This window comes from Peribacillus frigoritolerans (assembly GCF_040250305.1).
Lineage (GTDB): Bacteria > Bacillota > Bacilli > Bacillales > DSM-1321 > Peribacillus.
The window spans coordinates 1,957,060-2,014,730 of record NZ_CP158190.1; the positions used below are offsets into that span (position 1 = coordinate 1,957,060).

Here is a 57,671-nt window from a genome sequence, read left to right on the forward strand (position 1 = left end):
AAAAAGAGTCCCAATAAGGAAAACCTATTGGGACTCTTTTAATTTCTATTTAGAAAGGAAAACGAAGGTGAAAGTAATATCACTTTGAAAAAACACCGATATCGGTGTTTTTTCATTGTTAATTTATTTATATTGTTACGCTATCCTTATTACTCACTGAAGCGGATTTTAATATTTTATGATGATAAATATAAGAGCCGGCTATCAAAATATATCCGATAATGAAAAGAAGCCATCCACTGGCGGGATCGCCAACTGATATGCTTGAATACATAGCACCCGTCAAATCAAATACAAAACCTGCATAAGCCCATTCCTTGATTCTCGGAAAGCCAGGAATAAGTATTGCCACGACACCTAATAATTTGGCAATTCCAATAAAGGGTAGGAGGTAGGTGGGATAACCTAAATGATTAAATAAAGCGACTGCATCGGGAACAGACATTATATCCGGTATAGAGCCCAAAACCATTAGTGCCACTAAAAGCCCTGTAAAAATCCAATATATAATTTTTATTTTTTTCATTTATTCTCATTCCCTCCCTTAGATTGACATTCTAATCATATTCCACTTTCCTTTTATTAATGCATTCTATAAAAAATTATTGAGATTCAACAGTAATATCACGAGTGCAGCACGAAATCACGAGTAAACGTACTGAACTCACGAGTAAATAGCCAAAATTCACGAGTAAACGTCGCAAACTCACGAGTAAAACAGCAAAACACGAGTAAACGTCGCGAAATCACGAGTGCAGCACGAAATCACGAGTAAACGTACTGAAATCACGAGTAAATAGCCAAAATTCACGAGTAAACGTCGCAAACTCACGAGTAAAACAGTAAAATTCACGAGTAAACGGCGCGAAATCACGAATGCAGCACGAAATGACGAGTAAACGTACTGAAATCACGAGTAAACGGCGACTGCCTGCCAAGCCGCATCAAAGCAAGCGTCCCTGGGGACTCGGCTAGCCAGTTTTTTGGCAGGAGTGTCGCAAATTTCTTAAATCTAGTGAGGATTTCCTCCGTTTGATCTTTTACATCCTTAAGAGAGAGTTGATCACAAAATCATGAATAAAGATTATCGTTTGCCCAATTATTCTAGTCTAAAAATCCATGCTTGAAGGTGATTTTGGAGTTTTCTTTAATGTAAAAGGCAGTGGATGCTTTAACCAATGCCTTTTTGATGAAGGATTTAAAAAATATTCCATACCTTTTCTGCTTTTATCCCTGAAGTGTTGGTAAATATGTATTGCGAACAATGTATTTGATCCTTTTGCAGCTTTATCTTGTAAAAAAGTTTATTGATTTAAAAGAATTGAATAAAATGACGCATATCCCGACACAGGAAATCGTGATGAGGGAATACATTAACTTTAAGTCTTTCAATATAATAATTCCCGCAATAACTATGAGAGAATCAATGATAAAAATAATAATTCCAGGATTAGTTGCTGTGGTTTTAGAGATTAATAGTGCTAGTAAATCCACTCCACCGGGGCTAATATGTTGTCTCAGCATAAAACCGACACCAATCCCAATCGTCATTCCGCCGATAATGGCACTTGTTATGATCGGTAGATGAACCAAACCGTTTAGTGGTGTTAGCCAATCAATAATGGTTGATGTAAAAGCTAACCCAAGGATGGCATTAAAGAAATAAGACTTATCGTATAGAAGAGATAAAAGGTATATGGGAATATTGATCATGATCATGGTATGTCCAACCTGGATTCCCCAAACATATTTGATTAACAAACTTATTCCAAATATCCCGCCATTTATTAGATGAATGGGAACGATAAACAGGTTAATACCAATTCCAATGCAAAAACTTGAAAAAAGCAGAGTAACTAACTTTTTCATTAATACATTCCCCTTGTCCAAATCATTATCTTAAAATATATAAGAGGAATGTAAATATATACTCAGCATATGAAAGTACCGGAGCAATTTGTGAATTGCTGGCTTTGTTCTTAGAAGATTTTCTGAAGAGACATGGGATTACGCTGGATCAAAATAAAGGCCGTCATCTGGAGGCCAGGAAGTAATTTGGGCAAAAAAAGAGACACTCATAAAAAGTGTCTCTTTTTTGGCATTTATATGTCTTCATGGGGCAAGTCAGTTTAATGATATAAGGTTTTTTTTTACTTTGGAAAATAGGTTGAATTTTGCCTTGATTATTCAAGGCGCTTTTTTTGATAGGCGATTTGTAATGGTATCTTCTTGTGGTGATGTTTGCCGTATATAGAAGGCCAGTATGAATGCAACTATGGTCAAACCTGTTGCGATCATGAATGCATCATCCACACCCATTACGCTGCCTTGTTTAATGGCCATCGCCATTTGTGATGTATTATCTGGTGATATATTCCTTTGAGATAAGATTTCCTGTACATGTTTCGTTCCCTGGTTTGTCATGATGGAAACAAAGAATGCCATGCCAACAGCGCCTGCTACCATTCTCAATGTATTGACCATTGCTGTTCCATATTTATTTAGGCTAAGTGCCAATTCATTTAATCCAGCTGTGAAGATAGGCATCATCAGTATCGACATTCCGAACATTCTAATCGTATATACCCACACCACATAAGAATAGGACGTATCTGTTTGTAGCCGCGCTAAAAGATAGGTTGTAATGATAGTGATGGCAAGTCCGCTCACCGCAAGCCATCTTGCACCAAATCGATCAAACAGCTTACCTGTGATAGGAGACATGATCCCCATTAAAATCCCGCCAGGCAATAGCATGAGACCGGATTCCATCGGAGTGAACCCACGGATATTCTGCATATAGATTGGCATGATGATCATTCCGGAGAACATACCCATAGTTGCGATGACATTGATGATTGTCGTTAAAGTGAACATCCGATACCGGAAAATTCTAAATTCCAAAATAGGATGAGATACAGTGAATTGCCTCCAGACAAATAAAGCTAAACTGATTCCTCCGACAAGGAACATCGTCAGTACTTCAGGACTGCCCCAGCCCTTGGTACCGCCTGTAGCAAATCCATATAGAACCCCGCCGAATCCGATAGTGGATAGAATTACACCCAGTTTATCGAGTTTAGGCCGGCTGGTTTTCCCTACTTTTTTAATGATGAAAATGGCAAAGATGAAGTCAAGCAGGGCGAATGGGAAAATGATGAAAAATAGAACCCGCCATGAATAGTTTTGGATAATCCATCCTGATAATGTCGGTCCTACAGCTGGGGCAAAATTCATCGCGATACCAAATATGCCCATTGCGAAACCGCGTCTGTTAGGCGGAAATAAAGTGAAAATTACATTTGTAATCAACGGGAACAAAATCCCCGCACCTGCAGCTTGAACCACACGTCCGATCAATAAGACGGAGAAGCTGGGGGCAATTCCACATAAAAAAGTTCCTAATGCAAAGAGTCCCATCGAAGCAAGATATAATTGTCTTGTATTGAATCGTTCCATTAAGAAAGCGGTAATCGGGATGACAATCCCATTGACCAATAAGAAGATTGTTGTAAGCCAATTAGCTGTTGCAGCTGATATATCAAAATGAGTCATTAATTGAGGCAATGCGATATTGATTAAAGTCTGATTTAAGAAAGCGACTAAAGCACCAGCCAGCATCACCGCAAACATGGGGCCTGTACGAATTTTAGTGGTGGCTGTTTTGTCGTGATTCATTATTATGGCACGTCCTTTCCGCTAGGATAGTACAAATTGTACTATCTGCTATTTTTAAAAGTTAAAGAAACTAATTCGTCTCACGAAGTATTAGTGTAAACCAACCTATATTTCCCAATAAAATACACCATTTAAGGAGATTCACTTCAATTTACAGCTTTTTTGAGGTGTTTATTCTTTATTAACCACTCACTTGACAATATTTCAGGATACATTCTCTTGGAAATCCCCCAGGTTAACATCCATTCTACAGGTATATCATATTTCAAACAATAATCACCAATATAATACTTACAATGTACCAGAGAAATTTTTGCACTAGGTATAAATACTTTAACATTCTATCATTCGTATTCACTAATAAATAGTTAATTGATAAAAAGGTGTGATGAACAATAAAATCATGCATTTTCCGTATATTGAGAATTAATATTTTTTAAATATTCAAAATAATTATTGCAATAAATGTATTGGTTAATTATAATACAAAACATAACAAATAATAAGTCGTTTTGAGGGGGTGAAAGAATTTAATATTGCAGGGATGAATATCACTTTTAGGCATTTCCCTTTTCATTATTTTTTGGATTGCATGGACAAACTTGAGATTAAAAGCATTGAATTATGGGGTGGGGAGCCTCATTTGTATGTTTATCGCAACATACTAGGAAATATAAGGAGTTTGAGAAGGGAAATTAAATCTTGTTTCACAAGAGAAATCATGGAAGTATGCAAGTGACTCAATCTTTCAATTAACCAAAGTAGCTGAGAAGGAAGGTTTGATGCTTAAAAGCCATCGTTACAAAGGAAGTTGTACTCTAGAGATTATGGGATCAAATTATTATCAAAATCCAAGTGATGCAATCATGAAATCTATTGAAAAAGTAAGGGAATTGGGAATTTAATCATCTAATTTGGAGGAACTCTTTATGAGTAATGGCACACTTACACGAAAACTGGGTTTTTGGTCTGCTCTAGCAATTGCTGTTGGAACTACTATAGGATCGGGTATTTTTGTCTCATCTGGTGATGTTGCAAGGGCTGCGGGTACTCCTTCCATTTCTATTCTAGCCTGGATAATAGGCGGGGTGATTGCCATACCGCAAGTAATGGTTCTGGCCGAGTTATCGACAGCATACCCCCAAAATGGAAGCGGTTACGTTTATTTGAATAAAGCTGGGTGGAGGCCTTTGGCATTTTTATATGGATGGGCCACTTTCTGGGCGTTGGATCCTCCATCCATATCGATTATGGCTTTAGCGATTGTTTCTTATTTAGCAACCTTTTTCCCATTTTTCTCAGGAGTTGCCGGGAAATTATTGGGTATTGCGATCATCCTGCTCATCACATCGATTCATTATCGAAGTGTGAAAGAAGGAGGTCTTTTCCAAGTCATTATCACGGCTATCAAGATCATTCCTTTCCTGATCGTCATTGTGCTGGGAATAATGTATATGAACCCTGAAAACTTTGCTTATACTCCAGGACCTGGTGCCCAAAAGTCAAGTTTAATAGGCGGTGTATCTGCAACCACATGGGCATATACGGGGATGGCTGCAATTTGTTTCATGGCTGGGGAGTTCAAAAATCCAGGGAAAATACTTCCCCGAGCTCTTATTAGTTCGGTATTCATCGTGTTGGCTCTATATACGCTGCTAGCCATTTGTGTCATCGGCTTGATGCCATTTGAAGAATTAATCAACTCCAATGCGGCTGTTTCCGAAGCTGTAAAATATATTCCGGGATTATCGGATATTGCATCATCATTTGTGGCCATTACGGCGATTATTGTTATCTTGGGTTCGCTAAGCTCTTGCATAATGTTTCAGCCCCGCCTTGAGTATGCAATGGCAAAGGACGGACTATTCTTTCAACGCTTTGCGAAGGTCCATCCTAAATATGAAACTCCAAGCTTCTCCATCATCGTTCAGGTTACGTATGCATGTATTCTTGTGTGCTTCAGTAATTTAACAGTGTTACTTGGCTATTTCACACTGATTCAATTGGTTATTAACATCATGGACTTTGCCGCTGTTTATAAATGTCGTAAAAGGGATGATTATAACCCAATCTATCGTATGCCAATGTGGAGATTAACGACGGTTTTAGCTATTCTTGGAGCATCATGGCTGGCTTGGGGAACTTTTACTTGGGCGCCTATTCAAGGAGTGATTGCAGCATTGATCGTCATCGCAACAGGTCTGCCGGTTTACTATTATTGGGAAAGGAAATATGGATCCAAGAAAAATAACGACAGCGATATCGTGGCTTAGCAGAATGTTAAGGGAAGTTGGGCCTTCTCTTGACAAACGCACTAAAATTTAAAATAAAACAATTGTACAAATTATTATGTTTAGATATAATACAAGACATAACAAATAAACAGAGATACAGGGAGGAAGATGTTGATGCTAAAGTTTGATGAAGAGTTATTTCTTAATCTTGTAGAAAAAGAGGGCCTTGCTTTTAGAGGCCAGATTGAAGAAATCGTAGATGGAATCACAAAAAGGGGCTACAGTAATATATTCCTGATCGGTGCTGGTGGCACCATAGCCATGATGTATCCTTATGAATACATTTTAAAATCAAATTCTACCATCGATGTCCATGCAGAAATTGCTGCTGAGTTCATGGTGATGAATCATAAGCATTTCAGCAAAGATTCAGTCTGTATTTTTACATCTGTATCCGGGACTACTCAAGAAACAGTTGCAGCGGCTGAATATTGTAAAGGAAAAGGCGCCACTACAATCGCTTTAGTTGCAGAGCCAAATACTCCGTTAACACAAATTGCGGATTACTGTATAACGACAGGTTCTGAAACGCACTCTTTTGATACTTTCTTTATGCTTTTGTACATGGTCGTCTTCCGTTTCATGCATAACAACAATGAATTCCCGCAATATGAACAATTCACGAAGGAGGTTTCTCTACTTCCGCGTGCAATTCTAGATGCCGTTAAATCTTTTGACAAAAAAGCAGAGGAATTTGCCATTACACATAAAGATACGGATTACCACATGATGGTCGGTTCTGGTAACCTATGGGGAAACACTTATTCATATGCAATGTGCATTTTAGAGGAAATGCAATGGATCCAGGCGAAATCCATCCACGCTGCAGAGTTTTTCCATGGTACGCTTGAACTTGTTGTTGAAGATACAAGTGTTATTTTACTAAAAGGAGAAGATGAAACTAGACCGCTGATGGACCGTGTAGAGAGATTTGTAGAAAATATCTCGAAAAATTTAACGGTTATTGATACCAAAAGCTTTGAAATGGAAGGTATCAGCGAAGAATTCAGAAAGCACTTTTCTGTTAGTATTAACTGGTCAGTATTAAGTCGAATCAGCGTTTACCTTGAGCGTGAAAGAAATCATCCATTAACACTTAGAAGATACTATCGCCAAATGGAATATTAAGATATGTGGAGCACTACTTAGTAGTGCTCATTTCTTAAGTTTAAAGAAAGCGGGGGAAAAAGATGAGAACGGTTTCAATCGGAGATAACTGTATGGATGTATATCAAAGGAAAGGGGAGGTCTATCCTGGCGGTAATTCTTTAAATGTGGCTGTCTATTTAAGAGGGTTAGGTGCTGAATCTGCTTATATTGGCTGGGTGGGCTCCGATCAATACAGTGAAAAAATGGTTAAAGCGATTCAGGAAAAAGGTGTTGATATTTCTCATCTTTCGCGGAAAGAAGGAAAAACAGCTGTTACTTTTGTTGAAATGGTAGGAAATGACCGCAGGTTTGGAGAATACGACGAAGGTGTCATGGAACATTTCTGTTTAACGACGGAAGAACTCCATTACATTCAAACATATCAGCTTATACATTCAGGGATTTGGGGACATGCGGATAAGTACTATTCCTTTTTTAAAGAAAAAGGTATGCTCACGTCTTTTGATTTCTCAGATCAGCTAGATCATGATCTGGTGAAGACTTTACCTCAGTTTGTTGATTATCCTTTTTTCTCTTATACGAAGGATGATGCTTTTATCCGCCAGTTTTTAAAGGATGTAAAAAGTCAAGGAGCTAAAATTGCGGTCGCCACTTTAGGTGAAAATGGTTCACTTGCCTATGATGGCATTCAATTTTATCAATGCGGTGTCGTTGAAGATAATGTGGTCGATACGATGGGGGCGGGGGATTCCTTCATTTCCGGTTTTATTTATGGAATATTGAAAGGCCAATCCATCGGCAATTGTTTAGAATTGGGCACTGAGTCTGCTGCGAAGACAATTAGATATTTCGGTGCGTGGTGACTGGGACTGGAAATAATGTATAATAGATAATAAATAATAAATTTTGACGGATAAGGATGAATTTAATATGAATTTAAATCCTTCAACCCCCCAGCCATTATATATGCAAATAAGGCAAATGTTGAAGAATGATATTCAGAACGGTAAATACAAACCAGATGAACAGATCCCAACCGAAGCAGAGCTTTGTGAAACTTATAACGTTAGCCGCATTACCATACGAAAAGCAATAGAGGAATTGGTGAAGGAAGGAACACTGACACGTATTCCGCGCAGGGGTACCTTTGTTGCATCTAATAAGTTTCATAATGAGTTGTTATCCATAAGTGGATTCTCAGAGTTTAGTCATCAGCTAGGGAAGATACCGAATTCCCGGATTTTAAGAAGTGAGGTCATAACCGCCCCAAAAGATGTTGCAGGTCATCTCCTCATTGAAGAAGGAAGCCCCGTTCTCGAACTTGAGCGACTCATGTATGTAGATGAGCGTCCACTTTTCTACGATACCGCTCATTATTCGTTACTTCGTTTTCCGGATTTAGAAAAGAAGATTGCAAGGGATGAATCAACTTATAAGATCCTTTTGGAAGATTACCATACAGAAATAGTCAGTAACGATAAAATTATAGACGTCATTGGTGCTACAAAAATCTATGCTAAATATTTAGAATGCGATATTGGCGCGAATTTATTTAGAATAGTGAAGATTGCTTTCGATGCAAACGACCAACCTGTACATCTCTCAACGTTCATGTGTGAAACCAACAAGGTCAATCTGACTGTTCATCGGGCAAAATAGGTCATGCCAATAATTTGGCATGACCTATTTAAATATCTAGTTTTGATTTTCCTCCTCCAAACTTTCTTCATTGATCATGGCATTTAAAATATCCTTACAATTAAAACATAAGATATTCTTGTTATCTAACAAAATACCGTTCAGAAAACCTGCCGTACAATACACATCACGTGCACAGCGAACACAAAAGCCAACTAGTTCATCCATTGATACATCCCCCTACTCAGGAAATGGTATATAGTTTGATGTTCTATTTTGCATAAAGATAAAGGCCAAAATCTTGCATAACGGAAGTGTGCCCCATTTGCCGTAACATGGTAGCTATATTGCCACGATGATATGATCCGTGAGTGACAACGTGTAATACCGATTCGGAAATGGTAGTTTCAAGCAAGCCGGCATAGGGGTTATCCACGACAATTACCTTTTCCATATCCTCTGTACTCAGAAGTGCTTTGTTTCTTTCGTATAGGTCTAAAAATATTTTTTTCATTTCCCCAATACTTTTCTTTTCCACGCCTTCTTTTAATTGATTAGAAGATGCCATTGCTTCATCCATACTTATACCTGAGATAATATCAAACCACGCGTAATCTGTGAGATAAATATGAGACAACACTTTTGATACCGACGAAAAACCAGTCTGAATTTCCTTATGGTAAATGTGTTCTGGAAGTTCATTTAACCGATCGATGATGACTCCATTTGCCCACGCGTGATAGTTATACATTTCTAATACTGGCTCAGGGTGATTCATTTAAAAAACCTCCATATACACTAGTTTTTTCGTATTGAACAATTTATGCAGGAAGAACAAAAAAATTCAGGTGTTTTCAAAAAAGTATTTGTTATAAATATGTAGTTCTCTTATATATAAAACAATTCCTCCTAATGATTCTATCGGTATGTGTGCTCATCGCGAAGGTACCATGTTTAAAAAAAGAGGTATTGAGATCATACAAACTGCTTAACATTCTGAGTATAAAAAATGAATTGTTAGTTGAGCACCACTTAATGGCATTTTTTCTTGCAGGAAAATAGCTCCTTATATCGAACTGATAGTAAAGGAGATGGTAATATGAATCTAAGGATCAAATATAGGCTTTATATCCATGTAGACGGAAAACTTATTCCAGAACAGTATGACCGATACGAGATACTAAACGTCAGAGAAGGTATAGATCCAAATGATACTAAGGATTACGAAGAGCTTATTAAAAAATTGAGTAAGTCGATTAATCGGCCTGTAAATGAATTTGAAATAAAAAACTATGAAACAATGTAATTGCATCCTTTTCGGGGATTGATCGAATGTTACGTATTCTAAAATTTTCTCCTTCAATAGAACGAAATTCATAAAATTTAAAAGTGAAAATAAATAAAGAAAACCTAAAATGAGCCTCCTCCTTATATTACCAGATGTAAATGTAAGGAGAGAGGAAATTTAAGATCTTGCTTCAGTAGGGGTAATGGTGATTGGAAAAAAGAAAATGGGTATAATTAATCAAGCAAAATCTTTGTCTTCAAAAAGCTATTAAAATTTGAAATACCGTGGTTTCAGCCCAATTTATCTATCCTTTCTAGTAGGTTTCTGCGCACGGTCGGAAGGATAAAATAAGGATTTTGATTATTTTGAAATAGACCACGATAGAATATGTGATGAATACAACATCCAGGCTATAGGAATTTCAGTCCAACTAAAATAACTCGATCAATACTTGGGCGTCCTACCTCTGAATACATATCTTTCACCAATTCATAAATGAAAGAGAAGTCAATGGCAGCCTCGATTTTACGAACCAAATGGTTCGATGGCACCAGTTGATCTAACGTAATCATTTCAAGTTGATCTCGCTGAATAGAATTATGTTTCGAAAGCATCCTCATCACCTCAAGTTTTAATAGTTCTATTTTAAAACAAAAAAGACTGTAGACAAACTCGATTTTCATCGAGTTTGTCTACAGTCTGAAACTCTCTTGTATCAAGAGAGTTTTTTTGCATGAAAAGTTATTTAGCTAACAGGGAGTTTTGTTAACGACGAGCTAAAAAGAGGCGGAAAAGGGTGATATGTTTGAATAAAATTTTTTCACATTCTCTTTTATAGACTGATTTACAAAATCTTAACATTTGGTTTATGTGGAATTAATGTTTTCTGATTATGATTAAACCGTAACAAACAGTAATAAACATTAAAGATTCCACACTAAATGGAGGCACTTTTTATGAATCGCACATTCAAGAAGAAATGTTATAAGTCTATTCAAGCTTTGATTTTAGGGGTGAGTGTACTGGGATTAGCTGCTTGTGGAGCTACTAATGAGGAGGCTGCTCCAGTGGTTAAGGATCCAAATTCGTTAACCTTGAAAGAAATTGAAACAAAGGCAAAAGAAGAGGGGACTATTAATAGTGTCGGTATGCCTGATTCATGGGCTAACTGGGGAGAAACTTGGAATGAAGTGATGAAAAATTATACATTGGAACACAATGATACAGATTTGTCCAGTGCCGAAGAGATTGCCAAAATGGAATCTGAAGGAGAGAGTGCAACAGCTGATATCGGCGATGTAGGGATTTCCTTTGGACCAATCGCGGAACAAAAAGAATTAACGATGCCATATAAAACTTCCTATTGGGACGAGGTACCTGACTGGGCAAAAGATGACAATGGAGATTGGGTTGTTGGCTACCAAGGAACGATTGCATTCTTTACTAATAAAGAATTAGTAGATAACCCGCCAAAATCTTGGGATGACATATTAAAAGGAGATTATAAAGTAACAGTTGGAGATGTTCAGCGTGGTACACAGAATCAAATGGCCGTACTTGCTGCCGCTATCGCTTACGGCGGTGATGAAACAAATCTCCAACCAGGAATTGACTTTTTTGCTAAGCTTGCCAAGCAAGGCCGCCTTAGCTTAACTGATGCCAAGCCGGCCAACATCGAAAAAGGGGAAGTGGAAGTTGCCCTTGTTTGGGATTTCAATGCTCTTGGTTACGCTGACCAAATTAACCGCGATCAATTTGACGTCACCATTCCAAGTGAAGGTTCAGTCGTAAGCGGCTACGCAACCATTATTAACAAATTTGCCAAGCATCCGCATGCTGCGATGGCGACTAGAGAATATATCTTAAGCGATGAAGGACAAATTAATTTAGCTAAAGGCTTTGCCCGACCAATTCGCGATGTAGAACTTCCGAAAGAAGTAGCTGAAAAAATGGTTCCAGAAGAACAGTACAAAAATGCAAAACCAATTGAAGATTACAAAGCTTGGGAAGAAACGGCTAAAAATTTACCGCAGATTTGGCAAGAAGAGGTGTTAGTCCATGTCAAATAAAGTAATAGCAATTGTTGTTGATGGTATGAGATACGATAAAGCATGCGAGACACTTGGATTTATTCAGCATTTAGTTGAAACGAACCAAGCGTCACTTTACAAAATTAAGTCGGAGCTTCCAAGTCTTTCCCGTCCAATATATGAAGTGTTGTTAACAGGAACGCCGGCTTCAATGAATGGGATTACGTCCAATCAAGCCATTCGTTTATCTACCGAGAAAAGTCTCTTTCATCTTACGAAAGAAAACGGGTTAAGAAACGGAGCAGTATCTTATTACTGGGTAAGCGAACTTTATAATCGTGCGCCATTCCATTTTATTGAAGACCGTGAGCAAGAAAATGAATCCAATCCAATTCAATACGGAAAATTTTATTGGGACGATGACTATCCAGACAGTCATGTGTTAATGGATGCAGAAGCTTTACGCAGAAAGTATGATCCTCACTTTTTATATATTCATCCGCTCGGTGTAGATGTAAAAGGGGAAATTTTCGGTTCGGAATCGAAAGAATATCGTGAACAAATCTTAAAAATGGGAAGCTTGTTGGCACAACTTTTACCAATTTGGATCAAAGAAGGTTACCACATTTTAATTACATCGGATCATGGCATGAGTGAATATGGCAACCATGGCGGCATAACTGATGGTGAACGTGATGTACCGCTCTTTATCATTAGTCCAAAAGTTGAGCCTGGCGTTTATGGTGAAGTGGTTCCGCAATTAGCTTTTGCACCGCTCGTTTGTGAACTTTTAAATATTGAGCCGTCCGATAAAATGATTTCATATCAATTTCCAGGTCTGAAAGGAAAAGTTACCCTTTAAAAAAGATACATCATCCAAAATAAAAATGAAGAATGAAGGTTGACTGGAATTGGTTTAACGAATGTACTGTTAGACCAATTCCCAAATTGTTAGAGAATATAGAGGAGCGAGAAGTCATGCGAAAAATAAAAAAACAAAAAGTTTACTTATTAGCTCTTTTACTGCCATTTATTATGTTTGTGATTGGATTTGAGATAGGACCATTAGTGGCAATGATTAAAAATAGTTTTTATGCAGATGATGGAATTCAAGTTACGATTGATCAATACTTAACCATATTCAAAAGTGAATTTTACTTACAAGCCATTAAAAATAGCCTGGTCATTTCCTTATTTTCTGCTGTAACTTCTGTGATTGTAGCAGTCATTGTAGCCTATTCGTTTACAAAGTTCTCACAAAAAATAAAAAATCGTTTACTGATGATTACCAATATGGCATCGAACTTTGAGGGGATTCCCCTTTCATTTTCATTTATTATTTTACTTGGAAACAATGGGTTGTTTACGTTGCTTTTTTCTAAGATTGGTGGGGATGTGTTTGCGGATTTTAATTTATATTCATGGACAGGCCTCATTCTTGTTTATATATATTTTCAAATTCCGCTTGCTATTATGCTCATCTACCCGTCTTATCAAGGAATAAAGAAACAATGGAAAGAAGCCTCTTCATTATTAGGAGGATCAACATTATCATTTTGGCTTCACATTGGGATTCCAGTTCTTTTACCTAGTATTGTAGGTACATTCAGTATTTTGTTTGCTAATTCGATGGGAGCTTACGCTACAGCCTATGCATTAGTAGGCAGCAACTATAACTTATTGTCATTGCAAATTGCCTCACTAGTTGCTAGTGACGTTGCATTAAAGCCGCAGCTAGGAAGTGCATTGGGAGTTCTTCTAGCAGCGACAATGATAGGGGCGATGTGGTTCAATGAACGAATGATGCGCCGCATTAGGAGGGATTTACGATGAAATCTTCATTGACTTTTCATAAAGTGATTGTTGGGTTACTAGTTATATATTTATTAATTCCGCTTGTAGGAACATTTTTATTCTCGATTGCCGGTAAATGGGATCATACCATTTTACCTGAGAGTTATACAATGAAATGGTACATTGAATTATTTCAAGATGAACGGTTTTTTGATGCCTTTCGACGAACGCTGTTTTTAATTGTCATGTCTGTAGGTCTTAGTGTTGTTATTATGCTTCCGACTATCTTTATCATCACGGTATATTTCAGTAAATGGGAAGGATTACTTCAAGCAGCAGCTATGCTTCCTTATGGAATTCCTCCCATTGTTGGAGCTGTTGGATTAATCAAGCTATATTCAGATGGACCGATTCAAATTGCCGGAACACCCTGGATTTTAATAGGTGCTTATTTCATAACGATTCTGCCATTTATGTATCAAGGTATTCGTAACAGTCTTCGTACACTTAATGCTGTGCAGCTTGTTGATGCAGCTGAATTACTCGGTGCTACAAAATTTCAGGCGTTTCGCACAGTGGTGTTTCCAAATATTATATCTGGTATTTTAGTGTCAACCTTATTATCAGTCGCTCTTTTATTTAGTGAGTTTGCTTTTGCCAATTTGCTTGTCGGGGGCCGATTTGAAACGCTTCAAATTTATCTTGCCGACAAACTAAACAGCAGTGGTCACTTAACAAGTGCAATTGTTATTACTTATTATTCAATGATTTTACTTTTAACGGGGATTGTATTAAAACTTACGTTTAAAAACGAAAAAAATCCTGTCGGGTCAAATAAGAAGCGAATTCTTTCATTTTTTAAAAAACATAACTGTAATAAAAATACTGCTTTAGAAGGTGAAAAATAATGAGCTATGTAACCATCGATCAAGTGACTAAGGGGTATGAAAATCAAGTCGTTTTAAATGACATTTCTTTAACATTAAAAAAAGGAGAATTTGCTACACTTCTTGGGCAAAGCGGATGCGGAAAAAGTACATTATTACGTTCCATTGCGGGGCTTGAAGGTGTTGATGTAGGAAGAATCTTAATTGATGGAAAAGATATTACTAATTTATCACCGCGTCAGCGTGAAGTCGGTATGGTGTTTCAGTCTTATGCGCTTTTCCCGAATATGACCGTTTTTGACAATATCGCGTACGGCCTTAAAATGAAGAAGGTAAAAAATATTAAATCAAGAGTGAAAAAGATGATTGATATGGTTGATTTAATAGGAAAAGAAGAGTCTTATCCTCATCAGTTATCTGGCGGACAACAGCAGAGGGTTGCACTTGCCCGAGCGCTTGTCATGGAGCCAAAAGTACTGCTTCTGGATGAGCCGTTAAGCGCATTGGATGCTAAAATTAGAAAAAGTCTGCAAAAAGAATTAAAGAGAATACAGAAAGAATTAGATATTACAACTATTTTTGTTACTCATGATCAGGAAGAAGCAATGACGATGTCTGATAGAATTTTTGTCATGAATAAAGGAAAAGTTGTACAATCTGGTTCTCCATCAGAAATTTATACTTCTCCAGTCAATACATTTGTTGCAAAATTTATCGGAAATTATAATGTTTGTAATATGGAAGTTTTTCATAAACTTGTTCGCAGCACAGAATTAAAAGGGAATGAGGTCGCCATTCGTCCTGAAGTTTTACAATTAGTTTCTGTTGTTGAGGATAGCTTGGATTTACAAGAGAACTGGGGAATTAAAGGGTTTATTAAAGATATTACTATGACAGGGAATGTTTTAAGATATGAAGTAGAAACAGAGGAGTCCGCTTTCCTTGTAGACTATCTTCACCACCGAGGGAAAATGTTTGAGCAAGGAGCACGCGTTCAAATTCTTGTACCGAAGAAAGAATGCATTATTTTATAAATTATTAATGATCATGGGGGAAGAGATATGTCTGTTTTGCCAGAAGAAAGAAAGAATGAAATTTTAAAAGAACTTAACAAAATGGGAAAAGTAAAAGTTATAGAATTAGTTGATCAATTTAATGTTTCAGAGGAAACGATTCGACGCGATTTGATGATATTAGAGGAAAAGGGACTGTTAAAGAGGGTTTACGGTGGAGCGATTAAAACAGTCTTTGAATTTGAGGAGCCTCCATTTACACAGCGTACAACGGTGAATCAAGAAGCGAAAATCAAGGTTGGGAAAAAAGCAGTGGAACTCATTTCCAACGGAGATGTGATTGCCATTGATGTAGGTACAACCATGCTAGAATTTGCCCAGTGTATTGAAAATAAAAAGGACATTACGATTTTAACCAATTCTCTTCCTGTGTCGTCTGTGTTAACCGAATTGCTCAATCAAAATAAGTTTACAGGACAAATTCTATTACTGGGAGGACAAATTGATCCAAAGCATCAATCTATATGCGGGGGTCTCACTGAACAAATGTTAAATCAATTTAATATTGATAAAGCGTTCATTTCAGCTGGTGGTGTTTCCATTCAAAGTGGTGTTAGTAATTATCATTTACGTGAAACATTAGTTTCACGCAAGATGGTCGAGGTATCAAAGCAAGTTATATTGCTAACGGATTACTCTAAAATTGGTGTCGACACCTTTTGTAAAGTTTGTCCTCTAGAAAAAGTAGATGTGATTGTCTGCGAGCAACCATTTCCAGAGGAATGGAGAAATGATTCAAGATTAGAGGAAGTCAATTGGATTCAAGCATAGCCCATAAAAGGATATATCGAGATGGAAGAGGCAGGTAAAAAAGCTAGAAAGAAAATTTAATAGATAGAATGAGAAAAGGAGCTATATAGCATGAGTTTCATTGCGATAGATTTAGACGGAACATTATTAAACGACCAGAATGAAATTAGTGAAGAAAATATAAAGGCGATTCAATATGCCCAAGATAGAGGCTTTGAAATAGTTATTTCAACAGGACGGGCTTATTTTGACGTTCAAACAATTTGTGAAAAAGCCGGGATTTCTCCATTTGTAATCGGGACAAATGGCGCAACCATTCATTCAAAAAGCGCAAAGTGCATTTCTTCTATTACGATAACAAAAGATCGTGTCGAATCTATTCTCCAATGGTTAGATGAACGGAATTATTATTACGAAGTGTTCACTGATAAAGCCATCTATACTCTTAAAAAGGGAAGAGAACATTTCCAAAATGAGATTAAAAGTTTGAAAAGCGCAGATTTGAATACAGATATTAAAGAATTAGTTGAAATAGCGGAAAGGCAATTTGACCAGTTTGGATATGTTTTAGTTGAAAACTATCATGATATCTTAAAACAGGAGGAAGAATTCCATAACATTTTAGCATGTTCTTTTGATGAAAATAAATTAGAGGAAGCCTGGAACCAATTCAAAAAGTTTGATGAGTTGATGGTCGTTTCATCTGCTGATCATAACATTGAAATTACTAGTAAAAGAGCTTCAAAAGGAATGGCCCTTGAAAAATTGGCTTTCTTGATGAATGGCTCATTAGATAAGGCTATGGCAATCGGGGACAGCAACAATGATTTATCCATGTTTCAGAAAGTTGGATACAGCGTAGCGATGGGAAATGCAAAAGATGTCATAAAAAATGCTTGTACAACGACAACCCTTAAAAATGATGAAAATGGGGTAGCTTATGCGATTTATCGATATATGGAGAACTTCGTGGTTCAAAAATAAGTGTCAATGCCAAAGGGGAGAGCGATAAAATGGCATGGATATATATCATAATGGCAGGACTTTTGGAAATTGTCTGGGTGATTGGTCTTAAATATTCACACGGATTCACCAAAATTATACCTAGTATATTTACGGTAGTTATTATAATCTTTAGTTTCTTTTTACTTTCAAAAGCTTTACATTCAATACCCTTAGGAACTGGTTACGCCATTTTCACTGGATTGGGAACGGTGGGAACTGTAGTAACTGGGATGCTTTTTTTGGGTGAGACCATTAATCCACTGAAAGTATTTTTTATGGCTTTAATGATATTGGGGATGATTGGAATAAAAGTCCATCCAGCACAACCTAAACATTAAAGGAAATGAACTGATATAGGGGATGATTCAATGGCTTGGTTTTTTCTTATTATTGCCGGATTTGCCGAAATCGGTAGTGTTATAAGCCTGAAACGTGCAGACGGCTTTAAAAAATTGCTCCCCTCTGTAGCGTGTCTTTTTTTGGGGAGTTTAAGCTTTTATTTTCTATCCTTGTCATTAACTTCTCTTCCAGTGGGGACTGCCTATGCAATATGGACCAGTATCGGCTCTGTTGGAAGTGTTTTAGCAGGAATGATCTTCTTTAATGAACCTAGAAGCTTAAGATTAAACCTATTCATTATGTGTATCATTGCAGGGGCTATAGGCATCAAAATCACTTCTGGACATTAAACTAAAAAAAATGCCCTTTAATTTTAGACTAATAGTTGACTCCCGTAAGGTGCGGGAGTCATTCTATTTAGGCTCCATTGGTAAAGAATTGTTTTCTTCCATATACACTTAAATTGATTAGTATAACTATTCAAAATTAACCAAAATGATATGTTAAGCGGACCGGTAGAAATAAGTTGTGCAACAGTTTCTATAGCCTGCTTAGTTGGATATGCTCCTTCTATGTTTGTATTTATTCTTTATGGAAGCATGTTAGGTCGATCACCAGCAATCAAAGGGTTTATTATAAGCAGCTTAGTTAAAATCGCAAACAACAAGAAAAAAGAAACCAACAAAATTTCCAAAAAAACTTAATGCTTAATTAAAGGTGGGGAAAAAATGAAAATTGGATTAGAAACAGAAAGCTATCACTTGCAATTTATTACGGGTCGAATGGATATTTTCGGTTTTATCAGAAAAACAGCTGAATTGGGATTAGACGGAGTCATGATCAATATTGTTCCATGGCCAGGGTTGTCAGGATGGGGTACATTAGAATCATTTGAGCCGGAATATTTAGAGAAAGTAAGAAAAGAAATTCAAAAGTATGGATTTTTCGCTGAAATAGACACAAATGGAAGCGATCCGGAACATCTAAAAAAGGTCATTGAAGCAGCACATAGAATCGGAGCGGATGTGATTCGCACGTATACATGCTTAGGAGAGTATGATCCGGAAAGATTGAAAAAAGCACCAGGAGATATTAAACAAATTGTACCATTATTAGAGAAATACAGGATAAAACTAGCTGTGGAAAATCATGAGGAAGAATTAACAGATGAGGTTATCCAAATTATAAATGAAGTCAACAGCCCTTGGGTTAGCGCTCATTGTGATGTGGGCAACGGAATGATGGCATGGGAGGATCCGGTTGAAGCTGTAAGAAAATTAGCGCCATATGCATTCACAACCCATTTTAAAGATCATATTATCATTCATGACGGCGAGGATTATAGGGTATGTGGTGTACCAGTAGGGACAGGTAATATTGATACAGAAGAGTGTTTTAAAATACTGGTTGAGAAATCTACCCTAACTAGAATCAACGTTGAAATGTGTTTTCCATATGCCATCAATTTTAAGAGAGAGCTTGGTGCTGGCGGAGTCTTTGCGGTTGGAGAAGGAGCTTTCAAAGTTGAACAACCTCCTTATGATTTAAGTGTCATTAAACCATTGGATTACTATTATCCTCCAAAAGAACTTTTAGAACAAATGATTGAAGATCAAGAAAAAGGTACAGTACAATCGGTTAAGTATACCCTTGCCTTACGCGATAAATATTGCCGATAAATAATATGTTGAAGCAGGAGGATGCCTTATATTATCCCATAATCCAATGTTAGTTTTTCGAAATAGCTGATTGTTGTATAATTTTGTTCAAATAAAGATGTTTTAAATTATTGCAGCAGTTCCAGCTGATACTTGCTATTGGGTTGATAGAGAGACTCTTTTGATTGCCAACATTACTGTCACTTTGCCGCGAATTCCGACACACTGTTCTTTAATAAGTGTCGCATGTCTTGTTAAAGTAACGGATACGCAGTTCATTATGACTTTAACCAGCCCCTCTCGATTAAGAGAGGGGCTTTATCTTATTCTCAATACTTATGATGTTTCATCCTGCCGTGAATTTTTTTGTAAAAGATCACGGATTTCCTTTAAATATTGCTCGGATGCCGGTACCGCTTCCAATACCTCTTCCTCGTTCGCTTGTTTTTTTCTAATAAGAGAATTCGCTACCTTCATAAACATGAAAATCGCAAACGAAATGATCAAGAAATCAATCACAGCTTGGATAAATTCACCGTATTGAACTACTGCGTTTCCAACTGTAATCTTTAACGAAGAAAGATTGATCCCCCCTAATAAAATTCCTATTAGCGGTGTGATAATATTATTGACTAGTGATGAAACGATCTTCCCAAAAGCAGCACCCATTACTACAGCTATTGCAAGTTCGAGAACGTTTCCTTTGGTAATAAACTCCCTGAATTCCTTTATCATCGTAACTACACCTTTCTTTTTTCAATTGATAAAAGCATATCAGAAACATGGTGAAAATTGAATAGTGTAAGAGGCATCCATAATTCAAAAGATAGGACCATCCATCCGTTTAATCATTTGAATCCGTTAATATAATGCAATGGCGGCACTCCGATCAAAGGAGATAGAATGCAATTTTCCATTCGAAACCATTAAAGAGCCGTTATAATAGCAGGTCTTATTGTAGAATTATTTAAGAATGGTCAGGGAACAAAGCAAAAAAGTGATTTAAGGCAGAGCGGGGACGACTAAGGCGACAATTTTCAATGTCTAGAAGGCAGGTAAAGCCGTTCTCATCAACTTGAGGAAGGGGGTGAATATAAATGTATTCTTTTGGCGATAATTATATTATTGTACTACCCCCTAAGTGGTACTCCTCCATTGTTAAAAGCCCTTCTCTTAATCGAGAGGGGTTTTTTTTGTGTTAATTTTTATATTCGGGATACTGTGCGGCACTCAAAAGGGAAGTGTGTATCGACCTTTTTGAAGATAAAGGAGGATTTTACGTTTCGTTTGAAGAATGTTTTGACGAATGGGGGTGGAATAATTGCGACATGAAATTGAACAGGATTTAACTAAAGAAGATATTTTTAGAATGATTGTTAAGCACCTTGATGTATTTCCATTGACTAGTGTAGAGGCAATCAGAGAAGTGATCAGAAGTTCATTAAATCAAAGAGGCTTGATAGGGGGGATAACCAAACAAACAGGAGCCGCTTCTTTAACATTTAACCGGAAAATATCAGACCAAGATATCCAATTCATAAATGACTGTATTTGTGATCTATTAAATAGCCGCATTATCCAACCTGGTATTAATGATGATAATCTGGATTTACCATGGATTTCTGTATCTGATAAAGAGAAACTTAAAACATTGGTGAACTCACTGTCTTAACTTTTTACATATAAAAGCCCTTCTCTAAATCGAGAGGGGCATATTTTAGGTTAGAATTTCTTTATCCGGTAATTTCAATTTTCTATATCCTTCATACTCAATTAATTGCATTTTAACCTGTAAGATGGGATTCAAACATATCAATAATTTCAAGGAAACGTTCGGCCTCACGGAAAACGTGATCAGCCAATAGTGGATGAATGATGCTCTTGATTTTGCATTCTTCGATTAAATCTCTGGCGGTTTTCTTAAAGTCTCGAAGTGATACTACGGAAACACGGTTCTGATCTAGAAATTGATCCAGAAGAGGGGCCGTCTGAGATTGCGGTTTCATGGACTCTAAGTCTACGGCTTGAAAGACTAATTGATCAAAATCATTACTAAAGTTTCGCGCCATATCCACCAGCTTTCTTTCCGATGGATCAAGGAGATGTCCAATGAATTTTGCATGATCCGCCATTATTCTTAAAAAGAAAACATTTTCCTTGATGATGGCATCTGCAAGTGGTTTCAATTTACCTTCATTTAATTCTATTAATCGTTTTCTAAAATAATTGGCTTCTCTGCTTGTATGGTCGACTAGAAGTGGGAAGTTGTTTGCACCAGGCAGTTTACAGGTGAGTATTAATCCTAATACCTTCCTTTTAAACAAAAATATGCCTGTGGCAGCTTGTTGCACCTCCGCGTTAAATCTCCTGATCTGTTCTGGATCAGCTTGATTTGTAAATGAATGGGATTGCTGTTCTATCCGTTCAAATATAAGATAAAACTGATTAGCTTCCTCAATTAGCTGTGTATCTTCACATCTAAAACCTAGTCTCAGAAATAACGAGTGTTCCTTCATTATTCTTGACCAAAAACGAATCTCATCTAAAGAGCGTTCAACAAACATTCCAGAGTTTTTCCTCATAGCTTCCTGTGTGTTCTCACTCATAACTAAGGCCCCCTCTTAAAACATAACCATCATTCAATCTTATTAACAAGGGGTCATTAGTATTCTGCTTAATTTGTAAATCAAATCATTTACTAATATCCTTTTGGCACCTCAAACCAATTGGTTCTTGATGACCAAGGTGTGTAAAATTTCCTGAACGATCGGAGACTGTACTTTCTTAGATATTCTATAATACTTCGGCAGGACTCCAGGGTAATATCTAAGAAAACCCTTAGAATTAATTCATTCTAAGGGTTATCATCCAGCACATTAAGTTACAGTTGATAATCATTTGTCACCAAGTTCGTTTATTTTTTTCGTAAGCGCATTAAACTTCTTATCGAGTTCTGGGTACGCTTTATCGTTTGGAGTCATAAAGCTAAGCTTTCCCAAAACTTCCTGTCTTTCTGTTTCAAGTGTTAATCGCAGTTCTTCCAAATCATCTCTTTTTGAGGATGATGGTTCATACAATTGTTTTTGTATGCGATGATTCGAAATGACAAGTTTGCTGCTTGTCGTTTTTTCGAGAAAATATCGATCATGCGAAACGACGATTAGCGTTCCAGTATACTGTGCTAAGGTTTCTTCAAGTTGTTCCCGTGAAGCTAAGTCCAGATGATTTGTCGGCTCATCCAAAATAAGCACATCTTTTTCTTCTAATATATATTCCATTAACTTACATTTCACCCGTTCACCCATACTCATATTCTTAATGGGTTCTGTCCAATGAGAAGCCGTGAAGCCTAAATGCTTCATTAAAGTTTGAACGTTCCCTCTTGACTCAAAAGTATCTTTATGAAAAAGCTGGGCGGGTGTAAGTTCAAATGGTAAATCAAACACTTCTTGCGTCAAATAGCCTATTTTTGCAGATGGTGAAATCCATACATCGCCCGCAAAAGTTTCATGTCCAAGAATTATTTTTAATAATGTCGTCTTTCCGCTGCCGTTTGGACCTATAATGGAAATCTGCTCACCATGCTGAATCGTGAAATTGACGTTTTTAAACAGTGTTCGCCCGCTAAAAGTCTTCGTTAAATTCTTAACTTCCAAAAAACGTTTTCCCGTCTTGTTTTTTGTTTTAATTGAAAAGCGTACAGTATATTCTGATTCACCAGGTTCAGCTTTTGCTTTTTCAAGCTCTTTTTCAAGACGCTTTTGTTTAGATTTTACCTGTGCATCCATTCGCTTCGCTTTCACGCGATAGTATTCCTTAACTCCTTCCTTTTTCGTCGATTGTGAATGGGCTTTTTTTGACCAAGAAGTAATTTCATTCATTTGTCCCTCGATCCGTTCAACCATTTTTTGCTGTTTTTCATATTCTCGTTGTTGTGTAAGTCTTTTCTGTTTGCGAACCTCCATATAACTAGAATAATTCCCTCTGTGCTCAATTAGCTTTTTATCTTCAATTGACCAAATTTTCGTTGCAACAGCATCCAAAAAATAACGATCGTGCGAAACAAAAATAATGGTACCTCTATAATTTTTAAGTTGTTCATTGAGGAATCCTAAACTGGCCTCATCAAGATGGTTCGTCGGTTCATCTAATAGTAAAAGGTCTGCATCTTTAGAAAGTCCTTTTGCTAGCCGGGCTTTGAGTTTTTCTCCTCCGCTTAATTGTAGGAAGTCATGGCTTGGTACATGCATTTTATCCAGTAATTTAACTTCGGTAGGCGTCTTATCTTCTGAAGAATGCGACTCGACTTCTTGTTCAACCATAAAAACTTTCAAGTCTTGCTGCAGCCATTGGATTCGTCCATGTGCAGGCTCTAAATCATTGTTAATTAATTGCAGCAACGTAGATTTACCGGCACCATTTTTGCCAATGATACCGATGATTTCCCCTTGTTGAACACTAGCATTAACATTTTCAAAAATGTTATGGTCCAATACTTCAAAGCTGATATTGGTTAATTTTAATAGTTCTTTCATATAATTATCCCTCTCCTTAAAGGGAGAATAAAAAAAATCCTCCCAGTTCATATGGAAGGATTAGCCGTACCTGTGCATTATCAAATAAGAGCTATTTTCATGATAGCTCTACAATTTATAGAAAATGGGCAGACTAATCCTATTTTGTATGATTTGAAATATGCGATTTCAAATTTTAAAAATAAGATTAGTTAATCATCGGCCACCCATCATCCCTTCTGATATTAATAAAATCAGTATAGCATAAAATAATCTTTGAAAACAAAAGGAAGCAGCATAATACTTTGCTTTCAATTTAAATTTAAGGCTGTTTTAACATACTTTGTTGCTATTTACCAAGTAGTGAGGTGTGGTTGATTTCCCCTCCAGATGCTCGCTTTCCGCGGGGCGGGCGGTGAGCCTCCTCGGCGTAAACGCCTGTGGGGTCTCACCTGTCCCGCTGCTCCCGCAGGAGTCTCGCACTTCCGCTCCAATCAACCTTAAATAGTTTCGTTTTAAAAACAACAATCTTTACTAAAAGAGCCAAATTTAAAGATTTATAATTGTTTTAACTCAATCAAATATCTTAATATAAGGTGGGCAGTGGGCAACGGGACTGCATTTATCACTATATGATGTTTTTATAAGGGATATGTTAAAATCATAAAACATTTACCCCCATAGGGTTGTATCCTTAAGGAGGACTTTAATATGGAATATATCAAGGGAATCGATGTTTCACATTGGCAAGGTGCTATAAATTGGGGGGACGTTGCAAAGGCAGGCGTGAAGTTCGTTTTCATTAAAGCAACAGAGGGAACGAGTTATTCTAAGCTATCCTATTTCAAAGATAATGCACCACTAGCATTGGCAGCGGGATTGAAAGTCGGGGCCTATCATTATGCAAAGTTTGCAACTGTTGCAGAAGCAAAGGCTGAGGCTGTTTATTTTTTAGATTCAATCAGCTCTTTTGCTTTAAATTATCCTGTCGTTCTCGATCTTGAGGAAAATAAAAAAAAGGCAAATAAAAAAACGCTGACCGATGCCGCAATCGCTTTTTTAGAAGCCATTGAAAAAGCTGGATACACGGCTATGCTGTATACTGGTAAATACTTTCTCGAAAATACTTTAGATGAATCAAGGTTGAAGAATTACGCTTTTTGGATTGCCAGATACAACAGGACGTTGGGACGCAGCACGGACATTTGGCAGCATTCTGATTCAGGTAAGGTAAGTGGGATCAGCACAAAGGTGGATTTGAATATAGCCTATAGGGATTTTACAAATACCATAAATACTTTTAGAACACACGAATCCCGTGCATTGAAAACTGAAACAATCACAACTTATACTGTTACAAAAGGCGACACACTTAGCTTCATTGCAAAAAAACATAAAACAACGGTAAAATCGCTTGTCAGTCTAAACGGAATTAAAGACCCAGACAAAATTTATATCGGTCAAAAATTAAGGTTGAAATGAGTAAAGGAACTTTTTAATACGAGGGATGGGTTCTTTCAAAAGGTCAAAACAAAGTAGAGGGAGAGGGTGTGCGAGACTCCTGCGGGAATAGCGAGTCCAAGGGAGACCCCCACAGGCGCAAGTGCGCCGAGGAGGCTTCCCGGAACGCCCGCGGAAAGCGAATGCCTGGAGAGTAAATCAACGTTCAAATTGTACAAACCCTTAATTTACTGTAGACAAACTGGCTCTTCATATTAAAGAGGAGCTTATTTTAATGGATATTATATTTCTTTAAGTTCGTCTATTGCTACGTCTGATCTTTCCTCTAATGGCCCTCTTAGATGTACTGTAGCCGTTCTTCCATCTTCATTTAAATTATCAATCCAAACAGAAGTGCCATTATATCTAACCTCAATGTCAGATGAAGACGAAAGAATCTGCTTTACACGCTTAGCATCCATATAAATCCCTCCCTGTTAATTAGTCTTCCTATTATTTAGGAAAAGCCTTAATTTTATTCATTTGATTAATGTTGCAACTAAATCACATAAGGAACAATGATGTTTAACCTTCCTTGTTATCCGCCGTAGCTCTCTTTTTAATTAAGCATGTATGAAAAGATGAGAATTTTTAATCTTAAAAATATTTAGTCAAATAAAAGTGACTATGTTTTTGTTACGAATTTCTCCGGTACAATTGCGACGTCAGGAACATCACAAAAAGTTTTACAGAAATATCATTTAATGGCAGAATAGGAATTGAGTTGGTGCTTTTCGAAGTGCGAAGATGTAAATCCTAACTTTTCCCAATTGGAATGAAGTCTAAGCATAAAAGAATATTATAGAGCTGACGGATGCTTTACTTTAAATAGGGAGTGGCTTCGGTATTATTTTAATGAAGCTAATTGGACGGAAGGGTTGAATAAGGAAGAAGAGAAGATGGGACAATATTGGAGGAGAAAGTGTTGTTGGTTTGAAGTCATATACGCATTCTTATACATGCTTTTAGGGGGGTATCATGGAACTATCGTTATTATTGGAATATGGCTGGGTGTTAATTATTCTAATTTTTTTAGAAGGTTTATTATCTGCTGATAATGCATTGGTTTTAGCTATCATGTCAAAGCATTTACCAAAAGAACAGCAAAAAAAAGCGATAAATATTGGGTTGCTTTTGGCTTTTATATTTAGGATTGGTGCAATCTTCATCATTTCGTACCTTTTCCATGTTTGGCAAGTTCAAGCAATTGGGGCTGCGTATTTGATATTCATTTCATTAAAGCATTTACTAAAAAGGGACCACGGTGACAAAGAAAAAAAAGGGAAAAGCTACCGTATGACCGTTGCGCAAATTGCATTAGCTGATATTGCTTTTGCTATTGATTCCATTTTAGCTGCAGTCGCTCTTGTCATTGCCTTGCCAGATACACCAATGGGTGATATAGGAGGTATGGATGGGGCTAAATTCATTGTTATTTTATTAGGTGCAATTGCAGGTTTAATCGTCATCCGGTTTGCTGCAGGATACTTCGTTAAGATCCTGACGGAGCGGCCTAGCCTCGAAACGGCAGCCATGTTAATCGTTGGTTGGGTAGGGGTTAAGTTATTAATGCATACCCTTGCGCATCCAGCCGTGCACATTATCTCTCACGATTTTGTTGAAGGACCGATTTGGAATATAATCTTTTGGTCAGTCATGCTTCTTATCGCTATCGGCGGATGGTTTTTATCTGGAAAAACAGAGAAAAAAAGTGAAGTTGAATAAAGGATATTCTTTTGTAATAAATGAAAAATTCAAGAAGATCAAAGACCGAAAAAAATTTTTCGGTCTTTTTTTGGCCCTCTATATAGATTCGTTAATGACAAATCGTCATAAGCTGTTGATTGATTCAATTTTATTTCAATAGACCTAACCGAAACCCATAAACTACTGCCTGTGTACGGTTTTTAGCTTTAAACTTTGTCATTAAACTGCTTACATAATCTCTAACGGTATGCTCGCTTAATTGCAATAATTCGGCCATTTTTTTATTGTTATAGCCCTCCGCCAGCAAATTTAAAATCATGGATTCACGTTCCGTCAATTGTATGTCGGTACCAATTGATACCTCATCATCCGTTCTTGATAAATATAATCCGAGCCTTTTTCCGACCTGTTCAAGTAAAGTCAGTTCATCTATTGAATAATTGAATTCCTCCCCTAATTGATCAAAGGTCAGCCAGCCGAACACTTGCTGGTTATGAACAATCGGTACAAAAATGACAGATGAAAGATTAAATAGCTGTATATGTTCCTCTTTAATGTAATTATGGGGATTCTTTATAAATACCGGCTTTTTTGAATTGAATACCATGGTTTGCCTGGAGCTGAGCTGCCCCCTCATGCTTTGAACTTTTGGCAGCTCCAATCCAATGGTGCCGTAAAACTGATTGGACCAAGGTATATATGCATAAAAAACACATCTTTTATAGTTAAAGAACTCTTCACATTTTTTTAGGATAAAAGCAAAATCCTTAAATCCTGCTGAGTTAATTAGAAGTTCATTTAATTGGTCCAGCAGTTGAAGTCTTTTAAGTTCTGCATTCTCACTTTTGGGATTTTGCTCTGATTCGTCGCCCCTCCCCTTGTTATAGCTATGGATGAGATGAGAGAAAATGGATAATAGGAACATAAGAATGGAAAGTGTTTGGGCATGTTTCAGGTTTACCATTAAGGTAACAATCGACTTTTCAAAGATTAATCGGAACATGCTGAAATGATTATCATTTAAAAGGGGTAAATGTAATTGCAGCCAAGAATCCAAGTGCTCTTCGTATGTGTCTTTTATGTCGTCGATTTTTGGAGCGGATAAAAAAAGCAAAAATGATTCCAGTAATGTTTGTATCATCTTTCGTTCAGGTTCCAATATGAAGGGTTCTAGATTCAAATAAATATTGATATTTTCTTGAATCTGTTTGTTATGGCTTTTAATGAATAATATGAATTGCTGCAATGTTATTTCTTCATATGCATGAAAGGGATGAGCCATCTGAATTCCTTCTCCTTAAAACAAAATACCCTATAAAAAGGGGGGACTAACCATATTATTATACAGCAGTTTATAGGATAGTAATTCAAATTGTAAGGAGTAAAATAAATGTATGAACACAGAATGAAGCTATTTGATGGCCAGTCTATTTCAATCGAGGGTTTCACAATGTAGTCAGCTTTTTGCTTGTATAAGAATGGTCGTCTATGGAGAACCCTAGGGATGGAGATTTCTGGTGTTTAATGAATCTGTTGCGTAGAAAATAAGAAAAGGAGTCTGGTAATATGATGAGATTAGAAAATAAAGTGGCTATCATAACAGGGGGAGCAAGCGGGATTGGAGCAAGCACGGCTCAATTATTTGCAGAAGAAGGAGCAAAGGTGGTCATTGCCGATTTTGCTGATCATGGACAGGCTGTGTCAGAAGAGTTAAATGGAAAAGGGTATGATACTCTTTTTGTTAAAACTGACGTGACGAATGAAAATGACGTAAAGAATATGATCGAAGAGACGGTTAATAAATATGGAAAACTGGATATCATGTTCGCAAACGCAGGAATTGCAAGAGACGGAAACATTCATGAGTTAAGCTATGAGCAATGGCAAAAAACAATTGATATTAATTTATCCGGTGTCTTCCTATCCGATAAATATGCGATAGAGCAAATGCAAAAACAAGATACTGGCGGCGCCATTGTCAATACAGGTTCCATCCATAGCCATGCAGGGAAACCGGGGGTAACAGCCTATTCTGCTGCGAAAGGTGGGGTCAAACTATTAACACAAACGTTAGGTTCGACTTATGCGAAAGATGGCATTCGTGTCAATGCAGTTTGCCCTGGATATATAGATACTCCACTTATTGCCGAAGCACAAGGTGAAATAAGACAAGGTTTGATCGATTTACATCCAATCGGCCGTTTAGGCAGAGCGGAAGAAGTGGCGAAAGCCGTTCTCTTTCTTGCTAGTGACGATGCATCATTTGTTACAGGCACAAGTCTTATTGTCGACGGCGGATATACCGCAGTTTAAATTTTAAGGATTATTCGCTCTGTCTCTCAAACAGTCAAATTAGGTTTGAGGTGCCAATTAATAGAGCTTCTTCTGTAAGATGAGTGGTGTTCGTACACCCAAATCATACTGGAGGGCTCTTTTTTACATATAACGAAATATTCCCGGAAATACTAATGAAATTTAAAACGATACAAGCCTTTTATTTCGAGAATTTTAAGTTGAAAATCAATTTTTCGTAAAAATTAAAAATGAAAATGGGACATATGTCCTTTCTCTGCACTCCACTTCCGTATTTTAATTATAAAAGAATCTCATAGAGGAGGAGTCAGGGTGAAAGGGATCATATCTTCCATAATTGCAGGAGTGTTTATTTCATTGCAAGGAGTGTTTAATTCAAGAATGAGTGAGGAGTTAAGTGAGTGGCACACTACCGCGCTTGTACATCTCGTAGGATTTATTTTTTCCATCATCATTTATTTATTCGTCCGTGATGGAAGGGCGGAGGGGTTTCAGGAGGTTCCCATTTTATACCTGCTTGGAGGAATGCTCGGCGTCGTGATTGTGTTAGGAGAAATGACTGCGATCAATCAAATAGGCATGTCTTTCGCAATAGCAACCATTTTAATTGCACAGCTTATATGTGCTTTCATTATCGATACAAGGGGACTATTCGGAATGATCAAGATGAAGGTGTCGATTCAACAAGTTATTGGAATGGCTATGATGTTAATGGGTGTAGTCATATTTAAACTGTAAAAAGGTGATAGAACATTGAAAAAATTAAAAAATAGTTCAGGTCTCAATAAATATCTCGAACAATATGAGCTGAATATGATTTTTTCTGAAGAATTGAAGGAGAAAATATCTCTCTATCAATTCCATAATGGAGAAATTTTATGTTCAAAGGGTGAGGATATTCATTATATGTATTTTCTCGTAAAGGGAAAGGTGAAGATTTTTACAACTTCACCCGAAGGAAAATCGTTAATTGTTCGGTTTAAAACGCCATTGGCCCTTATTGGAGATGTGGAATATATAAAAGGGATGGAAGTACTCCATACAGTTGAGGCAGTCAGTGAAGGTTATGTAATCGGTATTCATTTTGATGATTTACGAACGATGGAAACGAACCGATATGAGTTTTTGCATTTTTTATTGGAGATTGTTACACAAAAATTTTACACAGAATCCCATGCCGCAAGTTTGAACAGGCTCTACCCTGTCGAAGTACGTCTTGCAAGCTATCTGTTATCTCTTTCATCAGAAGGGAGCGGCTCCATGTTTCATAAAGAAATGAACACTTCGAATCTGACCGAAATAGCAGACCTCATAGGAACAAGCTATCGGCACTTAAATCGTGTCATCCATAAACTCTGTGGAGAAGGTATCATTCAAAGAAAAAAAGGAATTCTTTATATTAAAGATTTATCGCGGCTGCGGGAAAGGGCGGAGGGCAATATATATGAATGAGTCAGGAGGCTGTATCTAATGCAAGGAATTATGTTTGCCGTAGTAGCTGGTGTCTTCATCAGTCTGCAAACGGTCCTTAACACTAGAGTTAGTGAAAAGGTAGGAGCTTGGGCAACAACCACGATTGTTCTCGGGCTTGGTTTTATCTCATCACTATCCATTTTCACCATCATGGATGATTCGAGCCTGTTAGCGATTGGGCACATAAACAAGCTGTATCTATTAAGTGGAGTCTTGGGAGTTGTGCTCGTCTATTGCATCATGCAGGCAATCCGGCTCCTAGGACCGGCCTATGCCATATCAATTGTACTTGTCGCGCAACTGACGATGGCAGTTCTGATTGACACCTTAGGGTGGTTCGGATTTGAAAGAGCCCCGTTAACCCTAAATAAATTGATCGGGATCGGGATCATGATATCGGGAATCATTATGTTTAAGATGAAAAAGAACCTTGTCCAACAATTGAAAGAGAGTTCCTTTTTCAAATAAGCTCAGAATCAAAATAATATGGCACATAATAGGATATATAAAATAATTATAGTACATTCAAAAAACCTCTCTTTTTAGGGACATATATATAAATGTGAAAAGAGGGGAAATGTCGTATTGGGATAAAGGTGGGAATTGTGCTGCCTAGTATATTTTGAGATGAAGTCCTATCAAATATGTGAAAGCTTAAAAGACTGGATTCCAGTTTTTTTTAGGTTAAATAGCATTTATAGCTGAAAAGCATCCTATATTTATTGTTATTTTTAGAAAATATTGAAAATTATAAATTTAAATGTTTTAATGTAACTATGCCTTTTATACTGGTTCGGACGACGTGATGTTAACACCACTAGTGAAATGGGGTAAATCTATTGTTTCATTAAAGAAAGGATGTGTCATTATACTCCTGATTGACTTGTGAATATTTGCCCTATCTATTCATTATTTCCATCTGTCAGTTTGCCAAGTTAGAATAATGACGAAATGAAGTGGATTTAAAACCAAAAAAAAAGGGAGGGACTTTATTTTATGATAAAAATCGATCTTTTATTTAAAAATGCAAATGTGCTGACTCTAGATAACAGGAATCGTCGGGCTAGGTCAATTGCTGTTTCAGATGGGAAAATTGTCGGGATTTGGGATGAGTGTGAGCCACCTAAAAGTGCAGTGGAGATTACAGCAAGTACTGATGTTGTAGATTTAAAGGGATCCACCCTAATACCAGGCTTTATCGATACTCATAACCATATTTTAATGTATGGATTAACGATGGGACAGGTGAACTGCGGTACTCCGCCCAATCAATCCATAAAAGATATTTTAGAGGTAATTGGTGCAAAAGCAAAAGAAACTCCCGATGGCGAATGGATAAGGGGATATGGCTATGATGATACGCTTTTGTATGAAAAGCGCCATGTTACACGGAGTGATTTAGATAAGGTTTCGCCAAATAACCCTGTAGTCATCACACACACTTCAGGGCACTTATCCGCAGTAAATTCGCTAACTTTGCAATGCGCAGGTTTGACTGATGATGTTTCAGATCCCCAGGGCGGATATTATGGACGGGATGAGAACGGAAGGCTGAATGGGGTAATCTATGAACCAGCGGCAATGGCACCAATAAATAATCACATACCGCAAATGACAATTGGGCAACAGGTTGACATGATAGGAAAGGCTTCAAAGGATTATGTCGCTCAAGGAATTACCACGAATACAGATGCTGCAGTTGGATTTAATAATTTGGAAGATTTAGAGGTTCATCTAAAAGCGGCTGAACAAAAAATTAATCCGATGCGAACGAGACTGATGATCATGCATCAGCAGCTTCGTGAAGGACAGCCATTCGGAGGTTATTCTCCAGCTCAACTGGACCTGGAACTCAGGGAAAGGTCTGGGGGACGGGTTAAATTAGATAGCGCAAAAATGTTTCAGGACGGCTCCATCCAAGGATTAACAGGAGCTTTACGTCTTCCATATTATCAAAATCAAGATGTATATGGAGATCTCATTCATCATCAGGAAGCATTTAATGAAGAAGTCTTAGACCTGCACAGACGAGGGTTTAGAATCACGACGCATGGAAACGGGGATCGAGCGATCGGCTCGATATTAGCGGCCTATGAATATGCTTTATCCATTAGCCCTCGTACAGAGCATCGTCATAGAATCGAACATGTCCAAACCGCAACCACCGAGGACATCATGAAGATGAGGGAACTTGATGTAGCCGGGTCCTTCTTCATCAATCATGTATATTATTGGGGGGACAGGCATAAACAAATTTTCCTGGGTCCGGAGCGTGGAAGGCGTATAAGTCCGTTAGCTGAAGCTGTTGCACACAATTTATTGTTCACCCTGCATTCCGATTGTCCAATTACCCCAATCTCACCCCTATTTTCCGTATGGGCTGCAGTTAATAGAATAACGAGAGAAGGTCATGTTTTAGGCCCAGAACAGCGCATTGATGTGGAAACAGCTTTAAAGTCGATGACTATTTTTGGCGCAAAACTAAATTTTGATGAGTCACGATCAGGCAGCATAGAAATTGGAAAACAAGCAGACTTTACCATTCTCGAGACTGACCCTACAGCTGTTCATCCAGAAGAAATTAGGGACATAGCAATTCTGGCCACCTTCATAGATGGAAACCCAGTATATGGACAAGAAAAGGTAAAGACTACTTAATTTCTTACCGGAAATTTACTGGTCTAATTATAAAAGAAAATCCTATATGTTTGACATAAAGGCACCGATTATCATTGAACCCGCATCCTCGACATTAGAGACTCCATGATCCTGTTTTCCTAGAGTTTATAAAATTGTGATGAAAATTTAAGCTAAACTAGGGGGCTATGCTAGTGAACAAATTAGCATTCGGTCAAAATCCAAAAATGATTTTGTTATTACTTTTTGCAGGTAATTTGTTCTCGGCACTGGATCGCTTTGTCATTAATTATGGGATTGTCCATATATCTGATGACCTCCAATTGAGCGCATCCTCCACAGGTCTGATATTAAGCGTCTTCTTTTTAGGATATGCAATTATGCAGATCCCCGGCGGTTGGATGGCCGATCGTTTCGGCGCTAGAATCGTGCTTATTGTCTCTGTCTTTAGTTTTACCATTTTTACCAGTCTAACAGGATTGGCATGGTCTTTTGTATCGTTGTTGGTCATTCGTTTTATGTTCGGATTGGGGGAAGGAAGTTTCTTTCCTGCTGGGGCCAAAATGATATCAGTGTCCATCGCGGAAGAAAAGCGATCCCGGGCAATGTCTTTGTTTCTTTCCGCACTCACTGTTGCGGGTGTCATTTCACCCATTCTAGCAGCCACTCTGCTTGTTAGTATCGGATGGAGGATGATGTTTGGCATTATTGGGATTTTCGGGTTTACGATTGGGTTACTATATTTGTTCTTATTAAAACCAAGAGTAGGGAGTCAGGGCCCGCGAGAAGTAGATTCCTTAACGGAAGTTCCTGTCAAGGGTTCTTTTATTAAGCTGTTTAAAACCCCCTTGGTCCTTAGTTTGATGGCTGCCTCGTTTGCATATGGTTTCATCAGCTGGGGAGTGATGTCATGGATGCCAACCTACTTGGTGCAGGAACGTGGCCTGAATTTAATTTCCATGGGTCTTTTACAGATGATCCCTGCAATAGCGTCGGTGGCTTTCTATATTATCGCCGGTTATGTACTGGATAAAGTGAAAGTTGGTCGGGAAAAATGGATAGGGGGCTTTAGTGGATTAGGTCTAGCATTATTCGTGTATCTCATGTTTCATGCAGAAACGGTAACGGGAGTTATCATCTATCAAACCATAATACCTATATTTTCCGCAGCTCTATCCACTATTATATTTAGTCTGCCGCTGAAGTATTTACCGGAAGCAATCGGAGGTTCTGCAGTTGGTGTGGTCAATTTAGGGATGCAAGTAGCTGGCTTCATTGCTCCTTTAACGATCGGTTTTGTCATAGACGCTTTTGATGGATCGTTTAATGGAGCTGTTTGGTTATTGGTTTCATTCGGAGTCGTTTGTTTTATCGCTTTTATGACCTTGAAATCGGGTAAGGAAAATTTCATGACTGAAAATCCACAAACAATTCCTGCTGTAAAATAGATCGATATAAAAGCAGGCAAAAGTGGGCGTTCGGATTTATAAAAGTTTGTTCGAAATGGTATATAGAGAGTAAAAAAGTCTGCCAGCTACTATCTTGACAAGCCTGATGTTACTGAATTTCAGTTAACAGGGCTTTTTATTTTTTTATACGATATAATCAATAATATTATTCAAACAGTATGGCCTGGGTATTTTCCATGATTCAAATATACAATTTTTCCAATTTGTTGCAATTCTTTATTTGGTGGAGTGTTAAGTCCTATATCCAGGAAAATGGATGTACTAGTGGAGTCTGAAGGAGACACTGAAATCTAAGTTTTTATTAATGTATAACTTTGGTAAAATTAGATTTTAAAACTAACAAACATCTTTTAGGGAGGAAGCAAATGAAGGTAAATAAAATACATCATGTAGCAATAATTTGTTCCGATTATGAAAAATCAAAAAACTTCTATGTGAATATTTTAGGGTGCGATATCGAGAAGGAAACATATCGGTCAGAAAGGAAATCGTATAAATTGGACTTAATCGTAGGAGGGGAATATCAGCTGGAATTGTTCTCATTTCCTGATAGCCCCGATCGTCCTAGTTATCCTGAAGCTAGAGGGCTTAGACACCTTGCTTTTGAAGTGGAAGATATTAATCAAGCGATTGAAGATCTAGAAAATGAAAACATTCCAGTCGAACCTATCCGCGTTGATGAGTTAACAGGAAAAAGGTTTACTTTTTTTTGTGATCCGGATGATTTGCCTCTAGAGATATATGAAAAGTAGGAATTGCAAGCTTAGTAAGGTTGATAGGAGAGGTAAAACTTCAAGAATTGAGGTAAACTCTTTTTTGAAATTTGATTTGTATAGATGAATATGATGATTTAAAGAGGTTACTTATGCGAATTAAACATGAAGATTCCCTTTAATATGTCGATATTATTAAATTTATCTCCACTTGTATTCCATATTTCGATGAGAGCTGAAATAATCACCGGCTATAATATCTGTAGATTGGTCATTTAAATATGTCAGGAGATAAAAAAATGAATGTTTACAAATTTACAGTGTTGATACTTTTAACGACATTTTTGATGGGTTCTTCTTTTGCAGTAGTTAAAATTGGTCTACCTTATTCATCCCCATTATTATTAGCAGCATTACGCTTCACACTTGCCGGACTCATAATGGCGATGATCGTAATCTTTTTAAAAAGACCGCATCCAAACTCTAAAGGGGATTGGATAAAAATGCTCATTATCGGCACTTTTCAAACAGCCGGAGTTATGGGGTGCATTTTCCTGAGTTTACGCACGATTACAGCAAGTGAATCCTCCATTCTTACATTCACGAACCCGTTACTTGTTGTTGTATTCGGTACAATCTTTTCACAAACACGCTATAAACTATATCAATGGATTGGTGTTTTATTAGGATTAGTTGGAGTAATTATAACGATGGGAGCGCAACTTGAATTTAAGGTCGGTATTCTTTTCGGTATTCTTTCTTCTGTTTTCTGGGCCATTTCCACTTTATTGGCGAAAAAATGGGGAGCGATTTCCGATACATGGGTATTATCTGCCTATCAGATGCTTTTTGGCGGTTTACTGCTTTTACTTGGCAGCTTTATTCTTGAAAAACCATTTTTCATAATGAATGGCAATTCGTTGTTCATTTTATTATGGTTAAGTATCATGTCATCGATCGTTCAATTTGCTGTTTGGTATTATCTTTTACAAAAGAGTGATCCCGGAAAAACAAGTGCCTTTTTATTTTTGGCACCTTTCTTCGGTGTTTTATCAGGGTGGGCACTATTAGGGGAACCGATATACACTTCACTCCTAATTGGCGGACTGTTTATCATCATTGGCATCTATCTTGTAAATAGCAATTTCCAAAAGGAAAATAAATTCGTTAAAAGAGCTTTATAGTAATCGGATTGTTTGCTCTAAGCTGCTAAAGACAGAAAATCCCTCATGATGAAAAAGAAAAGAGCCCTTTTCTTTTTCATCATGAGGGATTATTAAATTATACCTCTATACAAAAAACTTCTTTAAATCCTTCTTTCCCTTTAGGTGTTACTTTTACTGCGCGAATAGATGGAACACGGACTATCCAGCCTAAATCAAAAAAATGTGTAAGAAGCCCATTCCCTAAAGCTCCACCAAGATGATGGTGACGTTCACTCCAATCTAAACATGAGTGGGAAAATGTACGGCGTTTTCTTCTTAAATCAAGTAAATCGATGCCGAATTCAGAAAAAAAATGATTTCCTTTGGGCGTAACTGTAAACTCTCTCTCTTCTTTTTTCAAATATCCGGCCTTCAACATCGATTCAGTTAATTGGACTCCTAGTTTTCCTGCCAAATGATCATAACAGGTTCTGGCTTCCTGAAGCATTTTAACTTGGCTTGATTGTTTTAACGACCGAACTTGAGGAGGTGGGGAAATGGCAAGAAACGATTCTAAAATCTGCGCAATTTCTCCATTTGCTAGCTGATAGTAACGATGTCGCCCGTGTTTTTCAACTTTAACAAGGTTACCTTCCACTAATTTAGAAAGGTGAAAGCTGGCAGTTTGAGGTGTTATTACAGCCATCAATGCTAATTCACCTGCAGTATGAAAACGCCCATCCAGTAAACTAGCAAGTATTGTTGCACGTGACGTTTCTCCTAGGAGGGAGGCTATCTCCACCATATTTGGATTTATACTCACAATAGTTACCAACCTTTCTACCGATATTTTAGTTTAAATAAGCTGAACGCAAAGTAATTAGCATCAAAAATATGTAAACTTATACTTCTATTATACAGTACCGCTGCCCTCGTGATATTCGGTATGTTCACGATTGCTGCTTTAAAAATTTTTTAAGTCCAGGACATATTTAAAGAAAGCTTTATAAGAAATTAAAAAGTAAGTACAAGCAATAACTAAGAAATAATTAAACCGTTCCGCTTATTAACAGGTACATTACCTGATAAAGAAACAGCCGAAATAATTGTTGAAGCTCTGAAAATTCTTTAAGGCTGGATATGCTCATTTTTGTATCTACAGGGCATTACTTCTCCCGTTATTCAATATCTGGAGGAACAAGGGATTCTATATATCTTATTAAATCCGATATTTCTTATCAGGCAAAGAATACCTGTTTACGAAAGGTAAAAACATACGCAATCGATGCGAACCAGTTGTGTGTGCTGTATTACAAAGGTGAACCTCATAAAATTAGAGTAATTCAGCTTTTAGACCTTAGTAATTTGTTAAGACAACAGGAAATCATAACGAATATGCTTGTGGAAGCTAAACAGAAGAAAGACTGTCTATCCTTTGGATAAGCGTTTTTTAATGAAGTATATTCTTTGTGAACTAGGCATACATTCTTACATGTTCACTAACAGTAAACGTTCCTTAATAGTCTTGGAATAAATACCGGTGAATAGTCCCTTTTGTCGAATTTAGTAGTCAAATAGGAGGGAATGAAGAGAATGAAAATATCAGACGTTGGATTTAAAGGTCAAGTTTTTGGATTTATAAAGTTCACACCTTTTGTGGAAAGGTTTTTATCTGGAGATTTATATATGAATAATTTTAAAAAGTATATTGATATAGAAAATGCTTCAGGAGAAAAAGGTGTAGGAGACAAATTTGAAGCAGCACATGTTTTTACGGAATTAACAATGAATTTCTTTACTCAAGATACCCATGAATTAATAATGTCGGGGCGAACTAAAAAAATGAATTTCAGAAAAAATATAAATGAAAAAAGGCCATTATATTCTATGTTTGCAATTGTTAGCGATATGTTAAAAGTGGTTAAGGAGGATGAAAAATATTACTATACCAAATTTGATTTACCTAATGAACAAATCGATAAAATGATCAGGGAGTTCGGAGATAGCTTAATTTTTGTTACCCCATCGCAATTTATTGACAGAATTACTAGAACACTCAATGAAAAAGGTTATGCTTACAGAGGGGGCTTGGTAAAATATGATGATTATAACATCAATTCCTCAGCTAGGATGAGCTCTTATAAAAATCAAGGGACTGATATTTATTTTTGGAAAGATAAATACTTCGAAAATCAATATGAATATCGCATAGTTCTTACAGATCAAGAAGTTGATGAAGCCTTAATTGTGAACATAGGTGATATTTCAGACATTAGTACTATTTTTAATGCAAATGAATTTTTCAGTGATAAATTTGAAATAAGATTACGAAAGAAAGGAAATCTAAGCATCCATTAAATTGGGTGCTTTTTATTTGCAGGAGGGAAAAAGAAAATATAGAGCTTTTTAATGAAATAAATAGAAGAGTTAAAATAACCGCGAATACTAGGATTATCACTTATAATATTCAAAAGCCCAGCATGATTTTGCTACGTATCTCCATCTTTATATTTATAAAACCTACCCGTGGTAAAGACCTAATTATCTTCTGAACCAAACAGTTCAAACCAATACTAGTGAATTTAAATGAGTTTATTATAATTCTTGTTTTAGTAATTATTCAAAAAAGAGGATGACCAAATCATTCAGATGACTAGTTCGCCCTCTTTGATCTTTTTCTTTATAAAAAGAAGAAGCTAAATAAACAAGATGAATTAGATGTAGGTGGGGAAATATCTTTAATAATTAAATCCTGGACTATTTTTCATATATTTAATTTTTAAACCATTTATGGATCTATTAAGAGAGCGCCGTTCAATAGAGTGCAAAATTCAGCAAAACTACTTTGAATATGCCTTCTTTATTGCATTTATTTTTAACAGCAAATTACTGGAAATCTGATGTAAATTCGTGTAATCTACAAAAGTATGTTTTTTTCCAAATCGTAAAGGGGGACCATAATTGAGTTCAACAAATCGTAAACAGACAACAATTGTTGCTCTTTTGCTTGCGGGTACATTTATTGCGATCTTGAATCAAACATTAATGATTACCGCCATTCCTCCTGTAATGGAGGAGATGAATGTTACGGCAAATAGTGCACAGTGGCTAACAACCGTTTTTATGCTGGTTAATGGGATCATGATCCCTGTTAGCGCGTTTTTACTGGAGCGCTTTACCACCAGACAGCTTTTCCTTTCCGCGATGGGGATTTTTGCTATTGGTACATTGGTAGCGGGGCTAGCTCCAAATTTTGGAATGCTGCTGCTAGGACGGATGATTCAGTCGAGCGGAGCCGGAATTATGCTCCCGTTAATGCAGACAGTCTTCCTAATGATTTTCCCTGTTCATAAACGGGGTGCAGCCATGGGACTGGTCGGGCTGGTCATTTCCTTCGCGCCGGCTATTGGGCCCGCTTTGTCGGGCTGGGTTACGGAGACCTACTCATGGAGGGTGTTATTCTTTATCATACTTCCAATTGCCATTATTGATATCATAGTTGCGTTCTTCGCTTTAAAAAATGTAACAGAAGTTACACGGCCAAAAGTGGATGTGCTTTCGATTATTTTATCTTCCGTAGGTTTCGGTGGATTATTGTATGGATTTACAGCTGCTGGTAATTATGGCTGGACAGACGGGAGTACCATCATATCCCTAGGCATTGGAACAATTTCACTTGTATGGTTTATCAAAAGGCAATTGCGATTGAAGCATCCAATGCTGGAGTTCCGGGTGTTCACGTATTCATTATTCCCGATTGCTATTATTATTGGAGCCATTACCTTTATGGGGCTGATTGGTGCCGAAACGCTCATCCCGCTATTTATGCAAAACATGCGAGGATTTACTGCCTTTGAAGCTGGATTAGCGATACTCCCTGGAGCACTTATTACCGGAATAATGTCACCGTTCATTGGACGTATTTTTGACCGGATTGGGGCCAGGTGGCTGGTTATTGGCGGATTACTCCTCATAACCGCTTCCTCCTTTACTTTTATAGATGTTGGTCCTTCGACAAGTTTTACATTTATTATGCTCATGTACAGTATTCGGATGTTCGGATTAGCCATGGTTATGATGCCTGTTTCAACGGCCGCCTTGAACCAGCTGCCTAAACGGTTAATCGCCCATGGTGCAGCAATGGATAATACGATGAAAATGATTGCCGCATCTGTAGGTACTGCAATACTTGTTACTGTGATGACATCAGCTACCGAAAATGCTCAGCAGCGTCCCGAGATAGTCCATCCTGATATGTATGGCGCGCAAATCTCATTTATTGTCGTCGCTGTACTTTCGTTAATTAGCTTCCTCATTTCTTTTAAAATAAAGGATCAAAAATCAGCAGGAAAAGAGATAGGAGAGAAGAATTAAAGATTTTAATTCGATTTTTTAAGCTTAAAAAGAATCACAATATAGATTTATCTACTTGTGATTCTTTTTAAATTAAATATCCTATTTTCGCCGCCAGACTCGCTTCCCTTATTGAACTCCCTCAGTTTAATACGATTTTCTCGCAAAACCCGCTTATTCTCAGGGTTCCAGTGCGGATTCAGTATCTTTTTTTATTTCATGAGTTACCATGACGAAGGAATGATACGGCATGGGAGGGAAAGCCTCCAGGGGCGGCGTTGTTAAAAGTTAAATTGATGTGAGAATACGGGCTTTTAGTAAATCAATAAAGCCCTTTTTTAACATGTGACCCAAAATGTCTTTGGCTTATAAACCATGACCGCGATAAAACTCCGGCCTTCTGTTGGACAAATAATTCAAAATTCCTTTCGACCGTTCGCTCTCTTCCAAATCAATTTCAACGACAGGCAGTATTTCATTGTTATCTGCCTTGTATATTGTTTTCCCATCCGGCGCGACAACCTGGCTTTCCCCAAAAAAGATGTTATCAATATGCAATCCGACTTTATTTGTAACTGCAGTAAATAGATGGTTTTCAATGGCCCTAGAATGAACAAAAGCATGTTGATATATTTGGTAAGGAACCATATTGGCAGACAAAATAAAGATGATCTCAGCTCCTTGCAGTGCCAGCAAGCGCGCCATTTCAGGAAACTCGAGATCATATGTGATCAATAAACCGAACCTGCCTTCCGGAGCCTCAATCACCACACAGCGGTCTCCTGATGAAAAGTGCTTTTGTTCTTCATGATAAAGATGCGTTTTTCTGTACACATCGACTATCTCTCCGTTTTTATTAATGAAAACAGCCGAGTTATATAGACAATCATCTTGTTTTTCTGGAAATCCAAAGATGACGCCTATCTGATACTCTTTCGCACAGGCACAAATTGCTTGTACGCTTTCTCCTTCGACTGATTCTCCTAACTCTTTGATTTGTTCATTCATAATATAGCCTGTTAAAAACAATTCCGGAAAGAGGACATAATCCGCTTGTTTTTGTTTTGCTTCTTTTATCGTTTCTATAGATCTTTTCAAGTTGTATCCTTTATTCAACAGTTCACACTTTAATTGGGCAAGTGCTATACGAAGTGTCCTGGCCATTTACTTTCCTCCTATAGTTAGATCAATTTTCACTATTATACTTTTTTAGCTTTTTTGAAATCGTTGATTGATCAACATGTAGGTATTGAGCTGTTTTATATGTGTTTTGAAAGACCTGGTAAGTTTGTAAAATCAGATCCTTTTCGAGCGCCTCTTTTGCTTCTTTTAACGAAGAAAAGGAAGCGGAGTTCCGATAGCGATTAGGATTGTAGGTGAAAGCAGGCAGGTTACTTTCCTTACTTTCATCATGTGATGGCGTATCTAAGACTGAAAAATTGGTAACCACAAGCCTTTCTATTGTATTCTCCAGCTCCCTGACATTTCCTGGCCAATCAGCATCCATAAACCCTTCCAACAATTGCTTATCCAACATGTAGTTTCGGTTATATTTCCGATTGAAATTATGCAAGAAATTTTGAGCAAGTTCCGGGATGCTCTCTTTCCTCTCTCTCAAAGGCGGAATAGTTAATGGAATTACGTTTAATCGATAAAATAAATCTTCTCGAAACAGTTGCTTTTGGACTAAAGAGGAAAGGTCTTTATTTGTTGCTGCGATGAGACGGACATCAATCATCTGGAACGTCGTCCCTCCCACTTTCCGAATTCGACTTTCCTGAATAACATCAAGCAATTTAGACTGAACATTCAGCGGTAATTCTGCTATTTCATCAAGAAAAATGGTCCCCTTTTCAGCTGCTTGAAACAAACCTGTTTTCCCTTTATTTTTTCCGCCTGTAAATGTGCCGGCTTCGTATCCAAACAGTTCAGACTCCACCAAATTTTCAGGCAGTGTACTGCAATTGATGGAAATGAAAGGACCTTTATTCCTTGTGCTCTTTTGGTGAATCAGTTTGGCGATCGCACTTTTGCCAACTCCTGATTCTCCCAGCAGCAAGACGGTAGAATTCACATCAGATACCTTTTCAATGATATTAATAATTTTTTGCATGGACGGGGAATTAATAATCAACTCGGAAAAGGGTTGTTTTCGCTGGGAGACCAACAAATTAACGCTCGATAAATTAATAAAGGTAACCAATTTGTTGTTCTTCAAAGGATCATGAAGTGAAAGGGAATGAACGATCACACTTGTCCCCTGAAGAGTTTGAAGAAGCTGAACGTCTTGCTTCAGGTCACATCCTCCAATAAAAAGGTCTTGCCATTTCACATGGGTAAAGTTAATTCCTTCTGCAAGCAGATGGCTGCTTTCATCCAGCACTTTACTCAAATCCCCAAACAACTTGATAATCATCCCCTGATCATTTAGTAAACAGCTAAAACTATTCTTTTGATCCAAAAGTTGCCCACTCCTTTCAATGATGCGAAGATTCATCTTTGATGAAAAAAATCATCGGAATAATAAAGTTTTGCCTATTTTAATGATAAAATTCATCATTTTTCTATTATTAAAGCATTCATCGTTTAATAAATCAATATTTCAATAATTGGCACAATAATTGCAATTAATAAAGTAGAAAGGGTGATTCAAATGAAAATTTCATTAGCACAGTTCAAACCAAAGCTAAAAGATAAACAAGCGAATGTAAAAAAGATAGTAGCCTATATGAAGGAAGCCAAAACAGCAGGGGCCGATGTGATTGTGTTTCCGGAGTTGGCTTTGACAGGTTATCTGTTAAAAGAGGATGTTAGCAAATTTGCGGAAGAGGAGAATGGTCCAAGCATTCGTTCATTACAGGCAGTTTGCAAAGAGTTGTCGCTCGCACTGGTTCTTTCCTTTCCTGAAAGAGAAAATGAGTTTTACTTTATATCAGTTCTCTATATTGATGAATATGGAGTCATTCTCGGAAAGTATAGAAAAACACATTTATTCCATACGGAAACGGACTATTTTTCAAGAGGAACGGAATACCCCGTTTTTTCTACCAAGTTTGGAAAAGTAGGGATGATGATCTGTTATGACCTTGAATTTCCGGAAGTGGCAAGAATTTTACGAACAAGCGGAGCTGAAATTCTCTTTATTACGACAGCCAATATGAAACCATATGAAGAAGCACAATCCATTTTCTTAAAAAGCCGTGCAATTGAAAATGAAATACCTATTGCAATTTGTAACAGACTTGGTAGAGAAGAAGAGTTAGAGTTTTTCGGTAGCAGCATGATCGTTGACCATACAGGCCGAGTGATGGCTGATGCGAAGGATAACGAAGGTATTGTTTCCGCGGCCATTGACTTAAAACCAAAAAAAGATCCCCGGTTAAATTATATTGGCAATGTGAACAAACAAATCTACTCAAAATTGACTGATTTACATCAAACGTCCGCCCGATCTTAATAACGGTCTCATCTAAAAGAACAAGGCTATTTAAACGAAAAGGAGGATTTCAAATGGAAAAGAATCGAGTTTCATTTAAACGAACATTAACTTTGTCGCATGTTATATTATTTGGTCTTGCTTACATGACACCGATGGTTGTCTTTGGGACATACGGAGTGATGGCTGAGCTAACAAAAGGCCTTGTACCTGTTGCGTATATCATTGCTTTAACTGCCATGCTCTTCACTGCTTACAGCTATGGTGAAATGGTGAAAGCCTATCCAGTTTCAGGATCAGCCTATACGTATACAAGGAAATCAATTAGCCCGCAACTCGGCTTTCTTATAGGCTGGTCCGTTTTATTGGATTATTTATTTTTGCCAATGGTAATCTGGCTTATAGGAAGCGTTTACTTGAACGCCGTTTTTCCATCTGTTCCATCTTGGGTATGGATCGTTGCCTTTATTGTTCTCACCACAACAATAAATTTAATAGGAACAAAAGTGATGAAGAATGTAAACCTTTTAATGATGGTTTTTCAATTACTTGTTCTTGTCCTATTTCTGGTTTTGTGTTTCTTGAATATTATCCAAGGCACTGGAGTAGGAACCCTGTTTTCTATGGAGCCATTTATGAGCGGTGAAACATCTTTCTCCCTATTATTTGCAGGAGCTTCTGTTGCCTGCTACTCATTTTTAGGGTTTGATGCAGTTTCCACTCTTTCCGAAGAAACGATTAATCCGAAAAAAACAATTCCAAAAGCAATTTTGCTCATTACGTTTATCGGTGGAGGGATTTTCATCATCTCCTCTTACTTTCTTTACCTTGTTTTTCCCCACTATACTGAATTTCAAAATATTGATTCCGCAGCTTTTGAGATTGCCAAACTAATTGGTGGGAATTTTTTTAGTGCCCTTTTCCTCGCGGGATTAATCATTGCACAATTTGCTTCCGGTTTAACAGCTCAAACAAGTGCGGCTCGTCTTATGCTTGCAATGGGAAGAGATTCTGTTCTTCCAAAAAAGCTTTTCGGATATATTCATCCAGTATTCCGTACACCAGTGTTTAATTTATTTTTCATTGGCTGTATAGCTTTATTAGCCTTGACCTTTGATATAACGACCTCAACTTCTTTTATTAACTTTGGAGCTTTTGCTACTTTTATATTTGTGAATATTTCAGTCATTGCCCATTATTATGTAAAAGGAAAAAAACGCAGAGGGAAACATTTTTTACTTTATTTTCTCTTACCTGGCATCGGTGCTTCCCTTGATATTTGGTTGTTTTTCAACTTGGATAAGAACGCTTTACTACTGGGCAGCCTCTGGGCAACTATCGGTTTTGTTTATTTGCTGTTCTTAACAAACTTTTTTAAAAAGCAACCGCCTGAAATAAATTTTGATGAAGCGGAAGAAGCAGTTTAATTTTTAAATTATGCGTGATAAAAATTTGATTTTATTATAAACTCGTAAAAACTATTAATTCCATATTTCTGTTAATTTTAAGCTAGCCCGAAATGTTTGATTTTAAAAAGGGACTTAAGCTATCTATCTCAAAATAGGAGAGGGTAGAAGTAAATAGTACTTTCAATTTAGATAAAGAAAACAAGATAAGTTAATATAATTTTAAGTTATCGTCTTTAAGTTAATTACTAGGATTCTTGACGACAAAATATTTGAAAAGGTAAACATGATTTTCAAACCTGATTCAACTTTGTATGAAGATTTCCTTGCCAAACCTTATCTGACTGTTCCACTTCACAGTGAGATAGAAAATTTATTGAAGTTCTCCCGTATCCATGATACCTTCAGTTTATAGTGAATGGGTATGGGAGGAATAGGTTTTGAACACGAAGGCATTTATATTGGCATCAATTACAGTTATTATTTGGGGATCTACATTCGCTGCGATTCGTGCAAGCTTGCATGGCGGTTATTCAGCCGGCCATTTGGTACTTGTTCGTTATCTTATAGCATCAGGGATTTTTGTCCTTTATGCTCTATGGCCTGGGGTGAAATTTCGACTCCCGAAAAAAGCGGATTTGTTGAGGATATCGATCCTTGCATTTATTGGTATTAGTATTTACCATATTGGGGTGACATTCGGGGAACAAACAGTTTCGGCTGGAACGGCTGGAATGCTGATTGGTTCAGCACCTGTCTTCATCGCGATCATTGCTGCTTTCGTCTTAAAAGAACGCCTCGGCCTATTCGGATGGATTGGTTTAGGAATAGGGTTCACAGGAATCACCTTAATAACTTTAGGTACTGCAGGCCCTTCCCTGAATATTTCTGAAGGAGCCTTTTTAGTGCTGATGTCGGCTATTGCTTCTGCAGTGTTTTTTGTTTTCCAAAAGCCACTGTTCAGCCGTTATAATCCGATTGAATTGACTGCGTATTTCACATGGATCGGTACAATACCCTTTTTAATATTTATACCTGGGCTATTTCAAGAAATTCAACATGCTACAATGGAAGGTCATTTATCAGCGATTTTTGTTGGTATTTTCCCTGCGGCCATCGGTTATGTAACATGGGCAGTCGCACTATCATTAGGAAAAGCCAGTTCCGTTTCTAGTTTGTTATACCTTGAACCTGTAATTGCCATTTTCGTTGCTTGGGTTTGGCTGCAGGAGGTCCCTAGTACCCTTTCAGTCATTGGCGGCGGAATTGCGATATTAGGGGTTCTTGTTGTTAATGGGTTCGGAAAGTATAAATCAGTGATGAAAAAAGCAGCATGATAGTTGTTTGAAAAATCGTAGCATTTTAAATTCATCGTGAAGAGTGAACGTTTATCCATCAACAAATAGGAGGACACCCAAAAAAGGAATTCACCCAGGTTGATGAGGTCAATCAGATACACCTGGGGAATTGGATTTTTCCGCCTCTCTGAAATTAAATCTTTTTTTAAAGTCCCAATCTAATTTAAATGAATTATTTTCACCTGTTAAAAATTTATAATCGATATAGGATTTTTCTTTTTTGGACATTTCGTCGACAAATGGCGAATAGGTCCGGAATAATAATACATTTTTCTTTTCATCAAATTCTACAAGTCTTAGCCAGCCATTACCCCCTCGATAATTCGTTTGGTAATTGACCAGCATTTGAATGACATCATTTCCTGCCGAGTTTTGTTTTACCCGATGTGCTATCCCATAATAATGTCCATTAACCGTCATGAATACTTGATTATGGTCCTTTACGAGTTCATCCCAAATCAGCCGGCCATTAGAAGATTCGACGGCAATGGTTTTATCATCCTTAATCTTCGGGAATATAATATCATGCGAGACGAGGATTGTCGGTTTATCTTTATGCTGGTCTAGAACTTTTTTTGACCATTCCAGATCCTTATGCAGATTTTTCATATCCACTATCAAGATTAGATATTCATAACTGCCTGCCTTAGCGATTGCATATGAGCTATACCCAGAGGGAGACGAACCCTTATAGTATTTTTTATTCATAAAACGCTGTGGCCCATAATGTGTTAAAAAAGGATCTCCGTCAGCATAGTCATGATTCCCTGCCGCCATCATATATGGAACTTCCTTTTTATCCAAATGGGAAATGGCTCTGAGTGAATTCTGCCATTGTTTTTCTGAATCACTATCGACAATGTCCCCAACAAATGTATTCATGATAATATTGTTCTTCTTGGTGTTATTGGAAATCCAGTTCATTTGGCTATTGAAAATCTCAGGATTTTGGCTTGAATATTTCTGGGTGTCTGGAACGAAAAGGAAATTATAATTCTTCTTATTCGATAGAATGGGGAAGGATTTGTTTGATCCTTCAAAAGGTGCATCGTCACGAGCATCCTGTACAAGCCATTCTTTTTCAGTTAAAGCCTTATTAGCAATTCGTATTTGCTGGATATTCCCTTTGAATAGTGCATTAAACTTATTTCCCCACTCAGATGCTCCGATGTTCCAGCCTTTCCCTATAACTGCTGCAATACCGATTACTTTTTCCGATTTTCCGTAATCACTGACGCCATTCAAAGTCAGAGTCGTCGTGTTACCATCATTAACAACCGCCAAATGGTACCATTCATCAGCATTTAATGATCGAGACCAATTGCTTACATTATAATTTAAATTAGATGGATGGCTTGTCCAGTGGATTTTTTGATCACTGGATACAGTTAAAGCAGAAAGGATTTTCTTCTCGCCTTCCATTTTATTAAGATCTGCTGCCTGTCCTTGTCTAGAAAAAAGCCCCATGACATTCTTGGAATCGCTTGGCATCTTAAATACCGTTTCAATGGTAAAACCCTTATTGAAATTCTCCGAATTGATAGGTGCATCCTTTTTGGTCTTGAAATATCTTCCTGCAGGGGCGTTTTCGTAATTAGCGAACTCCAAGCTATCAACTTCATCTTGAGCATAATAATCTTCTTCGGACCATTGAATCATATTTTTTAATTCGGGTGATGCAGGGTCTCCTATCGTCACTAACTCTAAATCATTTCCATGTTTGCTTGTATCTTCTATAATTAAATTACCTTTATCGATTGAACCGCTTTTAACATGTTGTTTTGTGAATTTCCAATTTGCCACGATATTGCTTCGTTTATTTTCAGCAATGGAATCAGCCGATTTGGCAATACCAGGAACAATCATACATAAGAGTGAGAGACCTATTAATGCTTTTTTCATTCTCATAAAACATTCACCCCATTACATTTTGATTAAGCGATATACATTTATCCTTTTTACTACCTGGATTAATTTTTAGCGTACTAAGCCAAGGTAGATTCCGTACAGCTGCAATATGGTATAGTTTGCTTATCTTCTCGTTAACTTATTAAGGATGAGTAAAAAAGTCTTACTCCTAAAAAAGACATTAGGAGATAAGACCTAAAGCGAACGATTTAACTTATTGAGATCAAGATATAGACCACAAAGAGATCAATACGACGCACAACGGAGATGTAGGATAAAAAAGCAGTGTGTTAGTATTAGGACAGTGATTCATCAAGAAAATGAGGTGAAAAAAATGGTGAGAAGGAGATAGTTGCCTCCTGTAATAGATGTGGTATGAATCTTAGGAGGCTATCTTGATAATAGGAGATGTTTGAATATGAAACAAAACAAATATGATGATGCAAATTTCTTTTCTGCGTATGAGCAGATGCCACGATCAGTCAAAGGACTTGAAGCTGCCGGAGAATGGCATGTATTAAAAGAGCTAATGCCAAATCTGCATAATAAGAGGGTACTTGATTTGGGCTGCGGTTTCGGCTGGCATTGCCGATTTGCCCGAGAGCAACATGCCAGTTCCGTCGTTGGTGTGGATATTTCTGACAATATGCTTCAAAGAGCACGTGAGAAAACGGATGACCCTTGTATTTCATATATTAAAATGCCAATTGAAGACATCGATTTTTCCGGCTCTGAATTTGATGTGGTTATCAGTTCATTGGCTTTTCATTACATTGAGTCATATGAGGCGATCTGCAAAAAGGTGCATGATTGTTTAAAGCCCGGAGGCACCTTTGTTTTCTCGGTTGAACATCCAATCTTTACTTCTCGCAACGAACAAGCCTGGTATGACGATGATCACGGAAATCATCTGCATTGGCCAGTTGACAACTATCAATCCGAAGGTGTGAGAGAAACAACCTTCTTAACCGAAGACGTAGTAAAGTATCATCGTACGATTTCAACATATATGAATGACTTAATTTGTGCTGGTTTCAGCATTAAAGCAGTAAAGGAACCGATGCCTTCTGATGAAATGTTAAAAAGTGTTCCTGAAATGAAAGATGAAAATCGAAGGCCCATGTTTTTAATCATTTCAGCAGTAAAGGAAACAAATAATTCTATTAATGAAGGAATCAAATAAACGAAAAAAAGGCGTTTCTACGAAAGTTGGGACGCCTTTTTATTTACTATCATAATTTTTTATACAATTAAGCGTTGAATATCGACTTTAAATAGGTAATGATTAAATAGTTAAATAAGAAAATGGGAGTTTGGAGGAGGGAAATTGGATGGAGAAGGTATTTCCGGTTATTGAAACCAAACGATTGATATTAAGGGAAGTAACACTGGAAGATGCGGGTGACATGTTCAAATATCTATCTGATACAGATGTGGTGAAGCCAATGGGGTTAGATCCATTTGAGACAGTAAATGATGTATGGGATGAAATTAAATGGTACGAATCTATATTCGAAAAAGGTTCGGGAATTAGATTGGGAATTACATTAAAAGATTCCGGTAAGGTTATAGGAAGTTGTGGTTTTCTGAATATGGTAACCAAACACCATCGTGCTGAAATTGGATATGAATTAAGTAAAGATCATTGGGGAATAGGCATTGCGAGTGAAGCATTGGAAGCCGTTGTTATGTATGGTTATCGCCACTTTCAGCTGGAAAGGATTGAAGCTTTAATTGAACCTGATAATCACTTATCCCAAAAACTAGTGGAAAAACATGGATTTAGAAGAGAAGGACTTCTTAGGCATTATGAATTTACCCGTGGCAAATTCAATGATTTATATATGTACTCACTCATAAAAGAGGATTTAGTGACCTTCTAATTCATTGTGAAGACCGCTTAAAAAGCGGTCTCTGTTTGTAGACAAAGTGGGTTTCGGAATGCTCGCACACGAAGCTCTTTTACGATTTTACTGAGGGAATGATTACTAATTTTTAAGGGAATTTTAGCGGTCTCTTGCTGAAGACAAACTCAATAGAAAGCTAGTTTGACTTCAGTTTAAAAAACGTTCTACCCGCAAGCGTCTTTGGTATCTGCCAGTTACTCACCAGGAGTATGGTAAATTTCTTCAATTTAATAAGTGTTTCATAAAACAGTAAAAATCAATAATGGAAATTAGTCTTGAACATGGTTTGGGATGAACAGCCTAAAGTGAAAAAAAATCTAGTTGATTGGAACGGAAGGAGCGAGACTCCTGCGGGAAAAGCGAGTCCAAGGGAGACCCCACAGGCGCAAAGAGCGCCGAGGAGGCTCCCGGACCGCCCGCGGAAAGCGAGTGCCTGGAATGGAAATCAACGTTCAAATTTACAAACTCTCAAAAAAGTAAAAGCGGTCTTTTTTTTATAGCTGAAAATTCATAAATTTCAGTTTCCTTATTTGTTGGTATAATCTCTTTCAACCTTACAAATTCGGGTAGTGTATGACGAGTACCAATCTTTCATACCTTTTTCTTGTGCCTTTTTGTGAGCGGCATTTTCCTTCCAAAGCTTAATGGCATCCAAGGACTTCCAATAGGATACGGTAATTCCTAACCCGTTTTGATCTCTTACGCTTTCGACTCCTAAATAGCCATCTTGTTGAGCGGCAAGTTCATCCATGAATTCAGCGGTTGAATTATAGCTTGCGGCATCCTTATCGCTTCTTTGGGAAGTGAAAATACAAGCGTAATAGGGCGGTTCGGGAGTATTTGCAAAAAACATGAAATGATGCCTCCTTTTAACTTAATATTCAAAATAATATCATACCGGCAAGAACATGGATAGATGCCCGGTAAAGCGGGTACTCAGCAAAGAAAACAAGGAGGTAAGAAGCAGTATATATCACTGACTTGGAATTCTACGGAAGGGATTTTATTCTAATTCACGAATATATATTACTTTGACGGTTTTACAAAAAAAGGAGATGGTTTTGTGTGCGGGATTTGTTAGCAAACATATAGAAAGAGATGCATTTTTACCGAAACAACGCGATATTCTTTTGGAAAATGCATTAAAAGATTTATCGGCAGATCCTGATGTTTTGGCTATTTACATAGCCGGTTCATTAGCAAAAGGAAACGATGATAACTACTCGGATATAGATTTGCACACTATTGTTATTCCAAAACGTAAAGCAGATTTTTTAAAGGAAAAAAGGAATAGAGCCAATAACTGGGGAAATGTTTCATTTCACGAAGACTACAATCCTTCTTCACCGTATATCGTCACTCATTATAATACCTTTGTGAAAGTGGATAGCTGGTATCATGCACCTGAGGAAATTGTTCCCTCCATCTGGTTAAAAGAGGTAGAAGTCATCTATGATCCTTTTAATATAATGAGTCCTGTTATTAAGGAATCGGCAAAGAAAGTGTATAAACCTACACCGGATGAAGTTGAGCATTGGAGAGGAAAGCTGCTTGCTTTTGTCCATGAAACCTACAGGGCCGTTATGAGAAGAGAAATGTTATATGCACTATCCAATCTTGATAGGATACGGTGGCTGATTGTGTCTGGGTGGTATATGGAAATGGAAGAACATGTAGATGTACCCTATGGAGTATGGACAAAAATAGAGGGCAATAGAAGTAAATTAGCTGAAAAGCAATCATCACTGCTGGAAAGTTGGGATTGTGGCCGTAATTCAAATGAAATTATTAAAACGATGAGACGTATGATCCCAGAATTCTTTAGACTAAATAAATACCTATGTACCCAAGTGGGTGTCGAAACAAATGAAGACCTTATCAAAAGAATATTGGATATGGCTATCTGATGCCTTTTACAAAAGATTATGGAACATTGTTGTTCGTGTGAATTATGTAATCAGTTATGGAGGGATGCTAAGTGGCAGAATTGGTATATCATGTAGCCGTTTCACTTGATAATTTCATTGCCGACCAAGCAATGTTGGAAGGGGATATCAATCATTCTTTTTTCTTATTTGAAGGAGATCATGTCCCGGACTTTTTATCCGATATCCAGCAATATGAAGCGGTGTTGATGGGAAGTAAAACATATGAATTTGGATTTCAATTCGGAGCTAAACCGGGTGAACCAGGTTATAAGGGTTTGAAACATTATATATTCTCGAGCTCCCTTCAGTTTGAATCGAATGAAGAGGTAGAACTTATCGAAGGAGATGCCGTTGCGTTTATAGAAAACCTCAAACAGCAAAGTGACGGAAAGCTATGGCTTTGCGGGGGCGGAGAACTGGCTGGAACGTTATTAAAACATAAACTCATTGATCAATTGGTGCTGAAAGTGAATCCAGTCATAATCGGTGAAGGCATCCCTCTTTTCGGCAGCGTTAAGCCAAGTCTAAAATTGGATTTAGTTGAAATGAAACAATATTCAAACGGTGTGATTAAACCGACATATAATATTATTTATACTTAGGGCTGCGCTGGCGCAGCTTTTTTAATGCAAATCAATGAACAATAAAAGGTGAATTTTTCTTTTTTGAAAATTCACAATGAAAATTAATTAGAAATTTATTTTTAACATATATCCTTTCAATATAACTTGAAAGGAGTTTTCTATATGAGAAAAATGTTGAAAGTATCAAAGAATATATTTTTCACCTTCATTGCTATTATCTTATTTGTAGTATTAGCTGTTTTTATTTACCATAATTATCAAAAGGGCAAGGAATCATCATTAATTAGCGTAGGAACATCCGTTGATTTTAATAACAAAGAAATTAATGTATATACGGAAGGAAGCGGGGAGGATACATACGTTTTTATGTCCGGTTCCGGAATTGCTGCTCCCGTTTATGAATTGAAAGGATTATATAGTAAGTTTGCAAAAGAAAATAAGATTGCAGTCATTGAAAGAGCAGGATATGGATACAGTGATGTTTTTCATGATGATAGGGATATTGATGTAATATTGGAACAAAGCAGGAAATCGTTAATGGAAAGTGGGAATAAACCTCCTTATATTTTGGTTCCACACTCAGTTTCAGGTATTGAAGCTATTTACTGGGCACAAAAATACCCAAGCGAAGTAAAGGGAATTATTGCTTTGGATATTGGTCTACCGCACCAATATGTAACTCATAAAATGGGCATGGTTGATTCATTGACAGTAAGAGGAGTGAATATTTTAACGAAAATGGGTTTGCACCGTCTTGTTCCTTCTGCTGTTTATAATCCCGAAGTGATCCGGCAATCATTCTTGACTGACCATGAAAAAGAAATGTATAAAGCACTATCATATAAACAGTTTTTTAATGATGATATGGAGGAAGAGCTTTTGCAGAGTTACAATAATGGTGAAAAATCAGTTAATTTGCCGATTCCAAAAGAAACACCCATTTTATTTTTAGATGCGATTGCCGATGAAAATAAAAATTCGAAATATACCAAACAAAAAAATGAAGATTATGAGGAGTTTGCAGAGAAACTATTAAAAGCGGATGTAATAAAACTGAAAGGGACGCACAGCATTTATCTATACGTGCCAGATGAAATATATGATCTAGCCATGGAATTTATCAAATGAATATAGAAAGGCCCTGTTATGAAAAGATATAATATTTTAATTGTTGAAGATGATTTAATGATTGGTGATTTATTGAAAAAAATTTTGCAGCGCGAAGAGTATAATGTATGTTGGATGAAAGAAGGAAAAGATATTATCGATATAATCCATGAGATGGATTTAGTCATTATGGATGTTATGCTGCCAGGAGATGATGGCTATCAAATTACAAAGAAAGTAAAAAGTCTAGGATTGAATATTCCGGTTATTTTTCTATCCGCCCGAAATGATATGGATAGCAAACTACAAGGTTTGACAATTGGTGAGGATTATATGACTAAGCCTTTTGATCCCAGGGAGCTATTACTAAGAATGCAGAAATTGCTGGAAAATCAATATGGTACTTTCACGCAAATTAAACATTTATATATTGATGCCGAACATAAAAAGGTATTCAATAATGCCTTGCATAATGAAGTGGTTTTTACTGCGATAGAGCGTAAAATATTTTTCTATTTATATGAAAATAGGAATCGGATTTTAACGAAAGAACATTTCTTTGAATATTTATGGCAGCTCGAAGATAGGAATCAAAATATCATTAATGTGCATATAAAAAAAGTCAGAACAAAAATCAATGATAACACCGGAGAGATCATCCAAAATATATATGGAGAAGGGTATAGATTGAATACCTATATAAAGAAATGAAATTAAAGAAAAAATACCAGCTATTGTTATTTATTGCCGTTATTAGCGTGCCATTTATATTGCTGTTAATCAGTATCCTTATGTCACTAATTTATGATATGGCCTTTAAATCCAATAATAGTGACATTCCTTTTCATGAATCTTTTGCATATCCTACAATGCTGGGAGTATTTATTTTATCACTATTATTGTTAGCCTTCTTATTTTCCAAATCTATTAACTCGCTATTAAATAAAATAAATATATTGAATGAAACCATCAGGAATTTAGCCAGTGATGAGGAGATTCCGAATAAATTAGAGGTAAATAGCAATGATGAACTCGGAAAATTAACTGAATCGGTGAACTTACTAATTGAAAGAACGACCTATCGGGAATTGGAACTAAAGCAACAAGGAGAAATGAAAAAGGAACTCTTAAATAAATTAAGACATGACATCAATACACCTTTAACAGCAGTAAGATTACAATTATTCTATTTAGAAGGTCAATATTCGGATCAAGCTCCACTATTACAATCACTATATCAACAAATCAATTATATTTCCGAATTAACAAATGAGTATAATATTCAATCCATAAATACGCTTGATAATTCTTATATCTTAAATGACGAAGTGAATATGCACGATTTAATAGAAATGATGGTTAAAAAATGGGCCTATTTGTATAACATGCATGGTATTGAATTAATATATCATCCTTTAAATGGAGAGTTGGAATGGATGAGTAATGACTTGTGGCTCCAAAGGTTATTCGATAACGTTTTCCAAAATGTATTGAACCATTCGAAGGCTGATAAACTTGTGATAACCATTGAAAATAATGTGGTCAGTATCAAGGATAATGGAATTGGTTTCGATATCGATAGTAGTAAGGGGCTTGGCTTAAAAATAATCGAGGATATAGCTAAGACACTTCATATAAAATATAATTTGCAATCAAATGAAAGCGGAACGTTATTTTGTTTTACTGTCGAAAATACGATATGAATCTCGTTGAACTCAGTTATTTTCCGGGGATGACATCCGGGAATTTTTTCAGGGGACTCATCATCAATATCATTCTTTTCAGATAGTTTGCCTTATGCAACATAGTTATCTATCACTTACTTATATAAAGCGATACAAAAAGGTTGCTATAGACCCACCCATTTTTAAGTTGATATGATATTCAGGTACTTAATTGTGGGGGGAAGTTGAATGGAAGAACAAAAATATAATGACCTCAAATTAGGCGAACGTGGAGCAATCATTAGTATAATTGCTTATATTTGTCTATCAATCTTGAAGCTGGCTATCGGATACATAAGCGACTCAGCGGCCTTGAAAGCGGATGGTTTGAATAACACGACTGATATTATTGCGTCCATTGCCGTACTGATCGGTTTAAGGCTAGCTCAAAGACCCCCCGATAAAGATCATGGTTATGGTCATTGGAAAAGTGAAACGATTGCATCGATGGTAGCATCATTTATCATGTTTGCTGTTGGTGTACAAGTATTGATAGATGCAGTTGGTTCCATGCTTAAAGGTGGAAAGGAATCACCTGACATTATTGCCGGGTATGTGGGTGTTTTATCAGCAATAGCCATGTATTTTGTATACCGATATAATAAAAAGCTTGCTATGAAAATTAACAGTAAAGCCGTTATGGCAGCTTCGAAAGATAATATTTCCGATGCTTGGGTAAGTATCGGAACAGCTATAGGGATTTTCGGCTCCCAATTTAACATGCCTTGGCTGGATCCCCTTACTGCAGTCATTGTTGGATTATTAATATGCAAAACAGCCTGGGATATATTCATTCAAGCCTCGCATGAACTTTCTGACGGATTTGATGAAAATAAAATTCAGCTATATAAGGATGTAATTACAAATGTCGATGGAGTCAAGGGGATAAAAGAAATTAAAGGGAGAAATTACGGGAATAATGAAGTGATTGATGTTGTGATCCTT

General features: G+C 37.1%; 54 protein-coding genes and 1 pseudogene (1 of these 55 running past the window's edge). 39 read left to right on the forward strand and 16 right to left on the reverse strand.

Features of this window, described 5'->3' with window-relative positions:
- Positions 1-127 precede the first annotated feature (127 nt).
- From ABOA58_RS09695 to ABOA58_RS09705, 3 genes are all read right to left on the reverse strand, one after another.
- Entirely contained in the window at positions 128-526 is a 399-nt protein-coding gene (locus ABOA58_RS09695) for a DoxX family protein (RefSeq protein WP_137019823.1), read from the reverse strand.
- A 761-nt stretch (positions 527-1,287) separates the two neighbouring features.
- Positions 1,288-1,869 (reverse strand): YitT family protein, encoded by a 582-nt coding sequence (locus ABOA58_RS09700; RefSeq protein ID WP_350302101.1) that lies wholly within the window; start codon positions 1,867-1,869, stop codon positions 1,288-1,290.
- Positions 1,870-2,187: 318 nt separating this feature from the next.
- Positions 2,188-3,678 carry a DHA2 family efflux MFS transporter permease subunit gene (locus tag ABOA58_RS09705; RefSeq protein WP_350302102.1) on the reverse strand — a complete coding sequence of 497 codons (1,491 nt, stop codon included), beginning with the start codon at positions 3,676-3,678 and terminating at the stop codon, positions 2,188-2,190.
- Positions 3,679-4,607: 929 nt separating this feature from the next.
- On the opposite strand from ABOA58_RS09705, the gene ABOA58_RS09710 reads away from it, so the two are divergent.
- The 4 genes from ABOA58_RS09710 (at position 4,608) to ABOA58_RS09725 (ending at position 8,741) form a co-directional block, all read left to right on the forward strand.
- Positions 4,608-5,951 (forward strand): amino acid permease, encoded by a 1,344-nt coding sequence (locus tag ABOA58_RS09710; protein ID WP_305162108.1) that lies wholly within the window; start codon positions 4,608-4,610, stop codon positions 5,949-5,951.
- Between the two features lie 135 nt (positions 5,952-6,086).
- Positions 6,087-7,100 carry an SIS domain-containing protein gene (locus ABOA58_RS09715; RefSeq protein WP_350302103.1) on the forward strand — a complete coding sequence of 338 codons (1,014 nt, stop codon included), beginning with the start codon at positions 6,087-6,089 and terminating at the stop codon, positions 7,098-7,100.
- Positions 7,101-7,162: 62 nt separating this feature from the next.
- Positions 7,163-7,945 carry a fructoselysine 6-kinase gene (gene frlD / locus ABOA58_RS09720; RefSeq protein WP_350302104.1) on the forward strand — a complete coding sequence of 261 codons (783 nt, stop codon included), beginning with the start codon at positions 7,163-7,165 and terminating at the stop codon, positions 7,943-7,945.
- Positions 7,946-8,012: 67 nt separating this feature from the next.
- Positions 8,013-8,741 (forward strand): GntR family transcriptional regulator, encoded by a 729-nt coding sequence (locus tag ABOA58_RS09725; protein ID WP_350302105.1) that lies wholly within the window; start codon positions 8,013-8,015, stop codon positions 8,739-8,741.
- Between the two features lie 36 nt (positions 8,742-8,777).
- Here the strand turns inward: ABOA58_RS09725 and ABOA58_RS09730 are convergent, their stop codons facing one another.
- Both ABOA58_RS09730 and ABOA58_RS09735 read right to left on the reverse strand, forming a co-directional pair.
- Positions 8,778-8,948, reverse strand: coding sequence for a hypothetical protein (locus ABOA58_RS09730; protein WP_350302106.1), 171 nt, complete (start codon positions 8,946-8,948; stop codon positions 8,778-8,780).
- A gap of 43 nt (positions 8,949-8,991) precedes the next feature.
- Positions 8,992-9,498, reverse strand: a complete 507-nt coding sequence (locus ABOA58_RS09735) for a DinB family protein (RefSeq protein ID WP_350302107.1) — start codon at positions 9,496-9,498, stop codon at positions 8,992-8,994.
- A 321-nt stretch (positions 9,499-9,819) separates the two neighbouring features.
- On the opposite strand from ABOA58_RS09735, the gene ABOA58_RS09740 reads away from it, so the two are divergent.
- On the forward strand, positions 9,820-10,026 hold the full coding sequence (locus ABOA58_RS09740; RefSeq protein ID WP_350302108.1) for a hypothetical protein: 207 nt from the start codon (positions 9,820-9,822) through the stop codon (positions 10,024-10,026).
- 395 nt (positions 10,027-10,421) lie between these two features.
- Here ABOA58_RS09740 and ABOA58_RS09745 read toward each other — a convergent pair.
- Positions 10,422-10,622: pseudogene (locus ABOA58_RS09745) on the reverse strand (IS5/IS1182 family transposase); the annotation flags it as partial.
- Positions 10,623-10,964: 342 nt separating this feature from the next.
- Here ABOA58_RS09745 and ABOA58_RS09750 point away from each other — a divergent pair.
- From ABOA58_RS09750 to ABOA58_RS09795, 10 genes are all read left to right on the forward strand, one after another.
- Positions 10,965-12,077, forward strand: a complete 1,113-nt coding sequence (locus tag ABOA58_RS09750) for an ABC transporter substrate-binding protein (protein WP_350302109.1) — start codon at positions 10,965-10,967, stop codon at positions 12,075-12,077.
- Positions 12,067-12,900: an alkaline phosphatase family protein gene (locus ABOA58_RS09755; protein WP_350302110.1), complete on the forward strand. Its 834-nt coding sequence runs from the start codon at positions 12,067-12,069 to the stop codon at positions 12,898-12,900. Before ABOA58_RS09750 ends, ABOA58_RS09755 begins: the two co-directional genes overlap by 11 nt.
- Positions 12,901-13,016: 116 nt before the next feature.
- Positions 13,017-13,871, forward strand: a complete 855-nt coding sequence (locus ABOA58_RS09760; RefSeq protein WP_350302111.1) for an ABC transporter permease — start codon at positions 13,017-13,019, stop codon at positions 13,869-13,871.
- On the forward strand, positions 13,868-14,740 hold the full coding sequence (locus tag ABOA58_RS09765; protein ID WP_350302112.1) for an ABC transporter permease: 873 nt from the start codon (positions 13,868-13,870) through the stop codon (positions 14,738-14,740). The genes ABOA58_RS09760 and ABOA58_RS09765 overlap by 4 nt, the downstream gene beginning before the upstream one ends.
- The gene (locus tag ABOA58_RS09770) at positions 14,740-15,753 is read left to right on the forward strand and encodes an ABC transporter ATP-binding protein (RefSeq protein ID WP_350302113.1); all 1,014 of its coding nucleotides are present in this window, start codon (positions 14,740-14,742) and stop codon (positions 15,751-15,753) included. Before ABOA58_RS09765 ends, ABOA58_RS09770 begins: the two co-directional genes overlap by 1 nt.
- Before the next feature lie 27 nt (positions 15,754-15,780).
- Positions 15,781-16,563, forward strand: a complete 783-nt coding sequence (locus ABOA58_RS09775) for a DeoR/GlpR family DNA-binding transcription regulator (protein ID WP_350302114.1) — start codon at positions 15,781-15,783, stop codon at positions 16,561-16,563.
- A 90-nt stretch (positions 16,564-16,653) separates the two neighbouring features.
- The gene (locus ABOA58_RS09780) at positions 16,654-17,526 is read left to right on the forward strand and encodes a Cof-type HAD-IIB family hydrolase (RefSeq protein ID WP_350302115.1); all 873 of its coding nucleotides are present in this window, start codon (positions 16,654-16,656) and stop codon (positions 17,524-17,526) included.
- 29 nt (positions 17,527-17,555) lie between these two features.
- Positions 17,556-17,885 carry a DMT family transporter gene (locus tag ABOA58_RS09785; RefSeq protein WP_350302116.1) on the forward strand — a complete coding sequence of 110 codons (330 nt, stop codon included), beginning with the start codon at positions 17,556-17,558 and terminating at the stop codon, positions 17,883-17,885.
- 30 nt (positions 17,886-17,915) lie between these two features.
- On the forward strand, positions 17,916-18,236 hold the full coding sequence (locus ABOA58_RS09790) for a DMT family transporter (RefSeq protein WP_063592920.1): 321 nt from the start codon (positions 17,916-17,918) through the stop codon (positions 18,234-18,236).
- Positions 18,237-18,614: 378 nt separating this feature from the next.
- Positions 18,615-19,565: a sugar phosphate isomerase/epimerase family protein gene (locus tag ABOA58_RS09795; protein WP_350302117.1), complete on the forward strand. Its 951-nt coding sequence runs from the start codon at positions 18,615-18,617 to the stop codon at positions 19,563-19,565.
- Positions 19,566-19,880: 315 nt separating this feature from the next.
- On the opposite strand, the gene mscL is transcribed toward ABOA58_RS09795, so the two are convergent.
- Positions 19,881-20,279, reverse strand: a complete 399-nt coding sequence (gene mscL / locus ABOA58_RS09800; RefSeq protein ID WP_350302118.1) for a large conductance mechanosensitive channel protein MscL — start codon at positions 20,277-20,279, stop codon at positions 19,881-19,883.
- A 586-nt stretch (positions 20,280-20,865) separates the two neighbouring features.
- Here mscL and ABOA58_RS09805 point away from each other — a divergent pair.
- A complete protein-coding gene (locus ABOA58_RS09805; RefSeq protein ID WP_350302119.1) occupies positions 20,866-21,216 on the forward strand; it encodes a hypothetical protein in 351 nt (116 codons plus the stop codon).
- A gap of 112 nt (positions 21,217-21,328) precedes the next feature.
- On the opposite strand, the gene ABOA58_RS09810 is transcribed toward ABOA58_RS09805, so the two are convergent.
- Positions 21,329-22,150, reverse strand: coding sequence for a DUF2935 domain-containing protein (locus ABOA58_RS09810; RefSeq protein ID WP_350302120.1), 822 nt, complete (start codon positions 22,148-22,150; stop codon positions 21,329-21,331).
- A 288-nt stretch (positions 22,151-22,438) separates the two neighbouring features.
- A complete protein-coding gene (abc-f, locus tag ABOA58_RS09815) occupies positions 22,439-24,079 on the reverse strand; it encodes a ribosomal protection-like ABC-F family protein (protein WP_350302121.1) in 1,641 nt (546 codons plus the stop codon).
- A gap of 690 nt (positions 24,080-24,769) precedes the next feature.
- Between abc-f and ABOA58_RS09820 the strand changes: the two genes are divergently transcribed.
- Entirely contained in the window at positions 24,770-25,540 is a 771-nt protein-coding gene (locus ABOA58_RS09820; protein WP_350302122.1) for a GH25 family lysozyme, read from the forward strand.
- Positions 25,541-25,800: 260 nt separating this feature from the next.
- Here ABOA58_RS09820 and ABOA58_RS09825 read toward each other — a convergent pair whose 3' ends face one another.
- On the reverse strand, positions 25,801-25,980 hold the full coding sequence (locus ABOA58_RS09825) for an H-type small acid-soluble spore protein (protein WP_034313120.1): 180 nt from the start codon (positions 25,978-25,980) through the stop codon (positions 25,801-25,803).
- 556 nt (positions 25,981-26,536) lie between these two features.
- On the opposite strand from ABOA58_RS09825, the gene ABOA58_RS09830 reads away from it, so the two are divergent.
- The gene (locus tag ABOA58_RS09830) at positions 26,537-27,283 is read left to right on the forward strand and encodes a TerC family protein (protein WP_350302123.1); all 747 of its coding nucleotides are present in this window, start codon (positions 26,537-26,539) and stop codon (positions 27,281-27,283) included.
- 130 nt (positions 27,284-27,413) lie between these two features.
- On the opposite strand, the gene ABOA58_RS09835 is transcribed toward ABOA58_RS09830, so the two are convergent.
- The gene (locus ABOA58_RS09835) at positions 27,414-28,547 is read right to left on the reverse strand and encodes a LuxR C-terminal-related transcriptional regulator (protein ID WP_350302124.1); all 1,134 of its coding nucleotides are present in this window, start codon (positions 28,545-28,547) and stop codon (positions 27,414-27,416) included.
- A 287-nt stretch (positions 28,548-28,834) separates the two neighbouring features.
- Between ABOA58_RS09835 and ABOA58_RS09840 the strand changes: the two genes are divergently transcribed.
- The 8 genes from ABOA58_RS09840 to ABOA58_RS09875 all read left to right on the forward strand — a co-directional run bounded on the left by ABOA58_RS09840 (position 28,835) and on the right by ABOA58_RS09875 (position 37,054).
- Positions 28,835-29,578, forward strand: coding sequence for an SDR family NAD(P)-dependent oxidoreductase (locus ABOA58_RS09840; protein ID WP_350302838.1), 744 nt, complete (start codon positions 28,835-28,837; stop codon positions 29,576-29,578).
- A 312-nt stretch (positions 29,579-29,890) separates the two neighbouring features.
- Entirely contained in the window at positions 29,891-30,316 is a 426-nt protein-coding gene (locus tag ABOA58_RS09845; RefSeq protein ID WP_350302125.1) for a DMT family transporter, read from the forward strand.
- A 15-nt stretch (positions 30,317-30,331) separates the two neighbouring features.
- A complete protein-coding gene (locus tag ABOA58_RS09850) occupies positions 30,332-31,030 on the forward strand; it encodes a Crp/Fnr family transcriptional regulator (protein ID WP_350302126.1) in 699 nt (232 codons plus the stop codon).
- Positions 31,031-31,048: 18 nt separating this feature from the next.
- The gene (locus tag ABOA58_RS09855; protein ID WP_350302127.1) at positions 31,049-31,519 is read left to right on the forward strand and encodes a DMT family transporter; all 471 of its coding nucleotides are present in this window, start codon (positions 31,049-31,051) and stop codon (positions 31,517-31,519) included.
- Positions 31,520-32,047: 528 nt separating this feature from the next.
- On the forward strand, positions 32,048-33,709 hold the full coding sequence (locus tag ABOA58_RS09860) for an amidohydrolase (protein ID WP_350302128.1): 1,662 nt from the start codon (positions 32,048-32,050) through the stop codon (positions 33,707-33,709).
- A gap of 173 nt (positions 33,710-33,882) precedes the next feature.
- Positions 33,883-35,136, forward strand: coding sequence for an MFS transporter (locus tag ABOA58_RS09865; RefSeq protein ID WP_350302129.1), 1,254 nt, complete (start codon positions 33,883-33,885; stop codon positions 35,134-35,136).
- 386 nt (positions 35,137-35,522) lie between these two features.
- Complete coding sequence (gene gloA2 / locus ABOA58_RS09870) at positions 35,523-35,909, forward strand: SMU1112c/YaeR family gloxylase I-like metalloprotein (protein WP_350302130.1); 387 nt, start codon at positions 35,523-35,525, stop codon at positions 35,907-35,909.
- 260 nt (positions 35,910-36,169) lie between these two features.
- Complete coding sequence (locus ABOA58_RS09875) at positions 36,170-37,054, forward strand: DMT family transporter (RefSeq protein ID WP_350302131.1); 885 nt, start codon at positions 36,170-36,172, stop codon at positions 37,052-37,054.
- A gap of 97 nt (positions 37,055-37,151) precedes the next feature.
- On the opposite strand, the gene ABOA58_RS09880 is transcribed toward ABOA58_RS09875, so the two are convergent.
- On the reverse strand, positions 37,152-37,838 hold the full coding sequence (locus ABOA58_RS09880) for an ArsR/SmtB family transcription factor (RefSeq protein WP_350302839.1): 687 nt from the start codon (positions 37,836-37,838) through the stop codon (positions 37,152-37,154).
- Between the two features lie 770 nt (positions 37,839-38,608).
- Here ABOA58_RS09880 and ABOA58_RS09885 point away from each other — a divergent pair.
- The gene (locus ABOA58_RS09885) at positions 38,609-39,373 is read left to right on the forward strand and encodes a hypothetical protein (protein WP_350302132.1); all 765 of its coding nucleotides are present in this window, start codon (positions 38,609-38,611) and stop codon (positions 39,371-39,373) included.
- 603 nt (positions 39,374-39,976) lie between these two features.
- Positions 39,977-41,389 carry a DHA2 family efflux MFS transporter permease subunit gene (locus ABOA58_RS09890; RefSeq protein WP_350302133.1) on the forward strand — a complete coding sequence of 471 codons (1,413 nt, stop codon included), beginning with the start codon at positions 39,977-39,979 and terminating at the stop codon, positions 41,387-41,389.
- Positions 41,390-41,734: 345 nt separating this feature from the next.
- On the opposite strand, the gene ABOA58_RS09895 is transcribed toward ABOA58_RS09890, so the two are convergent.
- Together ABOA58_RS09895 and ABOA58_RS09900 are read right to left on the reverse strand one after the other, a co-directional pair.
- Positions 41,735-42,532 (reverse strand): carbon-nitrogen hydrolase family protein, encoded by a 798-nt coding sequence (locus tag ABOA58_RS09895; RefSeq protein ID WP_350302134.1) that lies wholly within the window; start codon positions 42,530-42,532, stop codon positions 41,735-41,737.
- Positions 42,533-42,554: 22 nt separating this feature from the next.
- Positions 42,555-43,829, reverse strand: coding sequence for a sigma-54 interaction domain-containing protein (locus tag ABOA58_RS09900; protein ID WP_350302135.1), 1,275 nt, complete (start codon positions 43,827-43,829; stop codon positions 42,555-42,557).
- Between the two features lie 192 nt (positions 43,830-44,021).
- On the opposite strand from ABOA58_RS09900, the gene ABOA58_RS09905 reads away from it, so the two are divergent.
- The 3 genes from ABOA58_RS09905 (at position 44,022) to ABOA58_RS09915 (ending at position 47,547) form a co-directional block, all read left to right on the forward strand.
- Positions 44,022-44,825, forward strand: coding sequence for a carbon-nitrogen hydrolase family protein (locus tag ABOA58_RS09905; protein WP_350302136.1), 804 nt, complete (start codon positions 44,022-44,024; stop codon positions 44,823-44,825).
- Positions 44,826-44,878: 53 nt separating this feature from the next.
- Positions 44,879-46,231: an APC family permease gene (locus tag ABOA58_RS09910; protein ID WP_350302137.1), complete on the forward strand. Its 1,353-nt coding sequence runs from the start codon at positions 44,879-44,881 to the stop codon at positions 46,229-46,231.
- A 419-nt stretch (positions 46,232-46,650) separates the two neighbouring features.
- Positions 46,651-47,547 (forward strand): DMT family transporter, encoded by an 897-nt coding sequence (locus ABOA58_RS09915; RefSeq protein ID WP_350302138.1) that lies wholly within the window; start codon positions 46,651-46,653, stop codon positions 47,545-47,547.
- 108 nt (positions 47,548-47,655) lie between these two features.
- Here the strand turns inward: ABOA58_RS09915 and ABOA58_RS09920 are convergent, their stop codons facing one another.
- Positions 47,656-49,476: a LamG-like jellyroll fold domain-containing protein gene (locus ABOA58_RS09920; RefSeq protein WP_350302139.1), complete on the reverse strand. Its 1,821-nt coding sequence runs from the start codon at positions 49,474-49,476 to the stop codon at positions 47,656-47,658.
- 418 nt (positions 49,477-49,894) lie between these two features.
- Between ABOA58_RS09920 and ABOA58_RS09925 the strand changes: the two genes are divergently transcribed.
- Complete coding sequence (locus ABOA58_RS09925; protein ID WP_350302140.1) at positions 49,895-50,659, forward strand: class I SAM-dependent methyltransferase; 765 nt, start codon at positions 49,895-49,897, stop codon at positions 50,657-50,659.
- A gap of 148 nt (positions 50,660-50,807) precedes the next feature.
- Positions 50,808-51,359 (forward strand): GNAT family N-acetyltransferase, encoded by a 552-nt coding sequence (locus tag ABOA58_RS09930; RefSeq protein ID WP_350302141.1) that lies wholly within the window; start codon positions 50,808-50,810, stop codon positions 51,357-51,359.
- 550 nt (positions 51,360-51,909) lie between these two features.
- Here ABOA58_RS09930 and ABOA58_RS09935 read toward each other — a convergent pair.
- Positions 51,910-52,236 (reverse strand): antibiotic biosynthesis monooxygenase family protein, encoded by a 327-nt coding sequence (locus tag ABOA58_RS09935; protein ID WP_350302142.1) that lies wholly within the window; start codon positions 52,234-52,236, stop codon positions 51,910-51,912.
- A 208-nt stretch (positions 52,237-52,444) separates the two neighbouring features.
- Between ABOA58_RS09935 and ABOA58_RS09940 the strand changes: the two genes are divergently transcribed.
- The 6 genes from ABOA58_RS09940 to ABOA58_RS09965 form a co-directional block, all read left to right on the forward strand.
- Complete coding sequence (locus ABOA58_RS09940) at positions 52,445-53,290, forward strand: nucleotidyltransferase domain-containing protein (RefSeq protein ID WP_350302143.1); 846 nt, start codon at positions 52,445-52,447, stop codon at positions 53,288-53,290.
- A 71-nt stretch (positions 53,291-53,361) separates the two neighbouring features.
- A complete protein-coding gene (locus tag ABOA58_RS09945) occupies positions 53,362-53,913 on the forward strand; it encodes a dihydrofolate reductase family protein (RefSeq protein WP_350302144.1) in 552 nt (183 codons plus the stop codon).
- Positions 53,914-54,057: 144 nt separating this feature from the next.
- A complete protein-coding gene (locus ABOA58_RS09950) occupies positions 54,058-55,023 on the forward strand; it encodes an alpha/beta fold hydrolase (RefSeq protein ID WP_350302145.1) in 966 nt (321 codons plus the stop codon).
- Between the two features lie 18 nt (positions 55,024-55,041).
- Complete coding sequence (locus ABOA58_RS09955) at positions 55,042-55,713, forward strand: response regulator transcription factor (RefSeq protein ID WP_350302146.1); 672 nt, start codon at positions 55,042-55,044, stop codon at positions 55,711-55,713.
- On the forward strand, positions 55,710-56,705 hold the full coding sequence (locus ABOA58_RS09960) for a sensor histidine kinase (RefSeq protein WP_350302147.1): 996 nt from the start codon (positions 55,710-55,712) through the stop codon (positions 56,703-56,705). The genes ABOA58_RS09955 and ABOA58_RS09960 overlap by 4 nt, the downstream gene beginning before the upstream one ends.
- A 210-nt stretch (positions 56,706-56,915) precedes the next feature.
- On the forward strand, positions 56,916-57,671 hold the 5' portion of the coding sequence (locus tag ABOA58_RS09965) for a cation diffusion facilitator family transporter (protein ID WP_350302148.1). The gene runs 114 nt beyond the window's last position; 756 of the gene's 870 nt are visible here — the first part of the coding sequence; the start codon lies at positions 56,916-56,918; its stop codon lies off the right edge, out of view.

Bases quoted from the DNA above. Each gene is read 5' to 3' on its own strand.
- ABOA58_RS09775 (WP_350302114.1), top strand. From the start codon at position 15,781: ATGTCTGTTTTGCCAGAAGAAAGAAAGAATGAAATTTTAAAAGAACTT.
- ABOA58_RS09770 (WP_350302113.1), top strand. From the start codon at position 14,740: ATGAGCTATGTAACCATCGATCAAGTGACTAAGGGGTATGAAAATCAA.
- ABOA58_RS09930 (WP_350302141.1), top strand. From the start codon at position 50,808: ATGGAGAAGGTATTTCCGGTTATTGAAACCAAACGATTGATATTAAGG.
- ABOA58_RS09910 (WP_350302137.1), top strand. From the start codon at position 44,879: ATGGAAAAGAATCGAGTTTCATTTAAACGAACATTAACTTTGTCGCAT.
- ABOA58_RS09780 (WP_350302115.1), top strand. From the start codon at position 16,654: ATGAGTTTCATTGCGATAGATTTAGACGGAACATTATTAAACGACCAG.
- ABOA58_RS09960 (WP_350302147.1), top strand. From the start codon at position 55,710: ATGAAATTAAAGAAAAAATACCAGCTATTGTTATTTATTGCCGTTATT.
- frlD (WP_350302104.1), top strand. From the start codon at position 7,163: ATGAGAACGGTTTCAATCGGAGATAACTGTATGGATGTATATCAAAGG.
- ABOA58_RS09740 (WP_350302108.1), top strand. From the start codon at position 9,820: ATGAATCTAAGGATCAAATATAGGCTTTATATCCATGTAGACGGAAAA.
- ABOA58_RS09765 (WP_350302112.1), top strand. From the start codon at position 13,868: ATGAAATCTTCATTGACTTTTCATAAAGTGATTGTTGGGTTACTAGTT.
- ABOA58_RS09755 (WP_350302110.1), top strand. From the start codon at position 12,067: ATGTCAAATAAAGTAATAGCAATTGTTGTTGATGGTATGAGATACGAT.
- ABOA58_RS09735 (WP_350302107.1), bottom strand. From the start codon at position 9,498: ATGAATCACCCTGAGCCAGTATTAGAAATGTATAACTATCACGCGTGG.
- ABOA58_RS09710 (WP_305162108.1), top strand. From the start codon at position 4,608: ATGAGTAATGGCACACTTACACGAAAACTGGGTTTTTGGTCTGCTCTA.
- ABOA58_RS09885 (WP_350302132.1), top strand. From the start codon at position 38,609: ATGAAAATATCAGACGTTGGATTTAAAGGTCAAGTTTTTGGATTTATA.
- ABOA58_RS09725 (WP_350302105.1), top strand. From the start codon at position 8,013: ATGAATTTAAATCCTTCAACCCCCCAGCCATTATATATGCAAATAAGG.
- ABOA58_RS09750 (WP_350302109.1), top strand. From the start codon at position 10,965: ATGAATCGCACATTCAAGAAGAAATGTTATAAGTCTATTCAAGCTTTG.
- ABOA58_RS09715 (WP_350302103.1), top strand. From the start codon at position 6,087: ATGCTAAAGTTTGATGAAGAGTTATTTCTTAATCTTGTAGAAAAAGAG.
- ABOA58_RS09700 (WP_350302101.1), bottom strand. From the start codon at position 1,869: ATGAAAAAGTTAGTTACTCTGCTTTTTTCAAGTTTTTGCATTGGAATT.
- ABOA58_RS09795 (WP_350302117.1), top strand. From the start codon at position 18,615: ATGAAAATTGGATTAGAAACAGAAAGCTATCACTTGCAATTTATTACG.
- ABOA58_RS09730 (WP_350302106.1), bottom strand. From the start codon at position 8,948: ATGGATGAACTAGTTGGCTTTTGTGTTCGCTGTGCACGTGATGTGTAT.
- ABOA58_RS09935 (WP_350302142.1), bottom strand. From the start codon at position 52,236: ATGTTTTTTGCAAATACTCCCGAACCGCCCTATTACGCTTGTATTTTC.
- ABOA58_RS09820 (WP_350302122.1), top strand. From the start codon at position 24,770: ATGGAATATATCAAGGGAATCGATGTTTCACATTGGCAAGGTGCTATA.
- ABOA58_RS09925 (WP_350302140.1), top strand. From the start codon at position 49,895: ATGAAACAAAACAAATATGATGATGCAAATTTCTTTTCTGCGTATGAG.
- mscL (WP_350302118.1), bottom strand. From the start codon at position 20,279: ATGATAAAGGAATTCAGGGAGTTTATTACCAAAGGAAACGTTCTCGAA.
- ABOA58_RS09855 (WP_350302127.1), top strand. From the start codon at position 31,049: ATGCAAGGAATTATGTTTGCCGTAGTAGCTGGTGTCTTCATCAGTCTG.
- ABOA58_RS09825 (WP_034313120.1), bottom strand. From the start codon at position 25,980: ATGGATGCTAAGCGTGTAAAGCAGATTCTTTCGTCTTCATCTGACATT.
- ABOA58_RS09905 (WP_350302136.1), top strand. From the start codon at position 44,022: ATGAAAATTTCATTAGCACAGTTCAAACCAAAGCTAAAAGATAAACAA.
- ABOA58_RS09760 (WP_350302111.1), top strand. From the start codon at position 13,017: ATGCGAAAAATAAAAAAACAAAAAGTTTACTTATTAGCTCTTTTACTG.
- ABOA58_RS09810 (WP_350302120.1), bottom strand. From the start codon at position 22,150: ATGAGTGAGAACACACAGGAAGCTATGAGGAAAAACTCTGGAATGTTT.
- gloA2 (WP_350302130.1), top strand. From the start codon at position 35,523: ATGAAGGTAAATAAAATACATCATGTAGCAATAATTTGTTCCGATTAT.
- ABOA58_RS09785 (WP_350302116.1), top strand. From the start codon at position 17,556: ATGGCATGGATATATATCATAATGGCAGGACTTTTGGAAATTGTCTGG.
- ABOA58_RS09790 (WP_063592920.1), top strand. From the start codon at position 17,916: ATGGCTTGGTTTTTTCTTATTATTGCCGGATTTGCCGAAATCGGTAGT.
- ABOA58_RS09835 (WP_350302124.1), bottom strand. From the start codon at position 28,547: ATGGCTCATCCCTTTCATGCATATGAAGAAATAACATTGCAGCAATTC.
- ABOA58_RS09875 (WP_350302131.1), top strand. From the start codon at position 36,170: ATGAATGTTTACAAATTTACAGTGTTGATACTTTTAACGACATTTTTG.
- ABOA58_RS09840 (WP_350302838.1), top strand. From the start codon at position 28,835: ATGAGATTAGAAAATAAAGTGGCTATCATAACAGGGGGAGCAAGCGGG.
- ABOA58_RS09695 (WP_137019823.1), bottom strand. From the start codon at position 526: ATGAAAAAAATAAAAATTATATATTGGATTTTTACAGGGCTTTTAGTG.
- ABOA58_RS09705 (WP_350302102.1), bottom strand. From the start codon at position 3,678: ATGAATCACGACAAAACAGCCACCACTAAAATTCGTACAGGCCCCATG.
- ABOA58_RS09830 (WP_350302123.1), top strand. From the start codon at position 26,537: ATGGAACTATCGTTATTATTGGAATATGGCTGGGTGTTAATTATTCTA.
- ABOA58_RS09955 (WP_350302146.1), top strand. From the start codon at position 55,042: ATGAAAAGATATAATATTTTAATTGTTGAAGATGATTTAATGATTGGT.
- ABOA58_RS09920 (WP_350302139.1), bottom strand. From the start codon at position 49,476: ATGAGAATGAAAAAAGCATTAATAGGTCTCTCACTCTTATGTATGATT.
- ABOA58_RS09860 (WP_350302128.1), top strand. From the start codon at position 32,048: ATGATAAAAATCGATCTTTTATTTAAAAATGCAAATGTGCTGACTCTA.
- ABOA58_RS09895 (WP_350302134.1), bottom strand. From the start codon at position 42,532: ATGGCCAGGACACTTCGTATAGCACTTGCCCAATTAAAGTGTGAACTG.
- ABOA58_RS09950 (WP_350302145.1), top strand. From the start codon at position 54,058: ATGAGAAAAATGTTGAAAGTATCAAAGAATATATTTTTCACCTTCATT.
- abc-f (WP_350302121.1), bottom strand. From the start codon at position 24,079: ATGAAAGAACTATTAAAATTAACCAATATCAGCTTTGAAGTATTGGAC.